Genomic DNA, 46,230 nt, shown 5'->3' with positions numbered 1-46,230 from the left:
AGTCACTCCGCCCCGGATGACGAGGAAGATGATACCTCCTGTGAGTATCAGTTCGAAGCTTCCCCATAATTTCTTTGCGACGGCTGGAAGCATACGCGGTGTGATTCGGTACAGAATCCATGTGGTCAGGCCTGAAAGCAGCAGGATGCAGAGGATTCTCAAGATGACGAATCCGGCGGAAACGCTGGCCATTGCGTTTTGGGGCGATTCGAGATAGAAGAACACCGAAGCGTCCAGCTTGAAGTTCCAGAACGGGTAGAGGGACATGTCGCCCATGAAGATGAGTGATATGAGCAAGGCAATCAGTGCATAATATCCTGTCAGTATTTTCCGGAGCGGAAACTTCTTGAACCACACGCTGATCAGTGTGACGAGCCATGGAAGTGCTATCAGATAACCGGTTACGGCTGCGTCCAGGCTTGCCCCGTGCCACATGACCCGGAAGTATTCGGCCAACGGCACTCCTCTTCCCACGCTGTCGTTGTAGAGCATGAAGAGCGGTTTCTGGAAGATGAACAGCAAGAGGGCTGTTGCGAAGAACAGGCCCAGATAAAGGAATCTTTTTTTCATATAGATACTATACAATTAAAAAAAAGGAACTCCCCTCAACTTCCCCTTGAAGGAGATTGGAGGGGCAGTTATTTTCTTCCGAAGTCTGCGGGTATTTCTCCCCACCGGTCAGTTTCCCATTTCAATACCGGACAGTTGGTGCTGTTTTCCTTAAGCCATTTCTCCGCCCGTCCGATGAGCTGGAACAAGGCTTCGGTTTTGTCTGTACGTTCCAGCTTGGTCTTGCATTGCTTCTGTTTCACCCAGTTTAAGGCGTTTCTGCTGTCCGAATAGACGGGCATCTGCAGATTCTTCTGTTTCAGCAGGGCGAGTCCGTGGACAATGGCCAGAAATTCACCGATGTTGTTTGTCCCGTAAACCGGTCCGTAGTGAAAAATCTGTTCGCCGGTGGCTAGATAAACACCTCGATACTCCATAGGTCCCGGATTGCCGCTGCATGCAGCGTCTACAGCCAGGCAGTTGGTGTTGAATCCTTCAGGAAGCCTGTCGGCGAGAGGCGGCGTCTGGGCTTGAGCTCCCCAATGCAGATGGGCAGGTTCTTCCAACGCCCGTTCGGCCTCTTCCTTCGTGCTGAAAGACTTGTACATGGCTCCCTTGAAGCCTTTGATCTGCTGTTGGCAGTCCTGCCACGAGGAGTATACCCCCGGGCAGACGCCTTTCCAGACAGTATAAAATTTGGGCTTTGCCATTGTTTGCGGATTACATGCGTTCGGGAACTTCGATTCCCAGCAGTCCCATGGCCAGCTTCACCACTTTCCCTACGTTCTTGCTCAGCACGAGGCGGAAAATCTTGCGTGCCTCGTTTTCTTCACGTAGAATGCTGAAGTCGTGGTAGAACTGGTTGTATTCTTTCACCAGATCATATGCATAGTTGGCAAGGATAGACGGATTGTAGTCTGTTCCGGCCTGCTTTACGATGGTACGGAAATCAGCCAGTTTCTGTATCAGCTCCTCTTCTTTTGTATTAAGCTCTATGTCAGCGGGAAGCGTTTCGGGCAGGCTGATTCCTGCTTCGGCAGCTTTGCGCAGAATGGAGCGGATACGTGCGTAGGTATATTGTATGAACGGACCTGTATTCCCGTTGAAGTCGATCGATTCCTTCGGGTTGAAAGTCATGTTCTTGCGTGCGTCCACTTTCAGGATGAAATATTTCAACGCTCCGAGTCCTACGATGCGTGCCACGTTTTCTGCTTCTTCCTTGCTCAGTCCGTCCAGCTTGCCCAGCTCGGCACTGGTTTCGCGCGCCGTTTCGATCATCGTTTCCATCAGGTCGTCTGCGTCGACAACTGTACCTTCACGGCTCTTCATTTTGCCTTCCGGCAGTTCTACCATTCCGTAGGAGAAGTGGATGAGGTCTTTTCCCCATTTGAATCCCAGCTTGTCGAGCAGGATTGACAATACCTGAAAATGGTAGTTCTGTTCGTTTCCTACTACGTAGATCATCTTGTCGATAGGATAGTCTTCGAAGCGCATCTTGGCTGTTCCGATGTCCTGCGTCATATAGACCGATGTGCCGTCGCTTCTCAGCAGCAGCTTCTGGTCAAGTCCTTCCGGAGTGAGGTCGGCCCATACCGATCCGTCCTCCTTGCGGTAGAACAGTCCCTTTTCAAGTCCTTCAAGCACTTTCTCTTTACCTTCCAGATACGTCTGCGATTCATAGTAGATCTTGTCGAAGCTGACTCCCATCATCTTGTAGGTTTCGTCGAATCCGGCATATACCCAGTTGTTCATCTTCTCCCAGAGCGCACGCACTTCCGGATCATTCGCTTCCCATTTGCGCAGCATTTCGCGCGCCTCTTTCATCAGCGGCGCTTCTTCTTCGGCTTTGGCTTTAGCCTGTTCGGCGTCCATTCCTTCCGCTTCGTATTTAGCTTGAAGTTCTTTCACCTCTGCTTTGTAGTGCTTGTCGAAAGCCACGTAATAGTCGCCGATGAGGTGGTCACCTTTCTTGCCTGAGGATTCCGGCGTTTCTCCGTTGCCGTATTTCAGCCATGCCAGCATTGATTTGCAGATATGGATGCCCCGGTCGTTCACGATGTTTGTCTTTACCACTTTGTTCCCATTGGCGGCCATTACGTTTGCCAAAGCATTGCCCAGCAAGTTGTTGCGCATGTGTCCCAGGTGCAGCGGCTTGTTGGTGTTGGGCGATGAATATTCGATCATGACCAGCGGAGCGTTTGCCCCCGCCTTCGTGATTCCCCATTCTGCATCGGCGTCAATATGGTTCAGCATTTCAATCCATATTTGCGGTGCAATGGTAAGATTCAGGAATCCTTTTATCACGTTATATGCCGCTACGGCAGGTTCGTGCTGTTTCAGGTACTCGCCGATTTCCTGAGCGGTCTGTTCAGGGCTCTTTCTTGACATCTTCAGGAAAGGGAAAACCACCAGCGTAAGATGTCCTTCAAATTCTTTTTTCGTCTTTTGCAGTTGCAGCGTTCCCGGAGCGGCTTCGCATCCGTAAAGTGCTTTCACGGCATCCGCGGCAGCGGCAGCCAGTCTGTCTTCTATTTTCATCGTAGTTATATAATTTGTTTGTCTGCTTGTTTTTAGAGAGAGCAAAGATACTAATTTTTAGTTTCCCGACCTCCCCTTGCCGTTCATTAATTGCATGTGAAGCGAAATTGTTGGCCTATCCTGTTGGAAGGAGGGAGTATCTTTTTTGTTCATCCGATGAAAAAGGGGATTTTTTGTGGAAAATTCAATCTCCAGTCTAGAGATGCAGATCTCCAACCTGGATATATATATCTTCAGCCTGAAGATGCATGTCTTTAGCCTGAAGACAGACTGTTTTGCTAGAATCGGCAGCTTTCAGAGCCTGATGAACATTACTTTATTGGAAAATTAAGAAACTGTTTTGAATTTATCGTGTGCTGATTTGGGATGAGTTTTTGAGGCATTTCCGTTTGTGTGATGAGGAAGATAGCGGGCTATCTGACGAAGAACAGAAGCGGAAAAGACCAAAAAATAGCCCAAAGCACACACGAAAACGAATACATCAAGCCAAGAAAAACTTTTTGAAGAAATTCAAAACAGTTTCTAAAACGGCAGGCTCTTGCATCAGCAATTCCGTTCGAGCCGGCCTGGTGTCGGATACAGAGAGTATTGTGCAGTCGCCTGTTTGTGTCTTTTGGAGCTCAGATACCCTGTGGAAACCGACAGGCTGCTTGCCGGTTCTGCTCATGTTCGCTCCATGTATAAAGGCCTTATGCGTTTTTTCTCCATTCGGAGGGGGACATGCCCTCCTTGCTCTTGAACTGTTTGCTGAAATGCGCGAGGTCGGTGAATCCCACCTGTTCGGCAATCTCCGCAAGATTTCTCCGGTTGGAGAGCGACATTTTGATTTTGGCTTCTTCTATCCGGAGGTGGTTGATCCATGTGTTGAAGTTCAGTCCGTAGGTATTATTGATGAAGTTGGATACATATGTCCGGTTGATGCCTATAGCCTTGCTGAGATGCATGATTGTGATTCTTGGGCGAAGGTAGTGCTTTTGTTTTTTCCATTCTGCCAGCTTCTCTTCTATCTTTTTGTTTGTTGCAGTGTTATGTATCATCGTCCTTTCATTAAAAACAGTTCCAAGTTACAAACTTTAAACCTTTTGTGAAAAGACAGAAAAACACGTTTGTGGATATTGTGTTTTTATATTGTACTAAGTGGGCGAAAAATGTATTTATTTGGTGTTATTTTATGTTTCAGTGATAGATGAGCGTTGACAGGTATCCGTCAGAGAACATTTCATTCGCTATATCCTGCAGTTCTTCCGGAGTAAGTGCTTCGATGCGCCTGAACACTTCTTCTTTTTCTTCGTATCTTTTGTAATGAAGAAAGCATTTTCCCATGTCAAGGGCGTTGTTCTCGAAGTTGTCGCCTGCTACGCCTATCTGGCCGATGATTTGCTTTTTCGCTGCGTTCAGCTGGTAGGAAGTCATAGGCTTCTCGCATATTTTCTGAAGTTCCTTATGAACCAGCTTTATGCATTTTTCTTCATCTTTCCTGTCGCAGCCGAAATAAATGCAGAATGCTCCGGTGTCAGTGTAGGAGGTAAGGTTTGACTCTACGTTATAAACCAGTCCCCGTTGCTCTCTTAGCGCGATGTTCAGTTTGCTGTTCATCCCGGGGCCTCCCAGAATGTTGTTCAGCAGATACAGGCCTGTACGCCGTTCGTTGTGTGCGTCATATCCTCTGCCGCCAATCATGACGTGCGACTGGTGGGTGTCTTTGTTCAGTATACGCTGGCAGGGGGAATAAGGGTGCGGTGCCGTGCGCTTGACTCTTTCTCCCGGTTGAGGCTGTATTCCGGCCAGTGTCATTATCTTTTCCATCGTCTGCACGACTTTGTCGAACGGGATGTTTCCTTGGACAAAGAACACCATGTTGTCGGGCCTGTAGTACCTGCCGATAAAGTTCAGCGCATCGCTGCTGGTAAATTCACGCAGCAAGTCGGGCTTCCCGAGAATGTTTCTTCCCAACGGGTGGTCGGGGAATATCAGTTCCTCGAAGTCGTCGAAAATCAGCTCCGAGGGACTGTCTTCGTAGCTTTGGATTTCATCGATGATGACTTCCACCTCCTTGTCTATCTCATTTTGAGGGAAAGTGCTGTTGAAGACAATGTCTGTCAGCAGTTCGGCTGCCCGGCTGAAATGTTCCTTTAGAAATGCGCTGTAGATAACAGTTTCTTCCTTGTTGGTATAGGCGTTCAGGTCACCTCCCACAACTTCCATCCGGTTGAGTATGTGCCAGGCGTGGCGTTTTTTTGTCCCCTTGAAAATGAGGTGTTCCACAAAATGCGCCATGCCTTGTTCTTGAGGCAATTCGTCGCGTGTGCCCGCATCTACTGCGTATCCGCAATAGGCCACATCTGTAGGGCTTGATGAATGGATGATTTGCAGTCCGTTGGGCAGTATGAATGTTGAAACTGGCATTGTTCTTTTTTGCTTATTCGGTTTGACTTGGCAAAATTACAACAATAGTTATTGTCTTTCCTCAAAAAAATACAGATATTTGCATTGTATTGATAAATTGAAAGAAAAACAAGAATGGATAAGATTGGCATATTCTGCTCCGCTTCCGACCTGATAGCACCAGTGTATAAGGAAAAGGCTGAAGAATTGGGCGTCTGGCTTGGACAGCACAAGAAGCGGGTGATTTATGGCGGGTCAAACACGGGGCTGATGGAAGTTGTCGCGCAGGCGGCGAAAGCGAACGGGGCGATGCTGATGGGAATTGTTCCTACAAAGCTGGAAGACTCGGGGAGGGTGAGCGATTTGCTCGACATTAACTTTCATGCCGTGAACTTGAGCGACCGGAAGGATCTGATGCTTCAGGAGTCTGATGTGATGGTGGCTCTTCCCGGGGGAATCGGCACACTGGATGAAATTTTTCATGTGGCTGCTTCTGCTTCGATCGGATACCACAACAAGAAGGTAATATTATATAATGTAGACGGGTTCTGGGATGAAATGCTGCGTTTCTTTGAGAAACTCGGGAGGCTTCATTTCACTCACCGTTCCATTGATAACTATATTCTGGTGGCCGGCTCTTTTGACGAACTGGTTGCCATGCTTGACAAATAATGTAATTTATATAATCTGGCTTATGATTCAAACTACTATTAAGGAACTGTTGCAGCAGGAGGCTCAGGCTGTGTTGAATATACCGGTGACCGACGCATATGAAAAAGCGGTGTCGCTGATTGTGGAGCAAGTGCATGAGAAGGGTGGAAAACTTGTGACTAGCGGCATGGGAAAGGCCGGTCAGATAGCGATGAATATTGCTACCACTTTCTGTTCTACCGGAATCCCTTCTGTCTTTTTGCATCCCAGTGAAGCTCAGCATGGAGATCTGGGCATTCTGCAGAAGAATGATCTCTTGCTGTTGATTTCTAATTCGGGGAAGACGCGCGAAATTGTGGAGCTGACCGAATTGGCGGCAAAGCTGGATCCGTCATTGCGTAAAATCGTTATTACCGGAAATCCGGAAAGTCCGTTGGCGCATGTTGCGGATATCTGTCTGGCAACGGGACATCCTGATGAAGTCTGTTTGTTGGGCATGACTCCCACCACATCGACCACGGTAATGACCGTAATCGGTGACATTCTGGTGGTAGAAACCATGAGGCGTACTGGATTTACGATCGAGGAGTACAGCAAGCGCCATCACGGCGGTTATCTGGGCGAGCGTTCGCGCGAGCTGAGCAGATAATAAAATATTAGAGGTATATATAGGGAAGGATGTGCCGGGAGGTGCATCATGGACTGTTCTCAGTTCGGGCAGCAGTCTGTGGATGCATTCCTGTCATATCCTTCTTTTTTTTGTGCTTCCACTTTGGCTGTTATACAATGAAAAAAGGGTGCCTTGCGTTGCAAGTTTAGCGGATGGGGAAATGAAAGGGCAATGCTTGATGAATATATTTTTGCAACTTGTATGTATATTTTAGCTTTTGGCGGTGGATGGTTGTTATGACATTTTGATTGTTATATCTTTATTTTATTGAAAAACGTAAATGATTTGTTTTTCGTTTAAGTCCGAATCTATGGCTTTTTATTGTTTTAAATCACTGGATATAGTGTATATTTTACTATTAAAAATAAGTTTAACCGCGTTTTGTTTGTTGATTCGTTATATGTTTCTGCTTTATTTGTAGAAATGGGAATTTGTTTATGAAATGACATATTTTTTGTATTTTCCTTGTTTTTATAAATTTTAGTATATATATTCGCGGTTGATTGAATGTTAATATTTATAGAGTTTATGAGAAGATGTTTAATTTTTTATTTCTATCTGTTGATAGGAATTGGGTGGGCGATGGCTCAGTCCTCAAAAATTTCGGGGATTGTTGTATCTTCGGAAGACAATGAGCCGATAGTAGGTGCCTCAATCATGGTAGAAGGGACCAAGACGGGTACGATTACAGACATTGACGGACGTTTTACCTTGAATGTGGCGGAAGGGGTGAAGTTGCAGATAAGCTACATCGGAATGAAGACTACGGTCGTGAAAGCAAAAAAAAATATGGTAGTCAAGATGGAGTCCGATTCGGAAGTGTTGGGCGAAGTGGTCGTTACAGGTATGCAGCGAATGGACAAGCGTTTGTTTACGGGTGCTTCTTCTAAGATCTCAGGAGAGAATGCTAAACTGGATGGTGTTCCTGAAATCAGCCGTGCGTTGGAGGGACGTGCAGCCGGTGTGTCGGTGCAGAATGTGTCAGGAACATTTGGTACGGCTCCTAAAATCCGTGTGCGTGGTGCTACGTCTATTTATGGTAGTTCCAAACCTTTATGGGTGGTGGATGGTGTGATCATGGAGGATGTTACTGAAGTGGATTCAGATGATCTTTCATCGGGTGATGCCGTTACGCTTATCAGTTCTGCCATTTCAGGTCTGAATGCTGATGATATCGAAAGCTTTCAGATCTTGAAGGACGGTTCAGCCACATCTATTTATGGTGCGCGTGCTATGGCCGGTGTGATTGTTGTTACTACCAAGAAGGGTAAGGCTGGCACGAATAAAATAAGCTATACGGGCGAGTTTACGATGCGCTTGAAACCGAGCTATCGTAACTTTAACATTATGAATTCACAACAGCAGATGGATGTGTACAAGACTATGGAGAGCAATGGATACTTAAATTTCTCGGATGTGTATCGTGCTTCTGATAGTGGTGTGTATGGAAAAATGTATCACTTGATTAACGATTATAATTCTACTTCAGGCTTTGGTTTGGCAAATACACTTCAAGCCAAAAATGCTTATTTGCGAGAGGCGGAATATCGTAATACAGACTGGTTTGATATATTGTTTAATAATAGTGTATCACAAAACCATGCCATTAGTATGACTAGCGGTACGGAGAAAGCATCGTATTATACTTCGCTGAGTGTTATGAACGATCCCGGGTGGACAAAGCAGAGCAAGGTGCAGCGTTATACAGCGAATATCAATGCCACATATAACATTTCCCCTCATCTTATTCTGAATCTGATTGGCAATGCTTCTTATCGTAAGCAGCGTGCTCCTGGTACACTCAGCTCTACACTGGATCCGGTGAGCGGTGAAGTGAGGCGTGACTTTGATATCAATCCGTATTCGTATGCATTGAATACGTCACGTGCGCTTGATCCGAATGAATATTATGTACGTAACTATGCTCCATTTAATATTCTGCATGAACTGGACAATAATTATATGGATTTGGACGTGGTTGATATGAAATATCAGGGCGAATTGAGATGGAAGCCTGTCAGGAAGGTGGAATTGGCTGCTCTTGGTGCTTATAAATTCTCAACGACTACGCAGACACACAAGATTACAGACTATTCAAATCAAGCATGGGCATACCGGGCTATGGATGATGCTACCATGCGTGACGCCAATCCGTGGCTTTATACAGATCCGGATGTAGTGAATTCGTTGCCTGTTTCCGTGTTGCCGGTGGGCGGTTTTTACCAGGAAACCAAGTATACAATGCGAAGCTATGACTTCCGCGCAACAGTAAGTTATAACGACACATATTTTGACAATCATATCTTTAATTTCTTTGGGGGTATGGAGTTGAACGCAACTGACCGTAGTCATACATGGTTTAATGGCGTGGGAATGCAGTATGATATGGGTATGCTTCCAAACTATGATTATCTGTTCTTTAAACAGGGAAAAGAAGAAAACAGCAATTATTATACAGTGACGGATACGCGTACCCGTGATGTAGCTTTCTTTGGAACGGCTACTTATTCTTACAAAGGAAAATATACGTTCAATGGAACTGTCCGTTATGAAGGTTCCAATAAGTTGGGAAAGAGCCGTTCGGCCAGATGGCTTCCAACATGGAACATATCAGCAGCATGGAATATGCACGAAGAAGACTGGTTCGAAAAATTACAGCCGACATTATCCAATCTGACATTGAAGGCTTCTTATTCATTGACTGCAGATCGCGGTCCGGCAGATGTGTCTAATTCGCGCGTGATTATACAGGCTTACAATCCTTACCGTCCGTTTGCCAGTGTGTCTGAATCAGGTTTGCAGATATCTGACTTGGAAAACAGTGAACTGACCTATGAAAAGAAGCATGAACTGAATATTGGCGCAGAAATAGGTTTCTTGAATAACCGTATCAATGTGGCGGCCGATTGGTATAAACGCAATAATTACGACTTGATTGGTATTATTAATACGATGGGCGTAGGAGGGTTCACGAGCAAGTTTGCCAATGTGGCAAGTATGGAGTCACATGGATTTGAGTTTACATTGTCGACACGCAACATTGACACGAAGGATTTCAAATGGAACACAGACCTCATCTTTTCGAAAGCAAAGAATGAGGTGACAGAGCTGGAATCCAATGCACGTGTCATTGATATGATTTCGGGTGTGGGTTTTGCATTGCAAGGTTATCCGGTTCGTTCCTTGTTCTCTTATGATTTCAAGGGACTGAATGAAGTCGGATTGCCGCAGATTGTGGATGAGCAGAATAATGTCGTTTCGAGCGGTGCCACCATTAACTTCCAGGAACGTGATATGAAAGACCACCTGATTTATGAAGGTCCCACCGATCCGACAATTACGGGTAGTTTCGGTAACGTGTTCACTTATAAGAACTGGAAACTGAATGTGTTTATTACTTATTCTTTCGGTAATGTGGTTCGTCTGGATCCGGTATACTCGAATGAATACTCGGATTTGGACGCTACTCCTAAAGAGTTTATCAATCGTTGGACTCTTCCTGGCGACGAGAAGCTGACTACAGTTCCCGTCATTGCTGACAAGCGTATGAATGAACTGGATCCTTACCTGAGCCGTGTATATAACGCTTACAATTATTCGACGGATCGTATTGCCAAAGGTGATTTCATCCGTATGAAAGAAATTTCATTGACCTATGACTTCCCGAAAGACTGGGCGAACAAAATGAAGCTGAGCAATCTGTCGCTGAAGCTTCAGGCAACCAACTTGTTCCTTATTTACGCTGACAAGAAGTTGAACGGGCAGGATCCTGAGTTCTTTAATACAGGAGGTGTGGCTGCTCCAGTACCAAAGCAGTTTACTCTTACTTTAAGATTAGGTATTTAATAAAAACAAGAATTGTATGAAAAAGTATATATTATTAAGTAGTGTTGCGACAGCCCTTTTATGCTTTTCTTCGTGTGAAGATTTCTTGGATACTTTACCAGACAATCGTGCCGAAGTGAATACGGAAGAAAAAATTACCTCACTGTTAGTGTCAGCTTATCCGGGTGCTTATCCTGTGGCAATGTTTGAAATGGCTTCAGACAATACGGCCGATAACGGAAGTTTGTATGATGTCGAAACACAGGCTACTGAGCAAGCTTATCTGTGGCAAGACATTGATGCGGATACCGATCAGGACTGTCCTCAGGGACTTTGGGATGAGTGCTATACTGCGATTGGAGCAGCCAATCAAGCATTGCAGTCAATTGAAGAGTTGGGTAATCCTGAGAGCTTGAATCCGCAGAAAGGCGAAGCTTTGATATGCCGTGCGTATGCGCACTTTATTTTAGTCAATACTTTTTGTCAGGCTTATAACCCGGGAACTGCTGCCGATCAGTTAGGTATTCCTTATATGACTGAGCCGGAAACGACTGTAAGTCCTACATATTCTCGCGGTACATTGGCTGAAACTTATCAGAAAATTGATGCAGACATTCAAGCGGCGTTGCCTTTGATAGACGATAACCTGTATACTGTACCGAAATATCATTTTAACATGAAGGCCGCCTATGCTTTTGCCGCTCGTTTTTATCTGTTCTATGTGCAGGAAGACAAGTCTAATTATGAAAAGGTTATTGAATATGCGAATAAGGTTTTAGGCAGTAATATGCAGGAATCATTGCGCAGCTATTCTGAATTGACGGTTTATACTGACCCGGATAATATTGGTGATGCTTATATTGATGCTTCTAATCCAGCTAATTTGCTGATTACTACTGTTTACTCCTCATGGCCTTATATTTATGGTCCATGGAATCTAAATTTGCGTTATGGAATGAACCGAAGCGTGTGTGAAGGTGAAACTTTCTTGGCAAATGCCCCATGGGGAACAAACATCGCTTTCCGCAGGATGATTTATAATCCGGAACAGAAAATCAATTTCCCTAAATACATGATGTATTTTGAGTATACAGATAAAGTAAACGGTATCGGTTATCGTCATGCTGTTATTGTACCTTTCTCTACTAATGAAACGTTGCTGTGCCGTGCAGAAGCTTATGTAATGAAAGCACAGCCGGATTATACCAGTGCTACCGCTGATTTGAACAGCTGGGCATCTTGTATTACAATGTCAGGAACTTCAAATCTCACAGAGTCGCAGATTGAAGATTTTTATAACGGCATTGATTATACTCCGGTTCCGTTGACCTCTGATGGAGCTAGAACAGTGAAGAAGTATTTGAATCCGATCTTTCCTTTTGCAGATGTGAAGCAGGAGAATTTTATCCACTGTATTCTACATGCTCGCCGTATGGAATGTATTCACGATGGCTCACGTTGGCTGGACATCAAGCGATATAATATTGAGATTTCACATAATCGTGAGGGATTGGATCCTGACGTGTTGAAAGCAAACGATTTGCGTAGGGCCATTCAGCTGCCGCAGGATGTAATCAATGCGGGACTGGAAGCTAATCCGAGATAAACACCTTTAAAAAACTTGTGTATTATGAAGATTATAAGAACATTTATCATAGCTGCCCTATTGGGAGTAGGGTTCACTTCGTGCAGTGAGGATGACCTTAATCCGACGAGTATTTTTGATAGTACTACAGAACCTGTACGTAATGAGTTTGACCAGTGGATTTGGAAAAACTATACAGAACCTTACAATATTGAGTTGAAATACCGTTTCGATGACAAAGAGTCGGATATGGATTACAATGTTATTCCGGCAGATTATAACAAGTCTATCGCACTAGCCAAATTGGTGAAATATCTTTGGATGGAGGTTTATGAGAAATTGGCGGGGAAAGAGTTTCTATGTACTTATTGTCCTAAGATTTTTCATTTTGTAGGTTCGCCCGAATACGAAAAGTCGGGAGGCTCTATGGTGCTTGGTACAGCCGAAGGTGGTTTGAAGATTACGCTGTTTAATGTGAACGCATTGAATGTAAGCAGCTTGGATCCGGAAATACTGAATGAATGGTATTTCAAGACAATGCATCATGAGTTTTCCCATATCCTGCATCAGACTAAAAACTATTCCACTGATTTTAATGATATCACAGCAGGAAAATATTATGGAGCAGGTTGGGTGAATATTAATGATGCAACAGCTCGTCGGGACGGATTTGTAACCGCCTATGCGTCAAGTGCAGTTGATGAAGATTTTGTGGAAACAATCGCCAATTACATCGTAAAGTCAGATGCAGAATGGCAGCAGATATTGAACGAGGCCGTTTCTGTAGATGAAGCTGGAAATCCTGACTACAGCGGGCGTGATGCAATCCTTCGAAAATTGGAGATGGTGACGCAATATCTTGCGGATTCGTGGGGGTTGGATATTCAGGCTCTTCACGAAGAGGTACAGGAACGTGAAACTCATATTGACGAATTGGATTTAGTAACATTAAACTAATAAGAATGTAATATGAAACGATTTTTATATATACTGATGGTAGTTTGTGTGTGTTGTCTGACAGCCTGTACACCGGAAGAAGATGAAATCTTTGGCCAGACTTCAGCACAAAGAATCAATGAAAAGATGAGTGAGGAACTGGCGGTGTTAACTGCTGCTCCTAATGGTTGGCTTATGGAGTATTATCCTTCGAGTGCACAGAGCTATGGAGGGTATAATGTACTGGTGAAGTTTACAGAAGACGGCAATGCGACGGTGGCAGCAGATATTATCAATTCTCCTGCGGCCACTTCAACCAGCACTTTCCGCTTGAAGGAGCAAGCCGGTCCGACGCTGACGTTCGATACGCTGAACGAAATTTTCCATATCTTTTCAGATCCAAACAACAGCCTTGGAATCGGGAATGTAGGGCTCGGTATGGAAGGCGACTATGAGTTCACCATAATGTCGGCCACTGCGGAAGAAGTAGTGTTGAGAGGCAAGAAAACGGAAAATACGATTGTGATGACTCCTATGCCGGAGGATGTTTCATGGGAAAGCTATCTGACACAGATACAGCAGATAGAGGCTGCAAGCAACCAGTATTCATTGTATAAAATAACATTGGACGGAGTGGAGTATTCAATAGCGCGTACCTATCGTACGCTTTCTGTCAGCCACATGGAAGAAGATGAAACTGTTACCGAAACATTCTCATATATCCAGACCCCCGACTCATGGAAGTTTTATTCTCCGCTGACTTTGGGCGACAAGACATTCGACGAACTGGTTTATGATGAGTCAACAGGGTGTTACGGAGCGTCTGACGGTGCCTTCGTGATGGAAAATGTGGTTCCTCCGTTGAATCAGGCGTTTGTTAATGGATTATGGTTTGTTGCCTACAGCCAGTTGGGAAGCTATGCGCAACTGTATTTTGATCAGGTGAAGGATCTGTATGCTACAGATCCAAATCTGACCGGAGAACAGCTTTATTTCTTTGCCATGGGTACTGAGGGCGGCCACTTCGGTGCTTATTTCGGAAGTTTGGCCTCAGGAGGTTATTATGCAGGCCAATTGTACTATAACTATTCACTTGAAGGCGATGATGTGATTGCGATGCAGTTTGCAATGGATGGAGATGACAATGGAATTTTCTATCATAATGTAGGATTTGCTTATCTGCTGATGCCTTTCGGCTATTCATCTCCTGTCACGTTTAAGGTAACGGCTGATAATGCTGGTTCTCCGACAACTATTACGTTGACGGATCAGAATAATCCGTACAACGTGATTACTTTGACACAAGAACCTGTATATTTCCCGTTTGACAATTAACAAGTTACAACAACTAACAATAAAAATAACCTCTCTTAAAAGTTTGACATAAAACTTTGGGCGCAGTCGGTCTTGTGAAAAATCGGCTGCGTTTTTTGTGTGCTCTGGGAAAGACAGGAGGATAAGCCGGATAACTGATGAAGTTGCCGGCACAGATTTTATGTTCCAGCTACTTGGACTGTAGAATCTGTGCTGGTATTTCTGGAAAATGATGCCGCAAGAAGAGGGATGCGTTTCATAATCATAACTTTTTCTTGTCAGAAATGAAGAAATGATTACATTTGCAACATCATTTGATTGTGCTTAAAATTTAGTTTGAAAGATGGGAAATTTACTTGTTTTTGGTTTCGGGCTGACCGAAATACTGGTCATTGTGCTTATAATACTTCTTCTGTTCGGTGGACGGAAGATCCCTGAACTGATGCGCGGCATAGGAAAAGGCATAAAAGGCTTCAGGGATGAAATACAGGAGGGAGAAAAGCATACGGACAAGCATACGAAGGACGAATAAGATGGAGGAGCAAACGGAAATGACTTTTTGGGACCATCTGGAGGCTCTTCGGTGGATGATTCTTCGCTGCCTGATCGCTTTGGCTATTTTTCTGGCGGCCGGCTTCTTTTTTATGCCTTATCTTTTCGAGCACGTGGTGATGGCTCCCTGCCGGGATGATTTCTTTTTATACAGGGCGATTGCCGGTCTGGCTTCGCATACGTCTGTGGTTCCGGAATTTCTGAACAAGCCGTTTCATGTTGAGGTGATCAATATCAAGCTGTCGTCACAGTTGTTCATGCACTTTACCCTTTCGTTCTGGCTGGCATTCCTTTGCACCTTTCCATACCTGGTTTACGAGGTGTGGAAGTTCATTTGTCCGGCACTCTACAGCAACGAGAAACGAGGTATCCGTGCGGCATTCCTTTTCGGGACTGTCATGTTCTTCATCGGCTGTGCAGTGGGATATGCCATCGTTTTTCCGATGACTCTGCGCTTTCTCTATACTTATCAGTTAAGCCCTGACATATCCAATCAGCTGGCTCTTGATTCATACATGGACAACTTTCTGATGCTGATTTTCATGATGGGGATCGTATTTGAACTTCCGCTCGTGTCGATGCTGCTTTCGCGTTTGGGGATTCTTTACCGCTCTTTTTTTTCGAAATACCGCCGTCATGCGATTGTTGCCATTATGATACTGTCTGCCGTCATCACTCCTTCTACCGATCCGTTTACGCTGATGGTGGTATTTGTGCCGATTTATATTCTGTGGGAGTTGAGCGCATTCTTGGTGCGGGCGAAAAAGAAGTAAGCATACATCCGTGGATGCTATTCCAGCACCACGCTTCTCACATTTACATCTGTGTCGTGTAGAAATACGGATGCCGATTCGCGGAATTTCTCTACTGACTCGGTTGTAAGGAACTCGCAACGGCCGTTGTGCGAGCAACGGGCATTCATGTCTGCGTGGCGGTGCAGGTAGTCTTTCAGGCTCTCGGCAACCAGTTCCCCTTGCGATATCAGCCGGATATGCGCTGGCGTATACTGCCGGATCTTATCTTTCAGCAGCGGATAGTGCGTGCATCCCAAGATAATTGTGTCTATCTGCGGGTCCTCGTTCAGAAGCATCTCAATATACTTGCGCACGAAGAAATCCGCCCCTTCCGAACTGTATTCGTTGTTCTCCACCAGCGGTACCCACATGGGACATGGAACGCCTGTCACATGTATGTCGGGAAATATCTTCTTTATCTCCAGCGGATATGATTCGGACTTTACGGTGCCGGCGGTTGCCAGCAGGCCTACATGACGGGTGTTTGTGACATTCCCTATATATTCTGCTGTCGGACGTATGACTCCCAGTACCCTTCTTGTCGGGTCCAGATGAGGCAGGTCGTTTTGCTGGATGCTTCGAAGTGCTTTGGCTGAGGCTGTGTTGCAGGCAAGTATTACCAGCGGGCATCCCAGTTCGAAGAGTTTCTTCACCGCTTCGAGTGTGAATTCGTATACAATCTCATACGAGCGTGTCCCGTAGGGAGTGCGTGCATTGTCGCCCAGATACAAATAGTCATATTGGGGAAGAAGTTCGCGGAATTTTCCGAGTATGGTAAGTCCTCCATAGCCGGAGTCGAATACGCCGATGGGGCCGGTCTTCTGAGCAGATAGGGGAAACATGGGCAGTGTATCTGAGGTGTAATGGATAAAAAGAATGTCATTTCGAGGGGTAAGACTCGAAATGACATTTATGCTGTATTACAAATCCGTCTTTAGTTTGCCGGAGCTGTTGTCGTAGCAGCGGCCGGTGTAGCCGGTGTATACGGAACGGCTGTCAGGCTGATGCCCAATTTAGTCTTGATATCGTTTGTAATGTCTTTTACTTCCGTTTCGTTGATATAAGGAATATCTGTGCGGTTCAGATCGAACACCAGCGTGTATGCTCCTGACTTTCCGACTTCCTTTACGGCATCTTCCAGCTTCTTGTAGATCGGGTCCATCATGTCAGTGTATGCTTTCTGCAGCTGCTGCTGAGCATCCTGCTGGAACTGCATGCCTTTTTCGCTCAGTTCCTGCAACTCTTTCTGGCGGCGTTCCTGAATATTCTGAGGCAGGTTCTTCTGTTCTTCCTGATATTCGGCATACTTTTTATTGAATTCGTCTGAGGTTCTTTTGATTTCATCTTCATACGTTTTCTGCATAGCCTGGATGTCAGTTTGCGCTTTTGCAAACTCCGGCATGACAGAAATTACATCCATCGATTTATAGCACGCAAATTTCTGTGCAAATACGCTCATCGGTGCGACAAGCAAAAGTAAAAAAGCAATTCTCTTCAACATAATTCTAAGTTTTCTATTTTGTTATTTAATTAATTGCATGTAGCAAAGTACCGCCTGCAAATTTATAAAATTAATTTGAATATCCTAATCTGGCCAGCACTTCATTGCTGATGTCAATGCGCGGCGAAGCGAAAATCATGCTTTGAGCCGATGCACGGTCAATCACAGCGTCATAGCCTTTTTCCGTAGCTATGGCTTTTATGGCATTGTATACGTTGTCCTGCAACGGGCCAAGGAGCTCTTTCTGCTTTTTCATCATTTCTCCCTGCGGGCCGAAATATTGCTGGCGCAGTTCGGCGGCTTCCTTTTCTTTGGCCACTATCGCTTCTTCTTTTGCCGTGCGCTGTGCAGCGGTCAGCTTGTCGGCCGTATTCTGATATTCCTCATAAAGCTTTTTCGCTTCATCGGCTTTGGCGTCAATCTGCTTCTGCCATTCTTTTGACAAGGCTTCCATCTGCTGGTTAGCCTGGCTGAACGCAGGGATCTGTCTGGAGATAAACTCCATGTCTACCAGTGCGAATTTTTGTGCCATTGCCGTTGCCATGCAGGCAATCAGGAGCAAGGCTGAAAAGATACATCGTTTCATTATCATATCATTTTAGAATTCTTGTCCGATGATGAAGTGGAACTGGCTTCCGCTATACTGCATCGAACCGTTGATTTTGTCGAAACCGTATGCCCAGTCAATACCCATCATACCGATCATCGGGAGGAAGATGCGGACACCGAATCCGGCCGAACGTTTGAGCTTGAACGGGTTGAAGTCGGTTACGTTGTTCCATGCGTTACCTGCTTCTACAAATCCCAGAGCATAGATGCTGGTGGAATTTTCGAGCATAAGCGGGTAGCGGAGTTCTGCTCCCAGGCGGATGTAGGCATATCCCTCATCGCCGTAGGGTGTGAGCGCGCCGTTTTCATAACCTCTCAGGGCTATCGTTTCGGATGCGTAGTTGTAGCTGTAGCCCGTCATACCGTCACCTCCCACATAGAACGTTTCAAACGGAGAGCGTTTGTACTTGTTGAAGTGTCCCAAAAGTCCGAATTCCGTGCGGGTCATGATGACCGGGCATTTCTGGATATCCATCAGCGCAGTATACGTTTTGGCTTTGAATTTCCATTTGTGGTATTCAATCCATTTGAACATGCTGGCTGCCTCTTCGTAGTTATCTCTTCCGTAAGTCGAATAGTCTTTCTTGCTGAAGAGCGAATACGGCGGCGTAATCTGCAGCGAAGCCGAGAACTCGGAACCGCGGCGCGGGAAGATCGGGTTGTCTGTAGAGTTGCGCGCCAGTGTCAGGTTCAGGCTCAGGTTGTTGCAGTTGCCTGTGTTCATATAGTCGCCGTTGTTCAGGCGGATATAGAGATAGCTCCAGTCTTTCAGCATAAAGCGTTGATAAGAAAGTTCTGCCGACAGGGTGAAGTAGTCGTCTGGCCAGCGCAGACGTTTTCCCCAGCCAACCGAAATGCCGAACATCTTAATTGATTTGTCGGGGTCGTAATACGATTCGTAGTTGTCGTAATAGTTTCCGTAGCCTCCGTAGTAGCCGTATCCGCTCAGCATATTATAGTAGTTGTTCATGTATGCAGAGTTGTAATACTGGCTGCTTACGTCAGTCTGGATTGAATAGAAGGCAGAAACGGAGAACGAGTTCGGCCGTTTTCCTCCGAACCAGGGGTCGAAGAACGAAACGCTGTACGACTGGTAGTAGCGTCCGTTAGTCTGTCCGCTGATGGTCAGTGTCTGTCCGTCGCCTTGCGGAAGAATGCCTCTGAAGTTGTTGTTCTTTCTGAACAGGTTGGCGAACGAGAAGTTGGTGAACTTCAGGCTCAGCTTGCCGATGACACCGGTCTGTCCCCATCCGGCAGAGAATTCTACCTGGTCGTTCGCTTTCGATTCCAGTCCCCAGTTGATGTCTACCGTACCGTCCTGATAGTTCGGCTGCACGTCGGGCTGGATATTTTCAGGGTTGAAGTGTCCCATCTGCGCGATTTCGCGGTAGGAACGTTCCAGCGCTTCTTTGCTGAACAGGTCTCCCGGACGGGTACGCAGCTCACGGCGGACGATGTTTTCATACAGTCGGTCGTTTCCGTTGATTCTCACGTGACTGATGCTTGCCTGCGGTCCTTCGGTTATACGCATTTCCAGATCGATGGAGTCGCCGTCGATATTCACTTCCACCGGGTCGAGGTGATAGAACACATAACCGCGGTTATAGTAGTTGTTTCCGATGGCGTCTTCATCATTTGAAATACGGTCGTTGAGCAGCTTCTGGTTGTATACGTCGCCGCTCTTCATGCGCAGCTGCTCGTTCAGCAAGTCTGACGGATAGACCTTATTTCCTACCCATGTGATGTTGCGGAGGTAGTATTTCTGTCCTTCATAAATCTTCATGTATACGTCAACGGTCTTTTCATCGTATTGCGAAACGCTGTCTTCCATGATTTGCGCATCACGGTATCCCAGCTCATTGTATTTTTCAATGATCTTCTGTTTGTCTTCTTCATAACGCTCTTCGATGAACTTCTTCGGGCGGAACAAGTTGATGAGCTTTCCTTTTTCGTTGGTTTTCTTCATGGTGCGCTTCAGTTTCTTGTCAGTAAGCACCATGTTGCCGTCGATGGTAATCTTGTGTACCTTCACTTTGGCTTTCTTGTCGATGTTCACGTCAACGTAAACCTGTTCTGCGTTTTCCGGGTCTTCGCGCTCCACGATGTTGACTTCCGCATTCTTGAATCCCTTTTCGTCGAAGTGTTTCTTGATGAGGATTTTTGCACGGTCCACCAGATTCGGCGTAATCTGCGTTCCCTTTGCCATGCCCAGCTTTGCCATCAGATCTTCCCGTTCGCTCTTCTTCACCCCATGAATTACGATGTCGGTGATGCGCGGACGCTGTTTCAGCTGGATTGACAGATAAATTTTGTTGTCTTCTATTTTGTCTGCCAGAATCTTCACGTCAGAAAAGAGTCCGTGGCGCCAGTATCTTTTTACGGCTGATGTGATATCATCTCCCGGCACAGTGATGGTTTGTCCGACAGCCAGTCCGGAAATGCCTATCAGCACATAATCTTCATAGTTCTTGACTCCGCTGACCTTGATGTCGGCAATTTCGTATTTCTTTGGAGTTCCGTTGTAGAGGATTACCGGTTTCTGTCCGACTTCCGTAGAATCATTATCTTGCGCAAATCCTTTTGCCGTGAACGAGGAGATGCAGGTAAGAATCAATAAGATGAATAAAAGACGGTATCGCATTGTTTTGTTTTATATTTGTTCACTGATTTTGCCGAATCGGCGTTCTCTTTTCTGGTAGTCACAGATTGCTTTATATAATTCTTCTTTGCCGAAGTCTGGCCAGAATGTGTTGCAGAAGTACAGCTCTGAGTAGGCGCATTGCCACAGCAGGTAGTTGCTGAGCCTGATTTCTCCTCCCGTGCGTATCAGCAGGTCGGGATCCGGCATATAGCTGGTGCTCAGATGTGCGTCGATGGTTTTGTCTGAGATGTCTTCAGGTTTCATTTTTCCTTCCTGCACCTCTTTGGCTATCTGTCGGGCAGCTTCTGTCAGCTCCCATTTGGACGAATAGCTCAGAGCCAGCGTGAGGCACATGCCCGTGTTTCTTCCTGTGCGTTCTATACATTGCTCCAGCCTTGTGCGCACATTCTGGGGGAGCTTTTCTTTTTCTCCGATGATGCGGAAGCTGACGTTGTTTTTCATGAACGTTTCTTCTTCTATCGAGTCCATGAGCAGGCTCATCAGCGCCGCCACTTCATCGACCGGGCGGTTCCAGTTCTCAGTCGAGAAAGTATAGAGCGTAAGGTATTTCACTCCCAGCCGCGCAGCTTCTTCGGTGATGACATGCACAGTTTCTGCTCCGGCCTGGTGGCCGACGGTGCGTGCCTCTCCGCGTGCTTTTGCCCAGCGTCCGTTGCCGTCCATGATGATGGCTATGTGCGTTGGGATGCGGTTCATGTCTAGTTGATCCTTATATGACATTGTTCATTCAGTTTTCAGTTGCGTTCAGTTACCATTTGGGAGCGAATCCTAAGCGGTTGATCCGTCCGCGGCTCATGTTTCCATTGCCCCAGACAATCCAGATGAAGTTGTCGGAGTCTGCGGTCGCCGAGTAGCTTCCGTAGTCATAATATCCTTTGAATGTTTCAGGAAAATACATGCATTCTGTTGTCTTCCACCACGTAAGTCCGTTGTCGGTTGAATTATAGAAGAAGTCGAAAGCCGTATGTGAACTGTTTGCTCCTCCAAATGCATATAGTTTGCCGTCATAGTGTATCATAGAGATATTTTCCAGATTGGGCATTGCCTGATTCTGCTTTATTTCAGTCCATGCGCTTTCGCTTGACAGGCGTTGGAACACAAGTGCAGAATCTGTTTCAACCTTGCTGTTTACGAGAATGGTTGTGCGTGTGATTCCGTCGTTGTATGAGAGCGGTTCGGAATAAGATGAAATCCGGCCTTCCGCATTTCCGAATATTGCAGTTGCGGGGCTGTCGCTTGTCCATTCCATGCTGCTGTTGAAGTATCCCACTTCGCCGTCCTTAACCGCGTAGAATCTTTCCAGTTTGTCGTCAGGGGCAACCAGAAGCGTAAGGCCTGTGATGCCTGCTTCCTTTGCAAACTGATTGGTCGCCGGGTCAAGGCTGTATAAGTTGTATGAGTCATTCCCGCTTAAGAAGTAGATCTTCCCGTTCCATACTTTTGCCGATTCGGTTATTATATCGGCAGGAACGGAAGAAGTAAGTTCAGTCCATTGGCTTGAGTTTCCGCTGCTTGTTGTTGTATACCAGACGGATGTACTTCCGTTGCTTTCTCCGAAGACATAGATGTTTTTGTCTACGGACAGGGCGGTTTGCTTGTCCAGACTGACATGTTCGCTGAACGACAGGTCAGTAAAGTCTTTCCATGCGATGGTATCCGGTTCCATCTGATGCACGTTGAGCTTGACAGTGTAAGGTCTTCCCATCGAACCACTGTACATATATACTTTAAACTGCAGAGGCTCGGTAAAGTCGATTGAGTCGGTTGAAGACCAGATCGTATCATTGGAAGAACCTTTCGGGCGGTATACCAGAATTCCCGTTCCGCTATCGTAAGTGATGCTTGTCACTACCTTATCTATATATGTTCCAACGGGAAAAGAATCTTTATTCTCGATAGTGCGGTTTATTTGGTCGATTGTAAACGGATATTCGGAACAGTTGATCGTGTCTATATATGCACTGTCCTCTCCGTTGCTGTCTTTACCCATCCGGTCAATATGGAGCGTACCCACAGAAAATCCTGTGATGCTGCTTTCCGGGTCGTACAAGATTTGTTGCTCCTCGCTGTCAAGACATGAAGTCACTAAGGGAGTTGCCGCAATGAATGCCGCAATCAATGGTAAGAGTCTTATTTTCATTTGCAAATGAGTTCTAATTATTTACAAGTTGCAAAAGTAGAAAGTTTTTTCTCTGATTGGTACTTTTAAGGCAAGTTTTATATAAAATTATATTGTAGAAGATGGTTTCATGAGGTATTGCGAAACTTTTTTTCATTCGTTTTCTGTGTTTATGATAAAATCAAGATGCGTTTGTTCTTCAAGTGTTCGTTTCCTTTGCTTGGACAGACTTTATATTTCCTTTATCTTTGTAGAGATTTGCATCAGACGATTAATCTTTAACAATAACTTTTATGAAACGGATTTTTTATGTGTTTTTGTTTCTGCTGGCAGGTGTCTGCACTTATGCCCAGCAGGCCAAGTATGTGTTCTTCTTTATCGGAGATGGAATGGGGGTGAATCAGGTGAATACGACCGAAATGTATCTGGCGGCAGGTCAGGGGCGTATCGGAGTTGAGAAGCTGATGTTTGGAAGCTTCCCCGTTGCAGGTATCGCCACATCCTTTTCGGCCTCGAACCCCATAACGGATTCCGCAGCCGGAGGCACCGCTCTGGCCACAGGCTCGAAAACTTATAACGGAGCGATCGGCGTGGATGCCGGCAAGCGTTCGCTCCGGAGCATTGCCACGCGCGCGAAGGCGAGCGGAAAGAAGGTGGCTGTTCTGACTACGGTGGGAATCAACCACGCCACTCCGGCGGCTTTCTACGGGCATCAGCCCGACCGCGGCATGTATGATGAGCTTGCGAAAGAGCTGCCGGCCAGCAATTTCGACTTTTTTGCGGGAGCCGGAATCTTGAGGTCGGGCGATAAGGCTGTTTCGCTGGAGCCTGTCATTGAGGAGGGCGGATATGCCATTGCGCACGGTATGGATGAATATGCGGCAAAATCGGTTCAGTCGGATAAAATCCTTCTTTTGCAGGAATCCGGAGATGATGTGAACAGCCTGCCTTATGCGATAGACCGGAAGAATGGGGATATGACGCTGGCGCAGATGACTGAGGCTGCCGTCGGCTTTCTGATGAAGGAGAAGAACAAAGGCTTTTTCCTGATGGCGGAAGGCGGAAAGATCGACTGGGCATGCCATAATAATGATTTGGCTACGGTTGTAAAGGAAGTGATTGACTTTGACAATGCCGTGAAAGTGGCATATGAGTTCTATAAGAAACATCCGAAAGAAACATTGATCGTGATTTCTGCCGACCATGAAACCGGCGGACTGGGAATGGGCATAAGCGGATATACTCTGAATTTGAAGGCGCTTGAAAATCAAAAGGTATCTCAAGAAGAACTTTCGCGGCGCATTACGGATCTCCGCCGAAACAAGGATGTCAGTTGGGAGCAGGTGAAGGCGCTCCTTTCTGAAACGATGGGATTCTGGACGGAACTGCCGCTGAACTGGTCGCAGGAGCGTGCATTGCGTGATGAATACGAAAAGTCGTTTGTGCAGCATAAGGTAGAATTTACCGAAACGTTGTATGCCCGCTCTGAGTCTTTGGCAGCTGTTGCCCGTAAAGTGATGAGCCAGATTGCCAGATTGGGCTGGACCACGGGAAGCCATACGGCCGAATACGTACCCGTTTATGCTGTAGGGGCAGGCTCGGAGAAGTTTATGGGCAAGATGGACAATACGGACATTCCGAAGCGCATCGCTGAAGCCGGCGGGTATAAATAAGGAGATTCGGATTTTCCCGATGTGAAAGCCGTTGTTCTGTGTGCGGGAGGCAAAGCCGGATTTCTAGTTAGAAAAGTTGGTCTTCAGGTTAAAGACATGCAGCTTCAGCATCGAGATGTACGTCTTCAGTCTGGAGATTTATATCTCCAGCTTAGGGATGCAGATTTCTCCGAGAATGGCCGCTTTTTTTCCATGAGTCGGGCAAAGAAGCTTTCTGATAGGGAGAGCAGACCGTTCCCCGTTTATATCGGATGTGCGGTGTTGAACGTTTGAATGCCGGCATAACCGAAAGGCGCAAATCCGCTGAAGAATAGATTGTCAGCGGGCTTGCGCCTTTTGTTTGTTTTCGGTTTGGGGCTTGTCAGACGCTTGCCTTTACTTGCGTATGAGGTATCTGATTACGGCATAGCCGCCGGCAATTTGCAGCAGCATCCCCGGTATGCCGATTCGGAAGTCCTGAACGGCATCATAGAAATTGCCAGTCATGGCCCATTCGCCTAATGTCCCCAGAATTTGATAAGTGAGTACAACTGCAAGCAGAAGGGGCAGGGTGATTTTTCGGAAGCGGCGGGCGGCATATCCTGCAGCAATAGCCAGGATCACTGATTTCAGCAGAATGGCTGGAAGTACGGCAGGCATAGGCATGCCGAACAGCCATGAATTGAGCAGCGGTGACGCAACGGCAGTCAGCAGTCCGGCTTTCCATCCGTATTTGTAGGCTCCAACGAGGGTGAAGAAATAAATGGGCAGCCATGTTGTTCCTCCCTGAGGTATCAGGTGGAAGAGTTGTGGAAGAACAAGGTTGCCTGCAATGAACAGCAATGCTGTCAGGTAAGTTTTTACATTGTTGTAAGGCAATGAATAAAGTTTTACAGTTGTTTCCATAATAACAGTGTTTTATTGGAGGTTAGAAAAATAATTGTCAGTTCCTGGAGTTCCGGTACTCGTTGGGTGACATCCCCGTAATCTGCTTGAAGATGTAGCAGAACCGGCTGACGTTGGGGAATCCCAGCAGTTTCGCTACCGAAGCAGGGGTGTTTTCAGACTTGGCCAGCATCTGTCGGGCAGCTTCCAGCCGTTTGAACTGTAGATATTCGTCCAATGTCTTTCCTGTCACGAATTTCAGAAGGTCGTTGAAATAGGCGGCAGAGAGATTCAGTGGAGTCGCGCAGTATTCCGGCGTGGGGAACTTTCCTTCCTGCATCTGCCCCGAAGCGATATAGTTGTCGATGAAGCTGTTGAACTTCTTTATAATGGCCTTGTTCTTTTCCTCTCTGGTGATGAACTGCCGTTCGTAAAAGCGCGAGCAATAGTCGAGCAGCAGTTCGATCAGGCGTGATATCAGCGTGCTGCTGTGCGAGTCGATGTCGTGGTGAAGTTCTTGCCCGATGGCATCGAAGCAGCGTGCAACGGTCGATTTTTCGCGCTGTGAAAGATGAAGAGCCTCTTCCTTGCGGTAGAAGAAGAACGTATAGTTGTCAATGTGGTTGTTTAATGTGGTCCGGAACAGCAGGTCGGGGTGGAATGCCAGCAGCAGTCCCTTGTCCGGCAATGTGTTTTCGGTGTTCATCCGAAACACTTCGCCGGGCGTGAGGAATACCATTGTGGCATTCGAGAAGTCATAATCCCTGCGTCCGCAGCAGTTGCAGTTGTCCGTGCAGTCCTCGATCAGCAGAATGGCGTAAAACTCGAACTTTACGAAATTCTCTTCAAAATCGGGATTCTCCAGGTTGATGAGGCTTGCCTGCGGATGCAAGGTCTTGCTTCCGAGGCAGCGGTTGCATTCGCACACGTCTTTTATGTCTAAAATATCATTCACAGTTTTCATCTCAAACAGATAAAACTCTATCGTTATTTTGCAGTTACAAAAATAAGGGGATATTTTGGAATATGCATTACCAGAATTACTGATTAAACAACCTTGCTTACAGAGTTTCTCGTTTTTTCACGCAAGGAATCGGGATTTTCTGTAAATGGGGTTGTTTTTTCAGTAATTTATGTACGCTCCGCCTGGTTCAAATGCCTTATTTTTGCAATGTTCCAGAATGGAAAGCGGACTCACGCAAATGGTCCGCCAGATTCTTCATAGCTCTGACGGAGAGATGTGCCAGACTTCATCGGTATGATGATGCAGGTGACGGTTTGGCACGCTCTCTTTTATTATTCATTGATTTAATTTGATTTGATTTTATGGGTTTGCAAAAACGTTCTGTTGTTGTGTTTGCTTTTGCATGTATCGTTTTTCCGGGAATGGCGTTGGCGGAAGAACCGGTTGATTCGCTTTCTTTTCAGAAGGTGCTTCCTTTGGATGAGGTCGTTGTCACCGGCACGCGGAATGAAACAGATGTTCGGCATCTGCCTATGACGGTTTCTGTTGTCGGGCAAAACCAGCTCGCCCGCCGTTACCAGCCTTCTGTCCTGCCGGCTCTGGCTGAGCAGGTTCCCGGGCTGTTTGTTACCAGCCGTGGGGTGATGGGCTATGGCGTGTCGACCGGAGCTGCCGGCGGACTCAGCTTGCGGGGAATGTCGGGAAGCGCGCAGATGCTGGTGCTGATTGACGGGCATCCGCAGTATATGGGGCTGTTCGGCCATCCCATTTCCGATTCGTATCAGACCATGCTGGCAGATAGGGTGGAGGTGCTGCGCGGTCCGGCTTCTGTGCTTTATGGCTCGAATGCGATGGGAGGAGTCATTAATATCGTGACAAAGAAGAAACGCGAGGATGGAACAGATACACATATTAATATAGGTGCCGGTTCGTATGGAACATTGCAGACGGAGGCTGTAAACCGGGTGAAGAAAGGACGGTTCAGCAGTGTGGTTTCCGCTTCGTATAACCGTACTGACGGACATCGGGCTGATATGGGATTTGAACAATATGGCGGCTATGCCAAACTGGGATATGATTTCACAGACAACTGGAAGCTGTGGGGAGATGTAAACGTAACCCATTTCAACGCTTCAAATCCAGGAGAAATAACTTCTCCGCTGATTGACAACGATTCGCATATTACGCGAGGTATGGCTTCTGCCATGCTGGAAAACCATTACGGGCGTACTTCCGGAGCGTTGAGCTTTTTCTATAATTGGGGTCGTCACAAGATAGACGACGGTTATCACCCGGGCGAACAGCCGCAGGAATCATTGTTCCATTCAAAGGATCTGATGATGGGAGTGTCATGGTATCAGAGTGCAGAATTGTATGAGGGAAACCGCTTGACCGTGGGGTTTGACTATCAGCATTTCGGAGGCGAGTCGTGGAATGAGGTGATTGCCGACGGAAGCCGGGTGCCGGGGGTGGACAAGAAGCAGGATGAATTTGCAGGCTATGTGGATTTCCGTCAGGATATCGGCGCGTGGCTGTCGTTGAATGCAGGAGTACGTGTTGACCATCATTCGCATGTGGGTACGGAATGGGTTCCACAAGGCGGCCTTGCCTTTCATCTCCCGAGGCATGCAGAGCTGAAAGCGATGGTGAGCAAAGGCTTCCGCAATCCGACTATCCGCGAAATGTATATGTTCCCTCCGCAGAATCCGGATCTGATGCCTGAACGGATGATGAACTATGAACTTTCATTCACTCACCAGTTGCTGGACGGTGATTTGAGGTACGGTGCCAACTTGTATTATATCAACGGAGATAATCTGATCATGACAACCCGTGTGGATGGCAGGCCGATGAATGTGAACAGCGGGGAGATAGAAAACTGGGGACTGGAAGGCAATGTGTCTTACCGCATCAGTCCGTGGTGGAATGTGAATGCCAATTACAGTTGGGTGCATATGGAAAATCCTGTAATTTCGGCACCCGAGCATAAGCTGTATGCAGGAGCGGATTTCCGCAAAGGACGTTGGGGTGTTTCGACAGGGGTGCAGTATATCAGGGGACTTTATACTTCCATTTCTCCGGAGGTTACAGAAGATTTCGTGCTGTGGAATGTTCGTGCCGACTATCGCCTTTGCCGTTGGGCCTCACTGTATGTACGCGGCGAGAATCTGCTGGCGCAGCGTTATGAAATCATGCTGGGCTATCCGATGCCGAAAGCTACGTTCCTGGGTGGAATAAGCATCAGACTTTAATCGTGAATCTGAAGAAATACTAAATATCCATTTGTTGAATGAATTCATTATGTCGTTTATGAAAAAGTTATTCAGAATGTTTTTGTGCGGGGCCTTCGTTTGTATGACCGTGTCGGGCAGCGCATGTGCCCAGTCGGCAGAAGCTGGGACTCGGAAAACGGAAAGCGGTCTTCCGAAAGTGTATATGTATAAGGATATAAACGCTGAGAATCTGGTAAAGATCTATAAGGTGCTTGGGCGTGAGGCTAATGGAAAGGTTGCCGTGAAGGTCAGTACCGGAGAACCGGGCGGGCACAATTTTCTGCAGCCGTCATTGATCAAGGATCTTGTGAAGCTGGTGAACGGGACAATTGTAGAATGCAATACGGCTTATGGAGGCGGACGCGCAGATACGGAAAGCCATCTGAAGGCAGCTAAGGATCACGGGTTTACGGCAATCGCTCCGGTCGTAATCATGGATGCCGGAGGGGAGGTGGCTATTCCTGTGAATGGAGGCCGGCATTTGAAGGAAGACTTTGTAGGAAAGGATTATCTGAATTATGATTTTACGGTGATCTTGTCCCATTTTAAAGGGCATGCCATGGGAGGTTTCGGCGGAGCTATCAAGAATATGTCGATAGGCATTGCTTCCTCGAAAGGAAAAGCCTGGATTCATTCCGCCGGAAAGAGCAAGAATCCGGCCGAAGTGTGGAGCAACCTTCCGGCGCAGGATGATTTTCTGGAATCGATGGCCGAGGCTGCAAAAGCCGTAGCTGACCATTGTGGCGAGAATATCCTTTATATCAGTGTCGCAAACAATCTGTCGGTAGACTGCGATTGTGATGCTTCGCCGGAAGATCCGAAAATGGGAGATATCGGCATTTTGGCTTCACTTGATCCGGTTGCTCTCGACCGTGCCTGCACTGATCTTGTCCGAGCTTCGGATGATCATGGAAAAATTCACCTGATTGAGCGCATTGATTCACGCCATGGCATGCATACGCTGGAGTATGCGGAGCAGTTGGGTATGGGCAGCCAGAAATATGAATTGGTAAAGCTTGACTGATGAGAATGAGGCTCTGACATCCGCTGGGTGCCGTGAATGTCAAAAAATACAGGAGGTCGTTTAAAAACCGAAATCCGTTTTGTCTGTAGAACAAAGCGGATTTTTTTGTTGTTCTAAATGCAATGTCGGCGCAGATGCGCGAATTTGGCCGGCAGCTTTGAAATAATGGGGTTTATAACTAGACTGACTAAAAACAAATGGAGAAAAAAAGTTTTTTGAGTGCTTTTATTTGCAGTTTATTTTTGGTGGCCTGTGAGCAAACCGATTGGAGGGATTCTTCAAGAACAGAGCAGGAAGGTTTTGTCTTCCGTCTGCAAACTGCCAGTTATGACAATGCGTGTGTGGAAGAAAAAAGCCGTTCCTTATCTGTACAGAAGACTGACTATGACAGAGTGGAGTGGTATGTGACCGATGATGAGGGGAAAGTGGTGGAGAATCTGAAAGGCATGTATGAGCCTGCCTCGGCGGAACTCCATCTTGAAGGACTGAAAAAGGGAGAGTACAATTTGCTGTTGCTCGGAATCAGAGGACAAGGAGAAGAAGATGGTGCTGTGATTCATCGGTTGCGTGATGAAACGGATGAATGGATAACTTTCCCGTCTGATTTGCGCCGACCCTTGTCTGCGGAATACTTCTATTCACGGACGCCTTTCAGCGTGAATGCAGTGAAAGGTCCGGCGGGAGAAGAGGAAACGGTCGCCTTCTCCCAGAATGTGATGCTGCGCCGTATCGTAGGGCGTGTGGATTTTTCATTATCTTTTAATAATGTTTATGTGCGCAATGCAGTCGTTTCGCAAAAAGCCAGGCTGGAAGAAGGGCGTTTCTATACCGGCTTGTCGGGCAATGGGAATTATGTCGGCGAAACCGGCAGATTTGCGCAGGAGTTGGATTTGAGTTCCGCAACGTCTTATCTTTTCCTGCCTGCTGTTTCAGGCTCTTCTTTAAGGGGCGAAGTAGAAGTCTGTACGCGCGGTTACCGGGGCGATCAGGTGCGCAGGGTTTTTGTCTTCGACAGCGTGTCTGTATCTGCAAACCGGATCGGACAGATTCATACGTCGGTAGATCATCCCGACGACAGCCAGGGGCTTATGTATTTTACGGAAGAAGCATACAGGGAAGGAGACTATCAGCGGATTCTGCAGGATGGCGAGCCGAAAGAAGTCTATGCGGATTCCCGGCAGCGTTCGTTCAATACGTCCCGACCGCTTCAGGCAAATGTTGCCGAGGACGGCCGTTTGCATTTACGTTTCTATTCGCCCCGGGAGCTTCGTAAGGTGCTGGTGAAGGCACGGATTCCATCTGCGGAAAATGAGTTCTTCAATCTGGCATACTTTGAATCGTTGCCTGCTTTTGCTGATTTCTATCAGGAGATGCCTCTGCTGCTCCGCGAGGGGGTCTATCAGACAGAATCCGGACGGTATATTACGCTGTCCCGGTTTGAGAAGGAGGAACTTCGGAATATGGAACTGAAGATAGAGGCAGACGATGCTTATTGGGACAAGCTCCAGAAGATTAAACACGGATGGAATGTTTCTTTCAACCTGTATGGAGGTGACCCCGACAAGGCTGACGGCGGACCGGCCGGTAACTGGATGGGCATTCGCCCGGTGCATTGCCGGGAGGCGGTTGCCCTGTTCATTAACTTCACTTATATGATTGATATGCCCGAGCACGAGGAAATATTGCGTGCCAACGAAGACCGCCTTTATGGCAATGGGGGAGTGGGTGATAAGGTGACGGCTGATGTAGTGCTGAAGCAAATGCGCCAGGAGCGTTCGCTGAGTGTGGGTCTGGTTTACACGGGAAACAATGTGTACGGACTGGGAGGCGGCAGTGTGTTCGGCGCATGGCAAGGAGGATGGTTTAATCATTATACAGATACGTATGCGTGTGAGGTGATGTTTCATGAGCTGGGACATGTGATGGGATATTCACACAGCAGCGCGTTTACCTACGGGCCTTGGGCTCAAGAACTGATGAACAGGTTTTATGTGACTCATATTCATGAGATGCCTGTTGATTCTCCCGATTATTTGAACAGTAAGAACAATCCGAACAAATATTAAAAGATGAACCTGATGAAATACAATCTATATTTGATATTCAGTTTGCTGTTGCTGGTTAGCTGTAGTCAGAAAGAGGATGTGGCCGGTGAGTTGCCGCAAGGAACAATAGCGGCCCAGTTGAAAATATCCGGTATGCCGGGCGTTTGTGGCAGTGATGCAGAAGTTGATATAAAGGACTTGCAGGGATTCCGTTTCGAGGATGGAGTGCTGGCAGAGGTCTTTCCGTCCTTGGCGTTGGATAAAGAAGGCATGTGTGCTTTCGTTCCGAAAAGAGAGAAGGGAGATCTGTATTTTCTTGCGAATGCCGGAGCTGCCGAAGGACTGGATAAACTGAAGCCGGGCGTATCCTTACTGGACGATTTCATGGAGCTGGAGGTTTCTTTCCCTTCACTGTCACTGGAGGTGCTTCCTATGACCGGCTGCATGGCGGTTGAAGGCAAGCATACGAAATCCGTACTCATGAAACGCAGCGTGGCGCGGATTGATTTGTCATCGTTTGCCAAGGGAGTGTCTGTAAAAAGTGTGGCGGTGCGCAATGTCTTGACAAACGGCTATATGAATGAGTCGGAGGTTGTCCGTACGCCCGAAACAGACGAGAAGACCGATTTTGAGAAAGTGTTTGAAGATGGCTGTTTCATGAACCGGAGCGAACCTTTGTTTTATATGGCCGAACAGAAGAATGCGGGGCTGGCAGTAGAGATTCTGTTGAACTGCAACGGTTCCTGGCAGCGTTTGGAAGCGCGACTGCCTGAAACGATCAGAAGAAACACGGTTTATGATTTGCAGGTGAGCGGTCTGGGGGCTTCGGCAAAAGTGGATGTCATTGCAGGAGATTGGGAGTCTGGTGACGGAACCGTTTCTGAAAATCGTCCGCTGGGAGTGATTGATGCGTCCGCATCTGAATTGTCCGGCGGCGTGCGGATCAATGCGACAAACGATACGGTGCATGTTCCTTATTATGGTTCTGACTTTCGGCTGGCTTTATTGGGCGAAGAAGGTGCCAGAATAAAAGTGGAGGGCACTGTTGACGGAGTGATTGTGAACCAGACTGCAGCGCGCACTCTGCAAAAAGTAGCTGAAGTGTCAGTTTCAAGCAAAGTGCGTATGCCGGGCACAAAAAAGGAGTACATTTATCTGGATGTATATAGCCGGGACACATATGCTGCAAGAGTTGTGCTTGTCTTTGAGGGAAGTCCGGTGAGACTGGAAGGACAGATCCGTTTTGATTCGGATGGAATATGCGACTTCAACCGCTATATAGACGGTGAGTTGGGGATGATCACATTGCCGGAAGGCAGGGAAATCCGCCTGGAGTTTGCCGGAGATTCGCCCCATTGGATGAAACTGGATCAGAATGAGGAAGGCTCCTGGCGTTTGCTGGGAGGATGGAAACCGAACGATCCGGAGGCGGACGGGCGTGTGCAGGAAGGAAAGATTGTGATTTCCGGTACAGACGGTCTGCATCGGGAAGTCTATACGGTGCGGCGCGTCAACTGGGGATTGCCGGTGGTGAACATCCATGGCACATGGTGGTGCAAGTATAATCTGCGCGGAAATGTAAAGCGTTTTGAGGATCAGGTGCTCATCCAGAGCGATCCGGCGACGCAAGAAAATCTGGCGCAATACCTGATGAGCTGTAGCGAGAGCGAACTGCTGGCTTTGATGGGGCATCAATATCAGGGAGGAAACAATGACGGACTGCCTCTGTCGCATAACGGAAACAGCTTCTATTATGACGGGATGAAGTCTTCCGGACAGAATTTTGGCACGATGGATCCGTCTGAAATGGCTCCTGACGGTTACCGGATTCCGAGTTATGAGGATTATGCTTTCTTTTCGTGGGGAGATAATGTGAATTTGGGCGGTGTCGGTTCACGTCCGTTCAACAACAAAACGGGCCAGCGCCTGAACGTGACGGTTGCCGAACGTGATGTGTCGTTTTTGGGAAATCATTTCGGCGTTGTTTCCTTTTATGACTTTGAGCAGGATGGAAACCATTGGGTCTTGTACGGGCTGGGCCATCAGTGGAATACGACGCCCGGAAGTATCGCCCGGATGAACATCTTGTTCGCCACTTATGGGCATTCGTCGAACACATGGGGCATGGAAGGATATGCTTCGAGTGAAAATCCGGGTAACAACTGGTTCAAGTTTGTGCCTCAGAACAGTCAGAAGACACGGACCATCCGGTGCGTGAAGAATGCTGTGGAGTATATTTATGACTGACAGCCGGTCTGTCCTGTGCAGGCATGATTTTCGGATTGCCTCGTGGATAAGTCTGTCTTTAGGATAAAGATGTATGTCTTCAGGCTGGAGATACACATCCTTAAGCTGGAGATGTATATCTCTAGCCTGGAGATACAGATTATCCGGACATATCGTACTTTGTCTATCTGACATGTCATTTTTTATTAACGAAAAAACAAGTAATCATGCAATTGAATAAACTATTTCTGAAAGTTACCGTTTGCCTGTTTTTGGCAGTTCTTCTTTTTCAGTCGTGTGCCGACGAGGAGGCTCCTGGAGTTTCTCCTCCTGCTGCCTCTTCGGTCAAGATAAAGTTTTACGCTTTTCCTGCCTCTTCTGCCGGCGATTCGCTGGCAGAAAGGGATGACCGCTTGACATCAGTGAAGGCCTGGCTTTTTGAGAACGGCATCCTGTCGGAAGTGTGGGAGCAGATTCCTTTCTCGGGGGAAGGGTATGAACTGAAGCTGGATAAGGTTTCAGGGCGTTTGTATGCCGTGGCAGCAGAAGACGGTCTGGCTATGGACATGCGGGATGCTGTTGTCGGAACTTTGACAGAGCAGGAATGGCTGAAGGCGACGGTGAAGATGAAAGGCGGTGAATTGAAACATTTTGCGACCGGCAGTTTGGACTTGTCCGCTGGTGAAAGCCGCGTGTCCTCCTCAACGCTTGTACTGAAGCGGGGCATTGCCCGTTTTGACTTGCAGATTGAACCGGATCAGTCGATAGAGGTAGAGTCGCTGACTTTGAAGAATGCGCTTCAGGATGCCTATTGCTTTCCGCAGGAGTCGGTGACTGTACCTGAAGATGCCGTATACGGCGACCATGTGGTACGTTTCTCTTCGCCCTTGACAAGCGACAGTCTGGGAGTCGTTCATGTTTACGAGCAGGCTAATCCGGAGCTGAAAGTCTGCATTGATGCGAAAGTGTCCGGCAGTCCGGTCCGTCTTGAAGAAAAAATGCCTGAGGTCATCAGACGTAATTCAGTTTATGTGGTGAAAGTGAAAAACGAAGAACAAGGTCTGCAGCTTAGCATTGAAGAGTGGAATAAAGAGCATATAGACTTGGATGTGTCGGTGAGCAGCCGGCTGAAGATCGCTTCGGCCTCCGTTTTGCCGGAGGGAGTGGAAGTGGCGGATGAAGGAAGCACGCTGAAACTTCCGCATGCGGCAACGGATTTTGTATTTGGCGTCGATTGCGACAACGAGCTTGAACTGGTTTCTGCCGAAGGAAGTGCACTCGTGCAGGTTGAGGCTGTTCCGCAAACAGGTGCGAATCTGTATAGGGTGCGCAAGCCGCTGTATGTGCCGAACCATCCGCAGGAGGAGGTCGTGCTTCAGTTTCGCCGCAAAGGTCTGACAAATGCATACCCGGAAGATTGCATCAGGCTTTCAGCATCTCCGAATCCGGTGACAGTTTCCGGCCTGCTGGCTTTTGATCCGGAAACTTACGCTTGCGATTTCGGGCGTTATATCGATAATGAACTTGGCGTTCTGTCGTTGCCGGATGGCAAGCAGCTTTCTGTTGAGTTTGATAGAGGCGAGGATCCTTGGATAAAGATCGACGGGAGAGATTCTTCGGGTGCTTGCCGTGTAATAGCCGGCTGGAAGCCGAACGACAAAACAGCCGACGGGCGTGTGCAGGCGGCCCGCCTGGTGATAAGCGATAAAGAGGATGCTTCACGACGTGAAGAGTATGTAGTCAAGCGCCGGAATTACGGCCTTCCCGTCACCTGGTTCCATGGGGTATGGTGGTGCAAATACAATGCCCGCGGAAATTCGAAATCATTCGACGACCAGATTCTGTCGTCGTCGGATCCGGCAGAGATGGCAGGCAAGACTGTGTATGACTACCTTGCGTCTTGTCCGGCAGAAGACTTTCTGGATTTGTGGAGATGGGAATACATGGGCGACAGCGGAATGGGAATGGAAGTGGTAGATGATGGCGGCAAGCTCGTGCTTGCTGGATATAATAATGGAGAGAAGGTTCATCTGAACAAATTGCCGGCCAACGCTTTGTCGCCTGAGGGATATGAGCTTCCGTCGTTTGAAGAATTCAACCGGGTGTTTGATGCCACTGATTATATCTGGATGATGTGGAACGGCTCACATAAGCTGAAAGTCCCCTGGGAAGGCCACGAGATTGTAAACCGTGAGCGTTTTTGGCGTAACGGCCTGCAGCTTGGCACAGTTCCGATGCAGAATATCATTATCTGCCGGATGTCGAGCCCGGATTTTCCGGAGCATGAAGGAATTACGTGGTACGGTGCTTCCGCTCAGTGGAATTCAGACGGAATCAGGCATGCAGACCATTATAATAACATCCTGTTTGCGATGAGTTCTGCAACGGGGCAGGGGTGGTATATTGCAGGAGGCCTGGATAACCTGTATCTCAACAAGAACGGGGCAGGAGCAAACAATTCGCGTGTTTTGCGATTTAAGAAATCGCCGGTAGAATATATCTACGGGTATCTCGAATAATGGTGGCCGGATGAAAGGATGGACGTATGAAGATGCAGTACCCGCAGATTTAACGAATCGAAATTCAGCATCTTCATACGTCCTGTTTTTTTATGTTTCAGATTTCTCCCTTTTTGATGGCTTCCATCACATTTGCGGGAGCGCGCTGTGCCAGATATTCTTTTTTCATGTAGTCCATGTAGGGGGCGGCATGTTTAAAAAACTGATGATACCCTTTGCAAAGGTAGTTCAGTCCCGGTTCTCCGGAGGCAGCCCGCATGAAACGGTTCTTCGGGCATTCCCCGTTGCAGGCGAAAAGGTATTCGCATTCCCGGCACTGCGAAGGAAGTCCCTCTTGTTTCATCCGTCCGAATCTCTGCTGCTTTTCCCCGTACATCATTTCTACCAGCGTCTTTTCGTGAATGTTGCCTAGCTTGAACTCAGGGAAAACAAAATGGTCGCACGAATAGACATCTCCGTTAAACTCCATTACTCCGGCGTGACCGCACCATTTTCCCAGCGTACATACTCCCGGCTGTTCTCCGACCCAATTGGCCAGCGTTGAATCGAAGAGTTGGATGAAGTAGTTGCCCACATCGTTGCGTACCCATTCGTCAAAGATGGTGCAGAGAAAGTTTCCCCATTGTTCGGGTGAGATGGAGAAATCGGCCAGCTTCTCGTTTTCCTCAAGCGGAGAGGCCAGATGTCTGCCGTCGGCATGGGGACTGATTCTTTCTACGATGGGCGTGAACTGGATATAGCGGCAGTTTATTTCTTTGAAGAAATGGTAGAAGTCAAGCGGATAATCGCCGTTGAAGTCGTTCACAACCGCCAGTGCGTTCCATTCCACTCCGTGCTTGTTCAACAGGCGGATGCCTTGCATTACTTTAACAAACGAAGGACGTCCCTGCCGGTTCTTCCGGTATTCGTCGTGGAACTCCTGCGGACCGTCGATTGAAACTCCTACCAGCCAGTTGTTCGTCCGGAAAAATTCGCACCATTCATCGTTCAGCAGTGTGCCGTTTGTCTGGATGCAGTTGTCGATGGTCCGTCCTTCCGCATATCTTTTCTGCAATTCCATAACGCGCTTGTAGAAGCTCAGCGGGCGCATCAGCGTTTCTCCGCCGTGCCATGTGAAGAGCACTTGCGGCATTGTCTGCGACTGAATGTATTCGCGGATGAATTTCTCCAGCAGCGCATCGCTCATTATGTGTTTTGAGATGTCTTTATACAGGTTGGATTTTTCGAGGTAATAGCAATAGTCGCAAGCCAGGTTGCAGACGGCACCTATCGGTTTCGTCATGATATACATCGGTCTGGCAAATGGAGCAGTAATCATTTGGGGTAGTTGGAATTTAAGCGTTAGTAATTAATGGTTAAGCATACTCGGAGAGGCATCGTCAGTCCGGCATTTCTTTTATCTTGTCGAGCAGCCCCCGGCAAGCGTCTTCGAGGATGTCAAGCACATTTTCGAAGCCCTGTGCCCCGCCGTAATAAGGATCAGGAACATGGTCAGCGATCTTGACCTTGCAGAAATCTGTCATGCGGCCTATTTTCTTCTCCGTTTCAAAGTCGGGAGCTTTTTCGCGCAGGGCATCAATGTTGCTGTCGTCCATTCCCAGAATCAGGTCGAAATAGTAGAAGTCGTCGGTCCGTACAGGGCGTGAACGATGAGTCAGGCGATAGCCTCTTCTTGCAGCGTGCGCACGCATTCTTGCATCGGGCAGGTCACCTTCATGGTAGCCGCTGATGCCGGCGGAGTCTACTCCGATTTCATTCTCCAGTCCTTCCTTCTTGAGGAGCGTTCTCATGATCTCTTCTGCAGATGCCGAGCGGCATATGTTTCCGAGGCAGACAAAAAGTATTTTATATTTCATGTAAGCAGCAAATAATTGGCAATTGATAATGAATAATGGAATGTCATACCTGATTGTTCATGTTCAGATAATCCTTGAATTTCTTTACGTCTGTGTTTATTATCAGTTCTTCAGGAAACTCCGCCTCGTTTACCAATTCCAGCGCGAAGTCGTATGTGGCGATATCGAACGAAATGTGTGCGTCGCTTCCTAAGATAACCGGTACTTCGTACTGTTTGCACAGGCGGAGTATTTCCAGGTTGTTGGGCCTGGCCTCCACCTTATGCCGGCTTGGGCGCAGTGAGCTGTTGTTGATTTCAAGCAGGGTGTGATGCTCTTTTGCAGCCTGTACGATCGGTTCAAACAGCAGTTTGGCCGTACCATCCCCCGGATGGCTGATAATGTGAATATAAGGATTCGCTATGGCGTTTATCATCCCCTGTGTGTTTTCTTCGAGAGTGCCCGGCGTATAGCAGAGCGAATGGATTCCGGCTATACGGATATCGAGCATGTTCAGGTAATGTTCGTCAAAGTCGAGATTTCCTTCCGTGTCGAGTATGTTGATTTCTGCTCCCAGCATCAGTTCGATGCCGTACATGTTTCGCGGAACAATGTAAAGGTTGCGGAAATAAATAGGAGCACAGCTTCCCGGTATGCCGGGCGAATGCTCTGTGATGCCCAGCAGTTTCAGTCCTTTGTCTGCGGCTGCCTGCGCCATTTCCTGAATCGTGCTGAAGGCATGTCCGCTAGCGATGGTGTGTGTATGTACGTCTAACTCGATTTTCATATCTGTCTTTTTTAGCGTTCATAATTTAAGCAGATGAGTCTGCACCGGTAGTTACATAGGGTCTGCATCGTAATAAAAGTTTACAGTACGGAAGCGTTCGTCTGCCGTAATGGCTTGCTGTACTTCCGTCAGGTATTTCTTCACTTTGCTCATTGATGCCTGTTGTTCTATTTTGATTACTATTTTCCGGATAAACAGGGTCTGTATTCTTGCTACAGGCGGTTTGTCCGGACCGAGCACCCTTTCTTTCAGCCCGTTGCGCAAGTAGACTGCTGTCTGCGAAGCTGCCTGTTCCAATACGTCTTCTTTCCGATGTTTCAGGTATACATAGATGAGCCGGTAGAAGGGCGGGTATCTGAACAGGTGCCGTTCGGCCAGTTGGTCTTCATACATTTGCCGATAGTTATTGTCCAGCACCTGCCGGATAAGCGGCAAATCGGGTGATTTTGTCTGCAAGACCACCAGCCCCTGCTTGTCCCTTCTTCCTGCCCTTCCTGCCACTTGGGCCATAAGCTGGAAAGCGCGCTCATACGAACGGAAGTCGGGGTAGTTGAGCATGGAGTCGGCATTCAGAATGCCCACCACGCTTACTTTGTCGAAGTCAAGTCCTTTTGACACCATTTGCGTGCCTATCAGGATATCTGTCTTTCCGTCTTCAAAATCCGCAATGATTTTCTCATAAGCTGTCCGGGTGCGTGTGGTATCCAGATCCATTCTGGCCACGCGCGCATCCGGAAACAGCAGCCGGATATCATCTTCTATTTTCTCGGTGCCGAATCCGCGGTTAGTCAGTTCGGTCCCTCCGCAGGCCGGACATGCCTCGGGCACCTGATAAGTATAGCCGCAATAGTGGCAGGTCAGTTGGTTCAGCCTTTTGTGGTAAGTCAGGCTCACGTCACAGTTCTTGCATTTGGGCACCCATCCGCAAGTGCGGCATTCAATCATCGGGGCAAAGCCGCGGCGGTTCTGAAAGAGAATCACCTGCTCTTTGTTGTCCAGGGCTTCTTTTATCTTTTGCAGGAGGAAAGGAGAAAATTGCGCCGTCATCCGTTTTTTGCGGGCAAGCTCCTTGATGTCTACCAGCTCGATGTGCGGAAGCCGGATCTGCCGGTGGCGTTCTGTCAGTTCAGCCAGTCCGTATTTTCCTTGTTCGGCATTGTAATAGGTTTCGATGCTTGGCGTGGCGGTTCCCAGCAATGTCTTGGCGGCGAACATGGATGCCAGCATGATTCCGGCATTGCGGGCATGATAGCGGGGAGCCGGATCCTGCTGCTTGTAGGACGTTTCGTGCTCTTCGTCAATGATTACCAGTCCCAGCCGTTTGAAAGGCAGGAATATGGACGAGCGCACTCCCAGAATCACCTCGTAAGGAGTGTCGGACAATTGCTTCTGCCATATTTCCACTCGTTCCGCGTCAGGGAACTTGGAATGATAAACTCCCAGGCGGCTGCCGAACACTCTTCTCAACCGTTCGGTGATTTGGGCGGTCAGTGCGATTTCCGGGAGCAGATAGAGCACTTGTTTCCCTGCTTGAAGAGCCTTCTGTATCAGGTGGATATAGATTTCTGTCTTTCCGCTGGATGTTACTCCATGGAGCAGGCACACATCCTTTTGCCCGAACGAGCGGAGAATGGAGTCAAACGCTGCCTGCTGGATCGGGCTGAGAGCATTTACCGGACTTGTTTCTTTCGCCTCCAGATCAAGTCTTCCGGTTTCATGTTCGTATGTTTCAAGGATTCCTTTGGCTGTCAGTTCGTTCAGAATGCCGGATGAAGCTCCTGCTGCTTCGGCCAGCTTTTCCCGCGAAACTTCTTTGGGTTCGCATCCCTCTTCCCATTCCGACAACTCCAGATACTTCAGCAGCACCTCTCGTTGCCTGGTTGCGCGTTTCAGCATGTCCAGTTGCAGATGAATGTTTCTTTCGTTCCGCATCTTTTCGGTCAGGCGGACCCGGGTTTCTGTGCGCGGCTTGTAGTTCAGCTTCAGCTCTTCTTTGATCCGTATCGCGTCTTTTTCGAGAAGCGACCTGATGACAGGCATCAGGTTTCTTGTTTGTGCCGTCTTTTCGAGCTGCGAGATATTCAGGCTTTTGTTCGCGAGCAGGTCGAGCACTTTCTGCTCTTTTTCGGGCAACGGTCCGGACGCCTCGAATTCAGGATTCCCCTCCACACGCGTTTCGCTCTCCAGCTTCAAGCCGGAAGGAATGGCTGCATTGTAGACATCCCCTGTTGTGCAGAGGTAATAACCGGCCATCCATTTCCAGAACTCATATTGGTGTTTCAGCAGAATAGGATGGTTGTCGAGCACTTCGGTCACTTCCTTGATTTCGTAATTGGCCGATGGCGTGGAGTCTGTCTGGATTACAATTCCGGTGTAATATCTTTTGGCTCCGAAGGGAACGATGACACGGCTTCCCCATTGCACTTTTTCCGCCAGACTCTCAGGGACAGAATAAGTGAATTGACCCGCTACGGGCAGAGGCACTATGACATCGACATATTTCTTCATAGGGCAAAGATACAAAGAAACTCCGTTTCCTGCTTCCTGTTTCGGCAGATAAACGGAGTTGCATGCAATTTCTTTTTCAGTGGAATCAGAACATGTAGGCAAGTGATATCTGCCACGTGTTGTGCTTGAATCCGTCCTGGGTTACGCTTCCGGATTCGTCCTTTACCATAATTCCGTTGTCTTTCAGGCCGAAGTTGTAGTTAGCACCGATGCGGAAGTGGCTGAACAGGTTCAGTCCTGCGCCAACGTTGAAGCTGGTGGTCTTTTTCTTGAACTCGCAGATGTCTTTAAACCAGCTGTGCCCTACGTTGAATCCGAACTGAGGACCTACGGCAACGTATGCTCCGACAACGCTGCTGAACCCGAAGTTCCATTTCACGTTGACAGGGATTTCGATGCTCTTCTTCATTGTAGAGCCTTCTTCCGTATCAATGCCGAACTGGTTGTACAAGAGCGAAGCGTCCAGACCAAGGCCGAGCAGCGGCAGGGTGACATCAGCTGTGGGACCGATAAAGAATCCTGTCCGGTTGTCCGGATTGAACACTTCTTTTGATATGGATACTTTCGATACATTCAGACCGGCCTTTACACCGAACTTTAACTGGGCTTGTGCCGGCATGGCCAGGCAGAGGCAAGCCATAAGCATTAAAGCGGAAAAAATCTTTTTCATAATTTCTTTCGTTTAGTGAACGGGACAAATATAAGAAAGTTTTTCCAGTTTCTCGCTCTTTTTGAGCGCAAAGGCGCGAAGGCGGAATGATTCTGCCGCTTTATGCAGCACGTTCCGTGCGTCGCGCCTTTGAGGGCCGGTGTCTACATTCCGAAGCGGGAAGTGTCTATATCCTTTGTGGCTTTCTTTTTGTAGCCTCCAAACTTGTAGCTGAATGCTACGGAGAAACTTTGCGCATAGCTCCTTACATTCATGTCGAAATGCTGGCTGCCGTTGCGTGATCTGATGTCAATGTGGTTCAATCCGTTGAAGAGGTCGGTGCCCTTCACCTGAATCATCGCCTTGTCACCTGCGAACGTATAGCGCAAGGCGGCATCCACATAGCCGATGGCACCGCTGCGGTAGCTTCCCTGTATGATGCCTGTCTGTCCGAATGCCGAGATTTCCAGCCGGATGTCCGGATGTCGGCTCAGCGTAAAGGTGTTTGTCCATTGTCCGATGCCAGCCCATCGCCTGTTGTCGAAAGGCGCATCATAATAATGGCTTGCCTTGTCGTGTTTCAGTTGCGCGTTCAGCGTCAGACGGCTGTCCCACCATGCGCCGGCCTTGAACGGAATGACGGCGGTAAAGGTCAGCAGCTTGATGAAGTCCCAGTTCTGGAAGTTATATACGGCCCTCAGTTCGTCGGAGTCGAGATAAGTCATCTGCATGAAATAGTCGGGCACATAGCTGTATGACGCCTGGAAGATGTATTTGCTTTTCATTATATAGGTCAGGGAAGCGGTATAGTCGGCATAGGGACGCAGGTATGCGTTGCCTTCAGAGACTTGGTATCCGTTCAGATAACTGGTTGTGCCGCTCAGTGTCCAGTAGTCCGGATAAGTCTTGTCTGAGCTGAACGATAGCTGGAGAACGTGTGAGGCAGAAGGCATGTAGTTGAGCGAAAGGTTGGGATAGACCGCCCATTTCTTGTAGTCCGTCATCCTGTAATACTCTACCGCGGCCGATGCGCTGAGGCTCCATTGCGGATTGAAAGCCTTTTCGAATCCGGCATACAGATTATAGGTATATTCGTCGATGCGGCTCTCGTTGTTCAGTCCGGTCATTTCGGGAAGGTCATAAAGCTGCGAATTCCGGTCATTCACATAGGTGAATGCGGCGCCGTAGTTCAGCTTCCATGCTTCGGGGAGTGCATGGCTCTGGTCGGCATACACTTTCCACCGGTCGATGCGCTGGCGCGAATCGCTTCTGAAAGCGGTGATGCTTCCTCCGGCATCCGTATCGGAAAAGTTCTGCGAGTCTTTGTTCCCATAATAGGTATAGTCAGCTCCGGCACTCAGCCCGAATCCTGAAGTGTAGTTCAGCGAAGCATTGTGGAGCCGGACATCGCTCCGCTTGTCATTGTGTGAGTCTGTCACGTTTCCCCATGCGTCCATGTATGATTTTCGGTCCGGACTGATGCTCCCCGTGTAGCTCAGGCTGATACTGTTCTTCTCGTCCGGCCTGTAGGTGGCTCCCGCACGGAAGGTGTGGGTGAGGTTCCGTATTTCCCCGTTGTCCGAAAGGCGGATGTCGTGCGTTTTGTCCTTCACCGTGTGCAAGGCCGAGAAGTCGAATCCCTGGCGGACATACTCATCCTTGAGATTGTACATCACGTCTGCGTCCCATTTCTCCGAGAGCCAGGTCAGTGCCGCTCCGCCGTTTCCTCCGCCTTCGTCCTTTTGGATATAGCTCCCGTTCACTTCCCCTTGCAGTCCTCCTTCGCCTGCCTTGTAGCCTTTCAGCACGAGGTTGATGGCGGCACCGCGCACATGGTATTGGGGAGGAGCGCTGTACATCACCTCCGCCCGTTCCACGCGCGAGGCCGGCATACTCTTTAAGAGAGAAATCAATTGTTCTTCGGTCATTGACGAAGGCTTTCCGTTCAATACGATGCTGAGGCTTCCGGTTCCGGCAAGGCTGGGCAATCCGTCCTTCTCCATCACCCCCGGAAGCTGGAGAAGCGCTTCGTAGGCATTGGTTACGAGGCGGTTTGCGGTCAGCCGGGGCATGTCGTAGGTCAGCCTGCTTCCTTCCACCTTCACCAGCGGGCGTTCCCCTTTCACCACCACTTCTTCCAGCGCATAGTCTTTCGGTGTGAGAGTGAATGTGCCTGCATCTTCACCGCTTCCTTCCCGTTCCATCGTCTGATAAAGCATGTGCTGCACGATGAGGCGGTAATGTTCCGGGCAGGCATTGAAGCTGAACACTCCCGCCGTGTCGGTGATAGCGGCATCGGCAAACGTAGAGTCGGCAAGCTGGAGTATCACGGTAGCCGCATCCACCGGCTTTTGTGCCATGTCGGTAACCTTGCCCGTGAGAGTCTGTGCAGAAAGATCCGTTCCGGCTCCTGCAGTAAGCAAAATGCCAAGCAAAAAAGATGTTTTCATGTCTGTATGTTTTTGATTTATTTCTTTACCTTTGATGCTGCAAATGTAGGAAGCCCTTTCCGCTTTCTATGTTAAGGCCAAGGTTAACGTAACGTTAATGGAGATTTGCTTATGAAAGATGTAAAATATATCCGCTGGATAGCCTTCATCGCCCTGCTGGCGATTGCCGAGCTTCAATATGTGTGGCTTTCCAATTCCTACCGGATGGCGGAAGAGAGCCTGTGGATGAAGGCGAACGAAGTGTTCAGGGAAGCCTCGCTGGAAGAGGCGTTCGACCGGATGGGAAGCTACAAGAGGCGGATGTTCGGAGCGCGTGATACCATTCTGGCGATGAAGTTTGAAGTGGATACATCCTACTCTGTCATGCAGGGGATGCCGAACAAGTGGCTGATGTCGAACATACATACCAGCCTGCAGGATTTCATTCATTCGGAGGTTCATATGGACATATCGCTTCCATCGCTCGACTCCATCTATGCTCATCTGCTTGATTCGGCAGGTATCCGTGCCGATGTGGCATCATGTATCGTTGATTCCACGGGACAGGTGCTCCGCAGTTCGGAGGGGAAGGAGCTGCATCCGGGCGGTGTCCTGAAGACCGAACCGTTGGTGCTCGACTTCGAGAATGCGCGTTTCGTGCAGGGCATCATCACCAATCCGTACTGGATCATCGCCCGGCGTATGCTTCTCGTGCTGATAGCCACGGTGCTGATTATCGGTGTGCTGGTGTGGTGCATCGTGTGGCAGATACGTGTCATCATCCGGCAGGACAAGGTGGCGAAGATGCGCGAGGACTTTTCGTATGCCATGATACACGATATGAAGACACCGCTCAGCTCCATCGTGATGGGCACGCGCATCCTCGAAACCGGACGGCTGGATAATCAGCCGGAAAAGCGTGCCAGGTATTTCCGTATCCTGAAAGAGGAAGGAGACCATCTGCTCAGCCTTACCAACAAGGTGCTGACGCTTTCCAAGCTGGAGAACCACCAGCTGAAGCTCGTAAAGACGGAGTGCAGCCTGCGTCCGATGCTGGAGGATCTTGCCGAGAAATACAGGGCAAAGTCGGAGAAGCGGATCGATTATGTGTGGAAACTGGAGGCGGAAACCGTGTATGCCGACGAGGAGTTTCTGAAAGAGGCGTTGAGCAACCTGATAGACAATGCCGTGAAATACTCGGGAGGGCAGGTGGAAATCTGCTTCACTTCAGAGGCGTTGGACGGCATGGTCCGCATCGGCATACGGGATAACGGATTCGGCATTCCGTTCAAGGAACAGGCCAGGATATTCGAGAAGTACGAACGCGCTTCGGCCACGGCGAGGAGCCGGAACGGAGGTGCTCCGGGCTTCGGCCTGGGACTCAATTATGTGCTCCGTGTGGCAGAGGCACATGGCGGACGGGTAGAGGTGGAAAGCATTGAAGGAGAATACAGCCTATTTTCGCTTTACCTGCCGTCGGAAGGGGAAGAATTATCGGACAAGAATGAGTGAATGTCCCGTTGTCTTTATCGTATCACTCCAGTGATACGATTGCTTCACTGAAGTGATGCGATCTCTTCACTCTAGTGATACGATCTCTTCACTGGAGTGATACGCTTGAGGTGTCGGGAAAAGATAAAAAATGACAACTATGACCAAGGTTTTGTTAGTGGAAGACGATGCCAATCTGTGCTATATCATTAAAGGCGGACTGGAAGACATGATAGGCGGCTATGAGGTGGAA

At 48.0% G+C, this 46,230-nt stretch carries 34 protein-coding genes and 1 pseudogene (1 of these 35 cut by a window edge); 16 read left to right on the top strand and 19 right to left on the bottom strand.

Going from position 1 to position 46,230, the window contains the following annotated elements; all coding sequences use genetic code 11:
• The 5 genes and pseudogenes from QUW60_RS09735 to QUW60_RS09715 all read right to left on the bottom strand — a co-directional run.
• Positions 1 to 570 (bottom strand): annotated as a pseudogene (locus tag QUW60_RS09735) (LTA synthase family protein); the annotation flags it as partial.
• Positions 571 to 638: 68 nt separating this feature from the next.
• A complete protein-coding gene (locus tag QUW60_RS09730; RefSeq protein ID WP_258336783.1) occupies positions 639 to 1,259 on the bottom strand; it encodes a ribonuclease H family protein in 621 nt (206 codons plus the stop codon).
• Positions 1,260 to 1,269: 10 nt separating this feature from the next.
• Complete coding sequence (gene argS, locus QUW60_RS09725; protein WP_289560145.1) at positions 1,270 to 3,087, bottom strand: arginine--tRNA ligase; 1,818 nt, start codon at positions 3,085 to 3,087, stop codon at positions 1,270 to 1,272.
• Positions 3,088 to 3,776: 689 nt separating this feature from the next.
• On the bottom strand, positions 3,777 to 4,124 hold the full coding sequence (locus QUW60_RS09720) for a helix-turn-helix domain-containing protein (RefSeq protein WP_258336781.1): 348 nt from the start codon (positions 4,122 to 4,124) through the stop codon (positions 3,777 to 3,779).
• 139 nt (positions 4,125 to 4,263) lie between these two features.
• Complete coding sequence (locus QUW60_RS09715) at positions 4,264 to 5,493, bottom strand: M16 family metallopeptidase (RefSeq protein WP_289560144.1); 1,230 nt, start codon at positions 5,491 to 5,493, stop codon at positions 4,264 to 4,266.
• 114 nt (positions 5,494 to 5,607) lie between these two features.
• On the opposite strand from QUW60_RS09715, the gene QUW60_RS09710 reads away from it, so the two are divergent.
• The 8 genes from QUW60_RS09710 (at position 5,608) to tatC (ending at position 15,778) form a co-directional block, all read left to right on the top strand.
• Positions 5,608 to 6,144 carry an LOG family protein gene (locus QUW60_RS09710; protein ID WP_258336779.1) on the top strand — a complete coding sequence of 179 codons (537 nt, stop codon included), beginning with the start codon at positions 5,608 to 5,610 and terminating at the stop codon, positions 6,142 to 6,144.
• Between the two features lie 22 nt (positions 6,145 to 6,166).
• A complete protein-coding gene (locus QUW60_RS09705; protein WP_289560142.1) occupies positions 6,167 to 6,772 on the top strand; it encodes an SIS domain-containing protein in 606 nt (201 codons plus the stop codon).
• Positions 6,773 to 7,321: 549 nt separating this feature from the next.
• The gene (locus tag QUW60_RS09700) at positions 7,322 to 10,639 is read left to right on the top strand and encodes a SusC/RagA family TonB-linked outer membrane protein (RefSeq protein ID WP_289560140.1); all 3,318 of its coding nucleotides are present in this window, start codon (positions 7,322 to 7,324) and stop codon (positions 10,637 to 10,639) included.
• 16 nt (positions 10,640 to 10,655) lie between these two features.
• Positions 10,656 to 12,224, top strand: a complete 1,569-nt coding sequence (locus tag QUW60_RS09695; protein ID WP_289560138.1) for a RagB/SusD family nutrient uptake outer membrane protein — start codon at positions 10,656 to 10,658, stop codon at positions 12,222 to 12,224.
• Positions 12,225 to 12,248: 24 nt separating this feature from the next.
• Entirely contained in the window at positions 12,249 to 13,160 is a 912-nt protein-coding gene (locus QUW60_RS09690) for a zinc-binding metallopeptidase (RefSeq protein WP_289560136.1), read from the top strand.
• A gap of 12 nt (positions 13,161 to 13,172) precedes the next feature.
• On the top strand, positions 13,173 to 14,474 hold the full coding sequence (locus tag QUW60_RS09685; RefSeq protein WP_289560134.1) for a DUF4302 domain-containing protein: 1,302 nt from the start codon (positions 13,173 to 13,175) through the stop codon (positions 14,472 to 14,474).
• Between the two features lie 322 nt (positions 14,475 to 14,796).
• Positions 14,797 to 14,985: a Sec-independent protein translocase subunit TatA/TatB gene (locus QUW60_RS09680; protein ID WP_289560132.1), complete on the top strand. Its 189-nt coding sequence runs from the start codon at positions 14,797 to 14,799 to the stop codon at positions 14,983 to 14,985.
• A 1-nt stretch (position 14,986) separates the two neighbouring features.
• Entirely contained in the window at positions 14,987 to 15,778 is a 792-nt protein-coding gene (gene tatC / locus QUW60_RS09675; RefSeq protein ID WP_289560130.1) for a twin-arginine translocase subunit TatC, read from the top strand.
• Between the two features lie 17 nt (positions 15,779 to 15,795).
• On the opposite strand, the gene murI is transcribed toward tatC, so the two are convergent.
• The 6 genes from murI to bamI form a co-directional block, all read right to left on the bottom strand.
• Entirely contained in the window at positions 15,796 to 16,641 is an 846-nt protein-coding gene (murI, locus tag QUW60_RS09670) for a glutamate racemase (protein ID WP_258336771.1), read from the bottom strand.
• A gap of 92 nt (positions 16,642 to 16,733) precedes the next feature.
• A complete protein-coding gene (locus QUW60_RS09665; protein ID WP_258336770.1) occupies positions 16,734 to 17,300 on the bottom strand; it encodes an OmpH/Skp family outer membrane protein in 567 nt (188 codons plus the stop codon).
• 70 nt (positions 17,301 to 17,370) lie between these two features.
• Entirely contained in the window at positions 17,371 to 17,886 is a 516-nt protein-coding gene (locus QUW60_RS09660; protein ID WP_258336769.1) for an OmpH/Skp family outer membrane protein, read from the bottom strand.
• A gap of 12 nt (positions 17,887 to 17,898) precedes the next feature.
• A complete protein-coding gene (gene bamA, locus QUW60_RS09655) occupies positions 17,899 to 20,550 on the bottom strand; it encodes an outer membrane protein assembly factor BamA (RefSeq protein ID WP_289560127.1) in 2,652 nt (883 codons plus the stop codon).
• A 9-nt stretch (positions 20,551 to 20,559) separates the two neighbouring features.
• Positions 20,560 to 21,291 (bottom strand): isoprenyl transferase, encoded by a 732-nt coding sequence (locus QUW60_RS09650; RefSeq protein WP_258336767.1) that lies wholly within the window; start codon positions 21,289 to 21,291, stop codon positions 20,560 to 20,562.
• Positions 21,292 to 21,319: 28 nt separating this feature from the next.
• Positions 21,320 to 22,711 carry a BamI family beta-barrel-assembly machinery protein gene (gene bamI, locus QUW60_RS09645; protein WP_289560126.1) on the bottom strand — a complete coding sequence of 464 codons (1,392 nt, stop codon included), beginning with the start codon at positions 22,709 to 22,711 and terminating at the stop codon, positions 21,320 to 21,322.
• Between the two features lie 272 nt (positions 22,712 to 22,983).
• On the opposite strand from bamI, the gene QUW60_RS09640 reads away from it, so the two are divergent.
• Complete coding sequence (locus tag QUW60_RS09640; protein ID WP_258336765.1) at positions 22,984 to 24,363, top strand: alkaline phosphatase; 1,380 nt, start codon at positions 22,984 to 22,986, stop codon at positions 24,361 to 24,363.
• A gap of 375 nt (positions 24,364 to 24,738) precedes the next feature.
• Here the strand turns inward: QUW60_RS09640 and QUW60_RS09635 are convergent, their stop codons facing one another.
• Together QUW60_RS09635 and QUW60_RS09630 are read right to left on the bottom strand one after the other, a co-directional pair.
• Positions 24,739 to 25,248: an ECF transporter S component gene (locus tag QUW60_RS09635; RefSeq protein WP_258336764.1), complete on the bottom strand. Its 510-nt coding sequence runs from the start codon at positions 25,246 to 25,248 to the stop codon at positions 24,739 to 24,741.
• A gap of 37 nt (positions 25,249 to 25,285) precedes the next feature.
• Positions 25,286 to 26,173: a helix-turn-helix domain-containing protein gene (locus QUW60_RS09630; protein ID WP_375337929.1), complete on the bottom strand. Its 888-nt coding sequence runs from the start codon at positions 26,171 to 26,173 to the stop codon at positions 25,286 to 25,288.
• A gap of 440 nt (positions 26,174 to 26,613) precedes the next feature.
• Here QUW60_RS09630 and QUW60_RS09625 point away from each other — a divergent pair, with 440 nt between their 5' ends.
• The 5 genes from QUW60_RS09625 (at position 26,614) to QUW60_RS09605 (ending at position 36,278) form a co-directional block, all read left to right on the top strand.
• Entirely contained in the window at positions 26,614 to 28,443 is a 1,830-nt protein-coding gene (locus tag QUW60_RS09625) for a TonB-dependent receptor plug domain-containing protein (protein ID WP_289560149.1), read from the top strand.
• A 58-nt stretch (positions 28,444 to 28,501) separates the two neighbouring features.
• Positions 28,502 to 29,488, top strand: a complete 987-nt coding sequence (locus QUW60_RS09620) for a DUF362 domain-containing protein (protein ID WP_289560123.1) — start codon at positions 28,502 to 28,504, stop codon at positions 29,486 to 29,488.
• 341 nt (positions 29,489 to 29,829) lie between these two features.
• Positions 29,830 to 31,554: a hypothetical protein gene (locus QUW60_RS09615; RefSeq protein ID WP_289560121.1), complete on the top strand. Its 1,725-nt coding sequence runs from the start codon at positions 29,830 to 29,832 to the stop codon at positions 31,552 to 31,554.
• A gap of 12 nt (positions 31,555 to 31,566) precedes the next feature.
• Positions 31,567 to 33,780, top strand: coding sequence for a hypothetical protein (locus QUW60_RS09610; protein ID WP_289560119.1), 2,214 nt, complete (start codon positions 31,567 to 31,569; stop codon positions 33,778 to 33,780).
• A 206-nt stretch (positions 33,781 to 33,986) separates the two neighbouring features.
• On the top strand, positions 33,987 to 36,278 hold the full coding sequence (locus QUW60_RS09605; protein WP_289560117.1) for a hypothetical protein: 2,292 nt from the start codon (positions 33,987 to 33,989) through the stop codon (positions 36,276 to 36,278).
• A 97-nt stretch (positions 36,279 to 36,375) separates the two neighbouring features.
• Here QUW60_RS09605 and QUW60_RS09600 read toward each other — a convergent pair whose 3' ends face one another.
• From QUW60_RS09600 to QUW60_RS09575, 6 genes are all read right to left on the bottom strand, one after another.
• Positions 36,376 to 37,596: an anaerobic sulfatase-maturation protein gene (locus QUW60_RS09600; protein WP_289560115.1), complete on the bottom strand. Its 1,221-nt coding sequence runs from the start codon at positions 37,594 to 37,596 to the stop codon at positions 36,376 to 36,378.
• A gap of 61 nt (positions 37,597 to 37,657) precedes the next feature.
• Positions 37,658 to 38,134: a low molecular weight protein-tyrosine-phosphatase gene (locus tag QUW60_RS09595; RefSeq protein WP_258336752.1), complete on the bottom strand. Its 477-nt coding sequence runs from the start codon at positions 38,132 to 38,134 to the stop codon at positions 37,658 to 37,660.
• A 43-nt stretch (positions 38,135 to 38,177) separates the two neighbouring features.
• Complete coding sequence (locus QUW60_RS09590; protein ID WP_289560112.1) at positions 38,178 to 38,900, bottom strand: phosphatase; 723 nt, start codon at positions 38,898 to 38,900, stop codon at positions 38,178 to 38,180.
• A gap of 51 nt (positions 38,901 to 38,951) precedes the next feature.
• Positions 38,952 to 41,408 (bottom strand): replication restart helicase PriA, encoded by a 2,457-nt coding sequence (gene priA, locus QUW60_RS09585; RefSeq protein ID WP_289560110.1) that lies wholly within the window; start codon positions 41,406 to 41,408, stop codon positions 38,952 to 38,954.
• 85 nt (positions 41,409 to 41,493) lie between these two features.
• Positions 41,494 to 42,078 (bottom strand): porin family protein, encoded by a 585-nt coding sequence (locus tag QUW60_RS09580; protein ID WP_289560108.1) that lies wholly within the window; start codon positions 42,076 to 42,078, stop codon positions 41,494 to 41,496.
• A 143-nt stretch (positions 42,079 to 42,221) separates the two neighbouring features.
• Entirely contained in the window at positions 42,222 to 44,507 is a 2,286-nt protein-coding gene (locus QUW60_RS09575; RefSeq protein WP_289560106.1) for an outer membrane beta-barrel family protein, read from the bottom strand.
• Between the two features lie 111 nt (positions 44,508 to 44,618).
• Between QUW60_RS09575 and QUW60_RS09570 the strand changes: the two genes are divergently transcribed.
• Complete coding sequence (locus QUW60_RS09570; protein WP_289560104.1) at positions 44,619 to 45,998, top strand: sensor histidine kinase; 1,380 nt, start codon at positions 44,619 to 44,621, stop codon at positions 45,996 to 45,998.
• A 139-nt stretch (positions 45,999 to 46,137) separates the two neighbouring features.
• Positions 46,138 to 46,230 carry the 5' end (the start) of a response regulator transcription factor gene (locus QUW60_RS09565; protein ID WP_289560102.1) on the top strand. The gene runs 630 nt beyond the window's last position, so the window shows 93 of its 723 coding nt (coding positions 1-93); it begins with the start codon at positions 46,138 to 46,140; the stop codon falls past the right edge of the window.

The organism is Bacteroides gallinaceum, from assembly GCF_030373775.1.
Classification (GTDB): Bacteria; Bacteroidota; Bacteroidia; order Bacteroidales; family Bacteroidaceae; genus Phocaeicola; species Phocaeicola excrementipullorum.
Note: the sequence above shows the minus strand (reverse complement) of the source record. Positions and strands in the feature narration are given on the sequence as shown.

Excerpts from the sequence above, each read along its gene's own strand:
- QUW60_RS09665 (WP_258336770.1), bottom strand. The coding sequence starts at position 17,300 with ATGTTGAAGAGAATTGCTTTTTTACTTTTGCTTGTCGCACCGATGAGC.
- QUW60_RS09715 (WP_289560144.1), bottom strand. The coding sequence starts at position 5,493 with ATGCCAGTTTCAACATTCATACTGCCCAACGGACTGCAAATCATCCAT.
- QUW60_RS09600 (WP_289560115.1), bottom strand. The coding sequence starts at position 37,596 with ATGATTACTGCTCCATTTGCCAGACCGATGTATATCATGACGAAACCG.
- QUW60_RS09595 (WP_258336752.1), bottom strand. The coding sequence starts at position 38,134 with ATGAAATATAAAATACTTTTTGTCTGCCTCGGAAACATATGCCGCTCG.
- QUW60_RS09650 (WP_258336767.1), bottom strand. The coding sequence starts at position 21,291 with ATGTCATATAAGGATCAACTAGACATGAACCGCATCCCAACGCACATA.
- QUW60_RS09690 (WP_289560136.1), top strand. The coding sequence starts at position 12,249 with ATGAAGATTATAAGAACATTTATCATAGCTGCCCTATTGGGAGTAGGG.
- QUW60_RS09705 (WP_289560142.1), top strand. The coding sequence starts at position 6,167 with ATGATTCAAACTACTATTAAGGAACTGTTGCAGCAGGAGGCTCAGGCT.
- QUW60_RS09575 (WP_289560106.1), bottom strand. The coding sequence starts at position 44,507 with ATGAAAACATCTTTTTTGCTTGGCATTTTGCTTACTGCAGGAGCCGGA.
- tatC (WP_289560130.1), top strand. The coding sequence starts at position 14,987 with ATGGAGGAGCAAACGGAAATGACTTTTTGGGACCATCTGGAGGCTCTT.
- QUW60_RS09720 (WP_258336781.1), bottom strand. The coding sequence starts at position 4,124 with ATGATACATAACACTGCAACAAACAAAAAGATAGAAGAGAAGCTGGCA.
- QUW60_RS09640 (WP_258336765.1), top strand. The coding sequence starts at position 22,984 with ATGAAACGGATTTTTTATGTGTTTTTGTTTCTGCTGGCAGGTGTCTGC.
- QUW60_RS09710 (WP_258336779.1), top strand. The coding sequence starts at position 5,608 with ATGGATAAGATTGGCATATTCTGCTCCGCTTCCGACCTGATAGCACCA.
- QUW60_RS09700 (WP_289560140.1), top strand. The coding sequence starts at position 7,322 with ATGAGAAGATGTTTAATTTTTTATTTCTATCTGTTGATAGGAATTGGG.
- QUW60_RS09660 (WP_258336769.1), bottom strand. The coding sequence starts at position 17,886 with ATGAAACGATGTATCTTTTCAGCCTTGCTCCTGATTGCCTGCATGGCA.
- QUW60_RS09580 (WP_289560108.1), bottom strand. The coding sequence starts at position 42,078 with ATGAAAAAGATTTTTTCCGCTTTAATGCTTATGGCTTGCCTCTGCCTG.
- QUW60_RS09695 (WP_289560138.1), top strand. The coding sequence starts at position 10,656 with ATGAAAAAGTATATATTATTAAGTAGTGTTGCGACAGCCCTTTTATGC.
- QUW60_RS09605 (WP_289560117.1), top strand. The coding sequence starts at position 33,987 with ATGCAATTGAATAAACTATTTCTGAAAGTTACCGTTTGCCTGTTTTTG.
- bamA (WP_289560127.1), bottom strand. The coding sequence starts at position 20,550 with ATGCGATACCGTCTTTTATTCATCTTATTGATTCTTACCTGCATCTCC.
- QUW60_RS09610 (WP_289560119.1), top strand. The coding sequence starts at position 31,567 with ATGAAATACAATCTATATTTGATATTCAGTTTGCTGTTGCTGGTTAGC.
- QUW60_RS09680 (WP_289560132.1), top strand. The coding sequence starts at position 14,797 with ATGGGAAATTTACTTGTTTTTGGTTTCGGGCTGACCGAAATACTGGTC.
- QUW60_RS09730 (WP_258336783.1), bottom strand. The coding sequence starts at position 1,259 with ATGGCAAAGCCCAAATTTTATACTGTCTGGAAAGGCGTCTGCCCGGGG.
- argS (WP_289560145.1), bottom strand. The coding sequence starts at position 3,087 with ATGAAAATAGAAGACAGACTGGCTGCCGCTGCCGCGGATGCCGTGAAA.
- QUW60_RS09635 (WP_258336764.1), bottom strand. The coding sequence starts at position 25,248 with ATGGAAACAACTGTAAAACTTTATTCATTGCCTTACAACAATGTAAAA.
- QUW60_RS09570 (WP_289560104.1), top strand. The coding sequence starts at position 44,619 with ATGAAAGATGTAAAATATATCCGCTGGATAGCCTTCATCGCCCTGCTG.
- QUW60_RS09590 (WP_289560112.1), bottom strand. The coding sequence starts at position 38,900 with ATGAAAATCGAGTTAGACGTACATACACACACCATCGCTAGCGGACAT.
- priA (WP_289560110.1), bottom strand. The coding sequence starts at position 41,408 with ATGAAGAAATATGTCGATGTCATAGTGCCTCTGCCCGTAGCGGGTCAA.
- QUW60_RS09620 (WP_289560123.1), top strand. The coding sequence starts at position 28,502 with ATGAAAAAGTTATTCAGAATGTTTTTGTGCGGGGCCTTCGTTTGTATG.
- QUW60_RS09685 (WP_289560134.1), top strand. The coding sequence starts at position 13,173 with ATGAAACGATTTTTATATATACTGATGGTAGTTTGTGTGTGTTGTCTG.
- QUW60_RS09625 (WP_289560149.1), top strand. The coding sequence starts at position 26,614 with ATGGCGTTGGCGGAAGAACCGGTTGATTCGCTTTCTTTTCAGAAGGTG.
- murI (WP_258336771.1), bottom strand. The coding sequence starts at position 16,641 with ATGTTTCCCCTATCTGCTCAGAAGACCGGCCCCATCGGCGTATTCGAC.
- bamI (WP_289560126.1), bottom strand. The coding sequence starts at position 22,711 with ATGAAAATAAGACTCTTACCATTGATTGCGGCATTCATTGCGGCAACT.